Origin of the sequence: Robertmurraya dakarensis (assembly GCF_900156875.1) — a bacterium.
GTDB lineage: Bacteria > Bacillota > Bacilli > Bacillales > Cytobacillaceae > Robertmurraya > Robertmurraya dakarensis.
Map to the genome: position 1 here is coordinate 1 of NZ_LT707403.1, position 52,702 is coordinate 52,702.

A 52,702-nucleotide genomic window follows, 5' to 3' on the forward strand; every position below is an offset into this window, starting at 1 on the left:
CCAAATAGTCTGGTGACGATGGCGAGAAGGTCACACCCGTTCCCATACCGAACACGGAAGTTAAGCTTCTCAGCGCCGATGGTAGTTAGGGGCTGTCCCCTTGTGAGAGTAGGACGTCGCCAGGCAATAAAAAAGGCATCTATTTTGGATGCTTTTTTTTGTGCTTAAAAATGGGGTTGCGGATATATCGGGTAAGTTACGGTTATAATCAGATTCTTACGGATAAACCGGGCAAAGTTACGGATATATACAAATTCTTACGGATAAAGCCCAAGAAGTTACGGATATCTCTTTAAAAGAGGTAATTCATATATGACTTAACTTATCTTAGAACTTGTTCTTACCGAAAAAGGTACCTTTCCTCGATAAATTGTCTGCTTCACAAAAATATATCGGTCAGAAAAAGGATATATCGGTCAAAATTTAATTATATCGGCTACTTTTTCGATATATCGGTCAGATTTTAATTATATCGGCCACTTTTTTGAGGATATCGGTAAGTACCCTTGAAATCCCCATCTATCGTCCAGAAAAACACCGTAACTTCCTTAGAAAAAACAAAAAGACCTGTCAACAGGCCTTTTAAGAGTAAATTTCAGGTGTATTTATTTTTTTTAATTGTTTTATATAATATTTATATTGTGGATCACTTGTATCTGTAGAAATAATGCTTTTTTCGCATTCTGTGCAGATAAAAGAAGTGTACAGATGTATGCCCTTAAACTTCGATTGCCCGCAGACGACACACATTTCCCCAAGCTGATCCTTTGCTAATTGCGAACTCAAAATCCCCACCTCCACACTGCTATTCTGCCCGATATCCTTCTATTTTATACAATATTTAGAATATTCTCCTGTTCACTATTTTCCTATTAAAAAGGAAAGATCAATGTTATCTTATGTTTCAGTATCGCTTTCCTTGTATGTCTTACAGAAAAAAACCAATAAATCTCAGTGAAAGAGATGTTACAATAAAGCCTATTTGATAAAATAAATGGGTATCTTAGAAAATGGTGATAATATGGAACAATATCAAACTCCTTTATTTGATGTATTAAAGAAGCATAGTGAACAACAGCCGATTTCTTTTCATGTGCCAGGGCACAAAAATGGGTATATACATTGGGATAGAAAATCTGAACCCTTCTACAGGGATGTCCTTTCGATTGATGCAACAGAATTAACTCATTTAGATGATTTACATTCTCCGGAGGGGGCTATTTTAGAGGCAGAGAATCTTTTGGCAGCAGCTTATGGCGTGCAGAAAAGCTACTTCTTGGTTAATGGATCGACGGTTGGGAATTTAGCGATGATAATGGGAGTCATTCAGGAAGGTGACATTGTTTTTACTCAGCGAAATTGCCATAAATCCATTTTGAATGGGCTGCAATTAACAAAAGCTACGCCTGTGTTATTAGAACCAGAGTATCATCAGCAATGGGGAGTAGCAGGGGGAGTTACAGTTAAAACGGTAAAGGAAGCTTACGAAGCGTTTCCACACTGTAAAGCCATTGTATTAACTTATCCTACTTATTATGGCATGGTCTATGAACTAACTCCGATAATTGAGTTTGCTCATGAACGAAATATTCCTGTGCTAATTGATGAGGCGCATGGAGCTCATTTTATAGGTGGAGATTATTATCCTGATTCTGCGATAAAAGCAGGAGCTGACGTGGTTGTTCAATCTGCACATAAAACTTTGCCTGCCATGACAATGGGTTCATTTTTACATATAAATAGCACTTTAGTTTCTACAAAACAAATTAACCATTATTTACGGATCCTTCAATCAAGCAGCCCATCCTATCCAATTATGGCCTCACTGGATCTTGCACGTCATTACATAGCAACTTACAAACTTGAGGATCAAAGATATCTAGAAAGTATGATAAGTTCATTCAAAGGGAAATTAAACGAGATTAATGGAATTACCGTGCTAACTTATCCTGGTAGTTTTGGTGATCCACTAAAGATAACAATCCAGTCAACAACAGGGCTTTCTGGATTTGAGCTGCAGGAACTATTTGAAACGGCAGGTGTTTATACGGAGTTAGCTGATCCCTACAATCTACTACTCATCCTTCCATTATTAAAAAAGGATGCTTTCTACCCTTTTGATGAAGCAGTACAACGGATTAGAAAAGCGCTGGGCACAAAAAACTCGGCGGTGGAAATGGGAAACCGTCATATTCCTAACTATTTTAAAAAAAATACATTCTCGACCCTTTACCTGGATCAGATTCAGCAAAAGTCTATTGGCACCGTTCCAATTGAACAAAGCGAAGGCTATATTTGTGCAGAAAGTATTATTCCTTATCCACCAGGGATTCCAATATTAATACCAGGGGAAGAAATTACGAAGGAAATTGTCGAAAGTATCCTTTTATTATTGGAAACAGGAGGGCGGTTTCAGGGCAGTTCGGAGCTAATAAATAGAAAAATCAATGTTTTTAAGTGATATGGAGGAAGTACATGAACAGCGGGTATTTTATAACAGTAGAAGGTCCAGAAGGGGCCGGTAAAACAACGATCTTGAATATGCTGACAGAGCAGCTCCAAGCAGATGGCAGGAAGGTCATACAAACAAGGGAGCCTGGAGGCATTGAAATAGCGGAACAAATAAGAAAAGTAATTCTGGATAAAGAAAATACTGCAATGGACTCACGTACAGAAGCATTGTTGTACGCTGCTGCAAGAAGGCAGCATCTTGTTGAGAAGGTAAAACCGGCATTAGAACAAGGTTATATTATTTTATGTGACCGCTTTATTGACAGCTCATTGGCGTATCAAGGATATGCAAGGGGTCTCGGCATTGAGGAAGTATACAGTATTAATTCGTTTGCCATTGAGGGAATGATGCCAAAGCTTACCTTATTTTTTGATATTGATCCAGTCTTGGGGCTGGAAAGGATTAATTCCAATAAGGGCAGGGAAGTAAACCGTCTTGATTTAGAGGGCATTCAGTTTCATCATAAGGTGAGAGAAGGTTATCATCTATTATTAGAAAAGTTCCCTGAAAGAATCGTTAAAATTGATGCAGCTTATTCTATCGAGGATGTTTTTAATGAAGCTTATCTAAAAGTAAATGAGCTGCTAAGTAGCAATTAGAAAGAATGCCTTAAAGTTCTCTTTAAGGTATTTTTTATTCCTGCTTCTATAAAAAGCAATCATGACGTATTCTAAATTATAATTGATTCTGAAGTGATAACAAATACCTGTTATAATGAACATAATAGTAATAATGTAAAGAAGGGGATGATGGAATGAAACTTATTATTGCTGTTGTGCAGGACCAAGATAGTAATCGCCTGTCTAAGGCACTTGTTGATCATAATTTTCGTGCAACAAAGCTGGCAACTACTGGTGGCTTCTTGAAATCAGGAAATACCACTTTTATGATAGGGACAGAGGATATTCGTGTCAATAAAGCATTGCAAGTGATTAAGGAAAATTGTCAATCAAGAGATCAATTGATTGCACCTGTTTCGCCTATGGGAGGGAACGCAGATTCCTATATTCCATATCCAGTAGAGGTAGAAGTGGGTGGAGCAACTGTATTTGTACTGCCTATTGAAGAGTTCCATAATTTCTAAACCGTTGATAGAAACGGTTTTAAGCAAAGATCTTTGGACAAGATTATTAATTTCTAAGTTAGTGAGTGATTATATATGAAAACGTGGGGGCAGCTTGAAGAGATCCAGCCAACGGTTTTAAAAATGCTAAAGAATAGTATTCAAAAAGATCGGTTAGCCCACGCTTATTTATTTGAAGGCATGCGCGGCACTGGAAAAAAGGAAATTAGCGTACTATTAGCTAAAAGTATCTTTTGCAGCGATCCAACTGAAGGTTATATTCCATGTGAGCAATGCCATAACTGTAGAAGAATTAACAGCGGTAATCACCCTGATATACACTTGATTGAACCTGATGGGTTATCGATAAAAAAAGATCAGATTCGCATGCTGCAGGAGGAATTCTCCAAAACGGCTGTTGAATCAAAGCAAAAGGTGTATATGATAGTACACGCTGATCGGATGACCGTTAATGCTGCCAATAGCTTATTGAAATTTTTAGAAGAGCCAAGCTCCCAAACTGTTGCAATCTTACTGACAGAACAAGCTCAAAAAATTCTTCCAACCATCCTTTCTCGATGTCAGGCAATACAATTTAGACCATTATCATCAGATAATCTTATAGAAAAGTTGATAGAACATGGTGTTGATCAAAGAAAAGCCCCATTAATTGCCCAATTAACCAATAATTTGGATGAAGGGTTAAACCTAAATAATGATGAATGGTTTGCACAAGGTCAAAAAATAGTGGTAAAATTATATGAAATGCTGCAGAAGGATTCTCTTCAAGCGCTTGTTGCTTTACAAGAGAATTGGTTTTCGCATTTTAAAGAAAAAGATCAGGTGGATCGTGGTTTAGACTTACTACTTCTTATTTTTAAGGATTTATTATATATACAGCTTGGAAAGAATAATCAGGTTGTCTTTCTAAGTGAAATAGATCGGTTAGAGCAGTTTGCTCTCCAATCGTCTGGAAGGCGTCTTGCTGATCAAATGACAGCCATATTAGATGCTAAAAGAAAGCTGCATGCAAATATGAATCCACAGCTGCTGATGGAGCAGCTTGTGTTAAAGTTGCAGGAGGGATCTTCATTTGTATGATGTAGTAGGTGTACGCTTTAAAAAGGCGGGTAAAATATATTATTTTGATCCAGGCGAGCTTTTGATTCAAAAGGACGACTTCGTCATCGTAGAAACCGTAAGAGGTGTTGAATACGGCAAGGTAGTTATTGGACCTAAAAAGGTTGGAGAAAATGATGTTGTCTTGCCTTTAAAGAAAGTCCTGCGAATTGCAGATCAAAAGGATCGTCTTATTGTTGAAGAAAATAAGCAATCTGCTAAAGAAGCTTATGATATTTGTATAGAAAAGGTTGGGACACATCAGCTGGAAATGAAGCTTGTTGATGTCGAATACACCTTTGATCGTAATAAAGTTATTTTTTATTTTACAGCCGATGGAAGAGTTGATTTTAGAGAGCTCGTCAAGGACTTGGCTGCCATTTTTAGAACGAGAATTGAATTGCGTCAGATTGGTGTTCGTGATGAAGCGAAGATGCTTGGGGGAATTGGACCTTGCGGGCGCATGTTATGCTGTTCGAGTTTCCTAGGAGACTTTGAACCAGTTTCTATAAAAATGGCAAAAGATCAAAACCTTTCTCTGAATCCAACAAAAATCTCTGGATTATGTGGTCGTCTAATGTGCTGTTTAAAATATGAAAATGATGAATATGAAAGTGCAAAAGAACAGCTTCCTGATCTAGGTGAAATGATTGGCACTCCAGATGGAGTCGGAAAAGTTGTTGGATTGAACATTTTAGAACGAATCCTTCAAGTAGAGATTGCTGATCAAGAGAGAATCCTCGAATATACGCTAGATGAGTTACTAAAGGAAGGCGCTATGTAGAATAATCCACATTTAATGAGGTGGAAGCGTGAATAAGAAAGAAATTTTTGATTCAGTAAGTAATATGGAAGTTCAAATAGGACATTTGTATCAACAGCTGGGTGAGTTAAAGCAGCATTTAGCAGAAATACTCGAGGAAAATAATTCTTTGAAGCTGGAAAATGATCATTTAAGACGTCGTCTAGAACGAACCACGGAAGTTGATCCGATTAAAAAGAAGAAAGATCATAAGGATAAAGCAAAGAAAACATCAGAAACATCGGTGGATATTGGCGAAGGGTATGATAATTTAGCCCGGCTCTATCAGGAAGGTTTCCATATTTGTAACCTGCATTTTGGAAGCCCTCGCAAAGAAGGAGATTGTCTTTTTTGCTTATCGTTTCTTAATAAAAAATAAAACTCGGCCTTCCTTTAAGATGGAAGGCTGTTTTTCTACTTATAAATAGAATGGAAGGATCGGGTAGGATGGTTAATTTAAACGGCGATGAGCGATTGGACTACTTATTGGCGGAAAATATGAGAATTATTCAGAGTCCGTCGGTTTTTGCTTTTTCACTAGATGCAGTACTGCTTGCGAAATTTGTCTACGTTCCTATTCAAAAAGGGAATCTTATTGATCTTTGTAGTGGGAATGGAGTGATTCCTTTGTTTTTGAGTACTAGAACGAAGGGGAGAATCACGGGAGTAGAAATCCAAGAACGTCTCTACGATATGGCTACCCGAAGCATTGAATATAATGGGTTGCAGGATAGGCTGAAGATGATTCATGGTGATATTAAGGAGATGCCAAAATTTCTAGGGAAAGAAAAATTTGATGTGGTGACCTGTAATCCACCATATTTCCCAACACCATCTAAGGATGAAATAAATGGGAACGAACATCTAGCAATTGCACGTCATGAAATTTTATGTACACTTGAGGATGCCATTCGTGCTGCCAGCGAATTAGTGAAGCAGGGAGGTAAAGCAGCTTTTGTTCACCGGCCTGGCCGTTTGCTTGATATCGTTTCCTTGATGCGAAGCTACCGCCTTGAGCCAAAGAGAATACAATTGGTCTATCCAAAGCAAGGAAAAGAAGCCAATACTTTGTTAGTGGAAGCTATTAAAGATGGAAGTCCAGACTTAAAGATTCTCCCGCCCTTATTTGTATATGATCATGATAATGAGTACACTCCTGAAGTAAAGGAAATTTTGTATGGAAAAGCATGATGAACATTATTTTTATGTTTTGTCATGCAGGGATGGGAGTTTTTATGCTGGATATACCAATAATATAGAAAGAAGAATAAAACAGCATAATGAAGGAAAAGGAGCCAAGTATACGAAAGGCAGGGGTCCAGTTTCTCTTTTGTACTCAAAGATTTTTAATAATAAGAGTGATGCACTAAAAGCAGAATATGAATTTAAGCAGTGGCCTCGCAGGAAAAAAGAAGCGTTTTTAATAAAAGAAACAGGTGGTATTTATGTGGCAGCAAAAAAGCTTTGAAAATGAAGAAAGTAAAGGGATTCTCTATCTTGTACCTACCCCAATTGGCAATTTGGAAGATATGAGCTTTAGAAGCATCCGGCTTTTAAAGGAAGCGGATTATATAGCCGCTGAAGATACGCGAAACACTAAGAAGCTCTGTAATTATTTTGAGATCGATACTCCTGTTGTTAGTTATCACGAGCATAACAAAGAGAGCAGCGGGGAAAAGCTGGTACAAAAGCTAAAGGATGGCGCAAAGATCGCTCTTGTAAGTGATGCGGGAATGCCGACAATTTCAGATCCAGGCTATGAGCTGGTAGTTGCAGCAATTGCAGATAAGTTAACGGTCGTCCCTTTACCTGGGGCGAATGCTGCCTTAACAGCTTTAATAGCTTCAGGGCTTCCAACACAGCCCTTTTATTTTTATGGGTTTCTTCAAAGACAGAAGAAAGAGAAGAAAAGGGAACTGGAGGAACTGTCGAAACAGACGGCTACTATTATTCTTTATGAATCACCGCACCGATTGAAAGAAACGCTGCAGCTTGTTGAAGAAATCTTAGGAAATAGACAAGCAACTCTATGCAGGGAGTTAACGAAGAAATATGAAGAGTTTATTAGAGGAAGTGTCAGTGAACTTTTAAAATGGGCTTCAACAGAAGAAGTAAGAGGAGAGTTCTGTATTATCATTGAAGGAAGCAGTGATAATGTTAGTGATAATGAGATTTCATGGTGGGAGTCTTTGTCGATTAAGGAACATGTAAACCACTATATGGAAAGTAAAGGGTTATCCTCTAAGGATGCTATTAAACAGACAGCAGTGGACAGGAAGATGCAGAAGAGAGATGTGTATCAAGCCTTTCATGTAGACTAATCAAGAGCTGCTTCTTTTGGAACAAAGTTAATAAGTGTACAAAAAAAAGGCTTCTCATGTTTGAGAAGCTTTTTGTGTGCTTTATTATGCGTTAACTGTTAGAAATGCATCTTGAATTTCTTTTAGAAGTTTCTCTGCACCTTCACGGCTTAAGATTAACTTTCCATCTGCTAAAGCAATATTTTCATCAGAAACCTCGCCTGTTACTTGGCAAGTCATATTAGGCTTGTACTTCTTTAAAATAATACGTTCATCATCCACATAAATTTCTAGTGCATCCTTCTCTGCGATTCCTAATGTACGTCGTAATTCAATCGGAATTACCACTCGGCCAAGCTCATCAACTTTACGAACAATACCTGTAGATTTCATTTTTAAAATCTCCTCTCAATCTCCTAAAATATTTTTCTCTCTCTATTTAATATCGTCATTATTCGACAAAATCTTTGTTATCACAATAATAACAGTTATTCCCATAAACGTCAATAATTTTTAAATTGTCAACTTTAGCAAATTTTGGTATACGGTTATTTAGCTATTTGACAACCTTTTTGATGAAATTTGTTCCAAAATAAGCAGTAATTCAATCTAAGTAATATTATTGAAATTTCAGTATATCAACCTCTTTTCTCGTCTTTTTTGCTCATTATTCGACAAAATTCTACAATGTCTCGATCAGCACCTTAAATAAATAAGAGGGAATAGACAAGCCTTTATTATGGTACATACCCACATTCTAGAAAATGGAAACCTGAACCGTAGATTCATTGATTTTGTTGCACAAATCCTTAATTTTAGGTATATTTTGATGATAGAATAGGTAATGATGACGAGTGTATCCAGTGAATTTTTTATTGTAAAATCATTCGTTCCATTCGTGCGGCCAATTTTACCGTACATAAACAAATTATCCCTAAAAGGAGGGAGTATTGATGGAGGAAAAGTTAAAGACATTTTATCTAACTACCCCTATCTATTATCCAAGTGGAAATCTACATATAGGTCATGCTTATACGACTGTTGCAGGAGATGCAATGGCTCGTTATAAACGACTGCGTGGCTACGATGTTATGTATTTAACAGGAACAGATGAACATGGGCAGAAAATACAACAAAAGGCAGAGGAAAAAGGGGTTACACCACAGGAATATGTGGATGAGATTGTAGCGGGAATTCAAGATCTTTGGAAAAAACTTGATATCTCTTATGACGATTTTATCCGTACAACTCAAGATCGTCACAAACGAGTGGTAGAAAAAATCTTTGCACAGTTACTAGAACAAGGTGATATTTATCTTGATCAATATGAAGGGATGTATTGTACTCCTTGTGAGTCATTCTTTACGGAAAGACAATTAAACGAAGGAAATTGTCCTGACTGCGGCCGTCCGGTGGAGAAGGTAAAGGAAGAGTCCTACTTCTTTAAAGTAAGTAAATATGCGGACAGGCTGCTTCAATATTACGAAGAAAACCCAGGCTTTATCCAGCCGGAATCACGTAAAAATGAAATGATTAATAACTTCATTAAACCAGGTCTTGAGGATTTAGCCGTGTCTCGGACAACCTTTGATTGGGGGATTGGAGTCCCTGGCAATCCAAAACATGTTATATATGTATGGATTGATGCTTTATCCAACTATATTACGGCACTAGGATATGGGACGGATGACGATTCGAAGTATTTAAATTACTGGCCTGCAGATGTACATTTAGTAGGGAAAGAAATCGTTCGTTTTCATACCATCTATTGGCCAATTATGTTAATGGCATTAGATCTTCCTCTTCCGAAGAAGGTATTTGCTCACGGCTGGTTATTAATGAAAGATGGAAAAATGTCTAAATCAAAAGGAAATGTAGTCGATCCTGTTACATTGATTGACCGTTACGGCCTAGATGCTCTTCGTTATTATTTATTGAGAGAAGTTCCATTTGGATCTGATGGAGTATTTACTCCAGAAGGGTTTGTCGAAAGAATTAATTTTGATTTAGCAAATGATTTAGGAAACCTTTTAAATCGTACAATTGCGATGGTTAACCGATATTTTGAAGGAATCATTCCTGCTTATAATGGTTCACCTAGTGAATTTGATCAGCAGCTTCTGCAAATGAATGAAGAAACGGTCAAAAAATACGAAGAAGCAATGGAAAATATGGAATTCTCTGTTGCGCTGACCTCGCTATGGCAGCTAATCAGCAGAACAAATAAATATATAGATGAAACACAGCCTTGGGTATTAGCAAAGGACGAAGAAAAACAGGATATATTAGCAAATGTTATGGTTCATCTTGCAGAGACATTAAGAAGAGTGGCAATTTTGTTAAAACCGTTCCTTACTCGTACTCCTAATGAAATATTCAACCAATTAAATGTGAATGACGAATTCCTTACTTCTTGGGATAGTTTAGAGCGTTTTGGAGTTATTGGCGAAGGCAAAAAGGTTCAAAAGGGCGATCCTATTTTTCCACGCCTAGATCTCGAAGAAGAAGTTGCTTTTATTAAAGAGAAAATGCAGGGTCCAGCTGCACCACCAGCCGAGGAAAAGAAGGAAGAAAAGCCTGACAGCGAGGAAATTACGATTGACGATTTCATGAAAGTAGATCTTCGTGTTGCACAAGTAATAGCAGCTGAACCTGTTAAAAAGGCAGACAAGCTATTAAAGCTTCAGTTAGATCTTGGTTATGAGAAACGTCAAGTTGTTTCTGGTATTGCTCAATTCTACAAACCTGAAGAGTTGGTTGGACGTAAAGTCATTTGTGTAACTAACTTAAAGCCTGTCAAGTTAAGAGGAGAGCTTTCTGAAGGAATGATTCTTGCTGGATCAAAGGATGGAAGCTTGTCACTGGCAACAATTGCTGAGAGTCTTCCAGTTGGAGCAAGAGTAAAGTAAGTGAATTGTGTTTTTACGGCGGTATTAGCGCTAGCTAACATGCAGTAAAGAATTCAATTGTTACAGTTGGTTTATCTAAAATTAAACATAGAAATGTTTCACGTGTAACAATTTACCGGTAACATTTCTATGTTTTTATTTTGAAAAAATATGCAAAATATAATAAATTCCACTAATGGATAAAGGTTAATCGTAAGAATTGTTTATACTGAAATAATGTTAAAAGTTTATGGTGGTTAAAGTGATTATTTTATTAGAAAAGCAAAGGGTTTAACGAGTCATTTGAGTGATTTAAATATTGTTATATAACTGATACATATGAAATAAAAATATAATTTTCTGAAAAAGGAGACTTTCTGATGTTATTCGACACTCACGTCCATTTAAATGCAGATCAGTTTCAAGATGATTTGCAAGAGGTTATCGATCGAGCAAGAGAAACAGGGGTAAGCAATATGGTTGTTGTCGGATTTGACCGTCCCACTATCACAAAAGCAATGGAGTTAGTTGAAAAATATGACTTTCTTTATGCTAGTGTTGGCTGGCATCCTGTTGATGCTATTGATATGACTGATGAAGATTTAGCTTGGATTGAAGAACTCTCTCAACACCCGAAAGTTGTAGCGATAGGGGAAATGGGTTTGGATTATTATTGGGATAAATCCCCTAAAGAAGTCCAAAAGGAAGTATTCAGGAAACAAATTCAACTAGCGAAAAAGGTAAACCTGCCTATCATTATCCATAATAGAGAAGCAACCTCTGATATCGTTGCGATATTAAGAGAGGAGGAAGCGCATACTGTGGGTGGAATTATGCACTGTTTTAGCGGCAGTGTGGAAGTGGCAATGGAATGTGTTGAGATGAATTTTTATATTTCCTTGGGGGGACCTGTTACTTTTAAAAATGCCAGGAAGCCAAAAGAAGTGGCAGAAGCGGTTCCATTGGAAAAGCTTTTAATTGAAACAGACTGTCCGTACTTAGCTCCGCACCCATACAGAGGGAAGCGCAATGAACCAAGTTACGTAAAACTTGTGGCCCAGCAGATTGCTGATTTAAAAGGTCTATCATATGAAGAAGTTGCAAAAGCAACTACTGAAAATGCAAAAAAAATTTTCGGCATAAAATGACAAGGAATAGTGTCGAATAAGGACTAAGCTTGTCCAAATGATTTCCTATTCTTAAAAGTTCTACATGTCTCCTTCTACTCATAGGATAACGTTGTCGATAACTCTCTCTTTCTTTTTTTGAGAACTTTTTGCATAATAGTGAATATGTTCGGGAGAAAGGAAAAAGGGTTGACAGCCTAAAGGTAAGTCTATATAATCACTCCAAGGGAGAAGGAGGCGTTTTTCATCGTAATCGAAAACATGAAAAGCCTGTTTTCCAAGTCTTTGAGTAAAAAGAGATTGACCATCATTCTCGCTAGTTTCATAGTTTTTGCAGCAGCTTTTGGCTTTGTGATCTATGAAACAACGAAAGTGACAGTAGCAGTCACGCTGGATGGTCAGGAAAAAATGGTTAAAACACATGCAGCAACCATTGAAGATCTGCTAGAGGATCTAGAGATATCTCTTCACTCAGAAGACTACGTGTTTCCAGCAGCAAACACAGAGGTAAAAGACAACTTAGAAGTTGTATGGGAGCCCGCAAAACAGGTTCAAATGGTAGAAGGAAGCGAAAAGAAACAAGTCTGGACTACAGCTGAAACGGTTGAAGAGTTTTTAAAAGAACAAAAGATTTCTTTAAATGAATATGATAAAGTTCAACCCGAAATCAATACTGCAGTAAAAGATGATTTAACTATACAAATAGATAAGGCCTTTTCTTTGAAGCTGGTTGATGGCGGACAGGAGAAAGAGGCATGGTCAACTTCGACTACGGTCGCTGACTTTTTATTACAACAAGGAATCGCATTAAGAGATTTGGACCGTGTTGAACCAAAACTGGATGAAACAGTCAAGGAAGATACCGTGGTAAACGTTATTAGAGTTGAAAAAGTCACCGATGTAGTGGAAGAACCAATTAATTTTGCCGTTGTTACTAAAAAAGATAGCTCGCTTGCAAAAGGAACTGAGAAAGTCGTAAGCAGCGGTCAGGAAGGCCGTGTAAAAAAAGAATACGAAGTTGTACTGGAAAATGGCAAAGAAGTTTCTAGAAAGCTTCTAAATGAAACGACTTTACAGGAGAAAAAGGATAAGGTTGTTGCCGTTGGAACAAAGGCGATTACGCAAACAGTTTCTCGCGGGACTGCAAGCGGGAATGTAAGCAAAGAGTTCAATGTTACTTCTACGGCTTATACGGCTAATTGTAATGGATGTTCCGGCCGAACAGCTACGGGCCTTAATTTACATGCAAATCCTAATGCAAAAGTAATTGCTGTCGACCCTCGTGTAATTCCTTTAGGAACAAAAGTATATGTTGAAGGTTACGGCTATGCTGTAGCTGCAGATACGGGTTCCGCTATTAAAGGAAATAAAATCGATGTCTTCTTTGCTACGAAATCAGAAGCCTATCGATGGGGAAGAAGAACGGTTAAAATTAAGATTTTAGAATAAGCAGGGGTTTTCCTCTGCTTTTTTTGTGTTTTAAGTGATTTTTCTATAAAATGCTTATTAGATGTATATCACTTAACTCAATAATATAGACGGATATATTACAAAAAGGTTTCAAGTTTTTTTCAATTTTTTTGTTTTTTAAAACTTTTTTTGTACATGTACATATGGAGGATATATGAAGATCAAAGAAATTATTGTCGTTGAAGGCAAGGATGACACGACGGCGATTAAGCGGGCAGTGGATGCTGATACGATTGAGACGAATGGTTCAGCAATAAATGAGGAAACGATTGAAAAAATAAAACTTGCCCAAGAAATAAGGGGTGTGATTATTTTTACCGACCCAGATTTCCCTGGTCAAAAGATTCGTCAAACAATTGCTGACAGAGTGCCGCGCTGCAAGCATGCATTTATTCCAAAGGAAGATGCCTTACATAAGTATGGAAAAGGAGTGGGGGTTGAGCATGCCTCCCCAGAAATTATACGACAGGCTTTGAGAGATGCTCATACTATGCAGGAAGAGGTCGTTGAAGAGATAACTCAGGAAGACTTAGTGCTTGCAGGTTTAGTCGGTGGACCCGGATCGAGGGAGAGAAGGGAAAAGCTGGGGAAGTTATTGAGAATTGGCTATACGAATGGCAAACAGCTACATAAGCGCTTAATGATGTTCCATATTAGTAAAGAGGCTTTTGCAGATGCTGTCAGAGTTATTTTACAGGAGGATAAAGATGCATAAGGATATTGCGACACCCGTAAGAACAAAGGCGATATTAGAAAAGTATGGTTTTTCTTTTAAAAAGAGTTTAGGGCAAAATTTTTTAATTGATACAAATATCCTTAAAAATATTGTAGATCAAGCGGAACTTACCGATCGTTCTGGAGCAATTGAAATTGGTCCCGGTATTGGAGCGCTCACTGAACAGTTGGCACGAAGAAGCGGAAAGGTCGTTGCTTATGAAATTGATCAGCGGCTTTTACCAATCTTAGAGGAAACCCTCGCGCCTTATGACAACAAGAAGATCATTCATGAAGATGTCTTAAAGGCAGATGTATCTACTATGATACAAGATGAATTTAGCGGGTTCGAGGATATTATGGTTGTTGCTAATTTACCTTATTATGTGACAACTCCTATTATTATGAAGCTGTTAGAAGAAAAGCTGCCGATAAGAGGGATTGTCTGTATGCTGCAAAAAGAGGTAGCTGATCGAATCTCTGCCAGCCCCGGAACGAAGGACTATGGATCTCTTTCTATAGCTGTACAATACTATACCACTGCTGAAACGGTCATGATTGTTCCGAAAACCGTATTTGTCCCGCAGCCTAATGTAGACTCTGCTGTGATCCGTTTGACGCTTAGAGACGAACCTGCAGTAAAAGTCATAAGTGAAGACTTTTTCTTTACAGTAACCAAGTCCAGCTTTGCTCAGAGACGGAAAACCATCTTGAACAACTTAACGAGCCAGCTGCCGGAGGGGAAAGAGAAGAAGGAGCAAATAATCACCGCATTAAACGATTCGGGAATTGACCCTACCAGACGCGGAGAAACGCTGTCTATTGAAGAATTTGGCATGCTGAGTGACAAACTATATCCAAGCTTTCATTAAAGGCTCCTAAGGGGGCCTTTTTTATTGTTTCCCGTTTTCATCTAAACTGTCCATACCGGGTGGAATATGTCTTTTCGCGGTACCTGGTACCATTGCTGTATAGTGAGCACCTTTTTTTGGTCTTTTGCATATTTTAAAGCAAAGGCTGGGCTCGGAGTTGAGCCAATTGGAGTGACTTGCAGTGACGATTAACCTCATGAATATTGTTGGAAGAATCTCATATAATTGTGATATTTTATTTCGTGTGATAGATATAAAAGAACAAAATGGGCGAAAAATGGCCGTTCTTTATGGTGAGGATTATCGGTTAATCGCAGATGCTCCTTATGAAGATTTAATGATAATTGATCAGTATGAAAGAACGAGGAAATCGAAGGTTTTTCGCTCTCTTGAAGAACAGTCATACCGTTTATTTCAGCAGGAAGTTGACCTGCTCACCCAAAGACGGGAATATGAGTCCACCAATGGATATAAAAAGGAAATTAATTATTTTCAAATGCCCGGACGTGTGCTGCACATGGATGGCGATCCATTGTATTTAAAAAAATGCCTCACCCTTTACGAAAGAATTGGTGTTCCCGTTACAGGGGTACATTGCAGTGAAAAAGAAATGCAAAATAAAATTGGTCCTCTTCTAGAAGAATACCGCCCGGATATATTAGTCATAACAGGCCATGATGCCTATTCAAAGTCAAAAGGAGCTATGAGTGATCTCAATGCATATAGACATTCAAAACATTTTGTTCAAACTGTGAAGGAAGCGAGGAAGAGAATACCTCACTTAGACCAGCTGGTCATCTTTGCTGGTGCCTGCCAGTCCCATTTTGAATCGCTTATCCACGCCGGTGCAAATTTCGCCAGTTCACCATCCAGGGTGAATATCCATGCGTTAGATCCAGTCTATATTGTTGCAAAAATATGTTTTACCCCTTTTATGGAGAGAATTAATGTTTGGGATGTTTTACGTAATACATTAACAGGTGAAAAAGGGCTGGGCGGTATCGAAACAAGAGGGATATTAAGAACCGGTATGCCTTTTAATACCAATATCGAGGACTAAAAATATCAGCATCACACGATAAATATGCCTAAAACAAGAAAAAACTTTTCGACAAAAACTGATCTTACTTTTGCGATTTAAAAATAGGATCATCTATTATCAAACTCGCCCAGAGGCGAGTTTATTTATTTATGAGAAAAGATACATAATCTCCTTTAAATAGGAAAGTATATAATTGTAGAAAATTAGAAAAAAATGTGGGACAAAAAATATTGACAATCATTTTTAAACACTGTTATAATTTATATTTTTGCTTGACTTTATTTTTTAGATGTGATATTCTTAACTGAGTGAGGTGGACCGAATGGCAAAAACTTTAATTGATATTAAAAAAGCTCTTGATTCAAATTTAGGAAAAAGGCTTTTACTGAAGGCCAACGGTGGGCGCAGAAAAACAATTGAGCGGTCTGGAGTTTTAGCAGAAACTTACCCATCAGTATTTGTTATTGAATTAGACCAAGATGAGAATGCATTTGAACGCGTATCGTACAGCTATGCAGATGTTTTAACAGAGACTGTTCAAATTACTTTCTATGAAGATACAACAGGACAAATGGCGTTAAGCTGATTGCTTAACAAGTGAACCGGCAGTAAACAAATTGTTTGCTGCTTTTATTTTTGTCTTTTTATTGTGTTTACTTGTTCATTTATTGTGGGAAAGACATGTGTGGTTTATGCAATAAAAATAAAAAAATAATTGCTTTTCTAAGATTCGCATTTACAGGGTAAATAAGGCTCTCATGATTCACTTGATTAGTCTAATAATAAGTATATGTGGTGATGAAAGGAGCTGTTCTTTTTGGGCAGACGTAGAGGGGTTATGTCTGAAGGTTTTAAGGAAGAGCTTGCGAAAGAATTAGGGTTTTATGATGTTGTTCAAAAGGAAGGCTGGGGCGGAATCAAAGCAAAAGATGCTGGGAACATGGTGAAACGTGCGGTTGAGTTAGCGCAGCAGCAGCTCATGAACAAGAAGTAGATTTTGTTTTTCGCCGCTATAACTTTCTTTATCAATGGAAATCCAAAAAACTCACCACAAAAGGGCCGGGCTAATGCTTCGGCCCTTTATTATTTCTAAAAAAAAGTTGATAATGAAATAATGATATTATCGGTACGTCTTACAAATGTTCTTTTGTGGTAAAATAGGACAAAAAGTGGAGATGAATATCCGTAATTAAAGTAGGTGGAATTTTGAAGGTCTTAGTGAAGGCGCCGGCAAAAATAAATTTATCATTAGATGTTTTACATAAACGGCAAGATGGTTATCATGAGGTTGAAATGATTATGACAACAATTGATCTTGCAGACCGAGTTGAATTATCATTACTGCCGAATGATGATATCAGAATTAGCTCTCAAAACCGGTTTGTACCCGATGACCAAAGGAACTTAGCATATCAAGCAGCAAAACTCCTCAAGGATCGGTATCAAATAAAGCAGGGCGTAAGAATTGAAATTGAAAAAAATATTCCAGTTGCTGCAGGTCTAGCAGGTGGAAGCAGTGATGCAGCGGCTGTTTTAAGAGGCTTAAACCGCCTTTGGGGGTTAGGGCTTACTTTAGATGAACTAGCCGAGCTCGGGGCAGAGATAGGCTCTGATGTATCCTTCTGTGTATATGGAGGTACAGCACTGGCTACAGGAAGAGGCGAAAAAATAAAGAAACTGCCACCCCCGCCAAGCTGCTGGGTTGTTTTAGCAAAACCTTTAATCGGTGTTTCAACAGCGGATGTATACAGACGGCTAAATCTTGAAAACATCCAGCATCCGAATACAAGAGGAATGATTCAAGCAATAGAAAATGCAGATTTCCCTGGGGTTTGCAGGAATGTCGGAAATGTTCTTGAGGATGTTACATTGAAATTATATCCAGAGGTTGCACAGATTAAGGATCAGCTGCAGCGCTTTGGTGCAGATGCTGTTTTAATGAGTGGAAGCGGTCCAACTGTATTTGCCCTTGTTCACCATGATTCCAGGATGCACAGAATATACAATGGTTTAAGAGGGTTCTGTGACCAAGTATTTGCAGTCCGTGTGTTAGGTGAACAGCATTCCCTTGATTAAATCCGTATATTAATGATATATTATCGTTAAAATATTCGGATTAGTGGGAGGGTTTAGTTTTATGAAGTTTCGTCGCAGTGAACGATTAATAGATATGACGAATTATTTGCTTGATCACCCGCGCCAGCTTGTATCGTTGACATTTTTCTCTGAAAGGTACGGTTCTGCTAAATCATCCATAAGTGAAGATTTAGGGATTATTAAAGAAACGTTCGAACAGAGAGGAATCGGAACGCTGCAAACAGTACCTGGCGCTGCAGGTGGCGTGAAGTTTTTTGTAAAGGTACCCAAAGAAGAGGCAAGGCCATTTGTCGAAGAACTGTGCGAGTTAATTGCAACACCAGACCGTCTTTTACCAGGCGGATACTTATATTTAACTGACATTCTTGGCGATCCGGCAATTGTGCAAAAGGCTGGGAGATTATTGGCATCAGCATATGCTGATACAAAAATTGATGTGGTGATGACGGTGGCGACAAAAGGGATTCCTTTGGCGTACGCTGTTGCAAGTCAGCTTAATGTGCCTGTTGTCATTGTTCGCAGGGACAGTAAAGTAACAGAAGGCTCTACGGTTAGTATAAATTACGTTTCTGGCTCTACGAAAAGAATTCAGACGATGCTGCTATCTAAAAGAAGTATAGAAGAAGGATCAAAGGTGCTCATTGTAGATGACTTCATGAAGGCAGGCGGAACAGTGAATGGAATGGTTAGTCTATTAGAGGAGTTTAATGCGTCTGTTGCTGGAATTGCTGTCTTAGTGGAGGCTGAAAAAACAGAAGAACGTTTAGTAGATGAATATCTATCTCTTATTAAACTATCGGACGTGGATGTGAAAGAAAAAAGAATCAGTGTAAGTGAAGGAAACTATTTTTCTAAATACTAGCTCATTATCTTTTTAAAAATAAGAGGAATTCCCTCTAGATATAAAGAAATAAAGCAAGAGTAAATGAGGAGGCATAAATTATGAAAACTGTACAAACAAATGAAGCACCGGCGGCAATCGGCCCATATTCACAAGGAATCATTGTAAATAATATGTTTTTTAGTTCAGGACAAATTCCGTTAACTGCTGCTGGTGAAATGGTTACAGGAGATGTTCAGGCTCAGACACATCAGGTTTTTAAAAATTTACAAGCGGTGTTGAAGGAAGCTGGAGCCTCTTTGGAAACTGTCGTAAAGGCAACAGTGTTTATTAAAAATATGGATGATTTCGGAGCGATTAATGAAGTGTATGGTGAATACTTTTCTAGTCACAAACCAGCTCGTTCATGTGTAGAAGTTGCCCGTCTGCCGAAGGATGCATTAGTAGAAATAGAAGTAATTGCACTAGTAAAATAACCAAATTTGAGGTAATTTTCCAACTTTAAACATATTTTTAAAAAAATATTTTTTAAAAAGAAGGATTATTGAGAATTCTGTTGAATTATTATTATTATAACTAGATTTTCTATATCTATCATACATGCGAAAAGGTGGTGAACAGAATGGAAGTAACTGACGTTAGACTACGCCGTGTGAATACTGATGGGCGAATGAGAGCAATCGCTTCAATCACACTAGATAATGAGTTTGTTGTACACGATATTCGAGTAATTGATGGAAACAATGGATTATTCGTTGCTATGCCAAGTAAGCGAACTCCAGATGGTGAATTTCGTGATATCGCGCATCCGATTAATTCAGGAACACGCGGTAAAATCCAAGAAGCTGTTTTGGCTGAATACCACCGTTTAGGTGAATTAGAAGTTGAATTTGAAGAAGCTGGAGCTTCATAGGAAATAAAGCAACAAGGGCCTACTTCTTAAGTAAGGCTCTTTTTTTATGGAATTTTTTTGCTTTCCTTGTTCATTACCCCGATATAACCCTGTCTAAACCTCATTTTATAAAAATTTTTGTATTTAATAGATTTCCCTTTCAAAAAAATTATGTACTTTACTATCATACCTTGAAATAGTTATATATTTAGGATATATTCTTAATGGATAAAAAGGTATAAATGGAGGACTGTCGATGTCTAAACGTTATGCGGTCATTTTAGCCGCAGGTCAAGGGACTAGAATGAAGTCTAAGCTATATAAAGTGTTACATCCAGTATGTGGGAAGCCGATGGTACAACATGTCGCAGACCAAGTTTCAAACCTTCATATAAACGAAATTGTCACCATTATTGGACATGGAGCAGATCAAGTAAAATCTCAATTAGGAGAACAGAGCAGCTACTGTCTTCAGGAAGAGCAGCTGGGGACTGCGCATGCCGTTATGCAAGCGAAGGACCTGCTTGAAGGGAAAGAGGGCGTCACGCTAGTTGTATGCGGTGATACTCCGCTCATAAAGTCTGAAACGATGGAGAGACTTTTTAGCCACCATGAAGAAACAAAGGCGAAGGCAACGGTGTTGACGGCCTATACGGAAGATCCAACTGGATATGGACGTATCATTAGAAATGACCATGGGTTTGTAGAGAAAATTGTCGAACACAAGGATGCCTCTGATGAAGAACGAAAGGTAAAAGAAATAAATACCGGTACATATTGCTTTGATAATCAAGCGCTATTTGAGGCATTGAACAATGTATCAAATGAAAATGTACAGGGAGAATACTATTTGCCGGATGTAATCGAAATATTAAAAAATGCTGGTGAAATAGTAACAGCTTATCAAACAGATGACTTCGAAGAAACATTGGGAGTCAATGACCGGGTAGCATTATCGCAAGCTGAAAAGATTCTAAGGAAGAGAATCAACACCTTGCATATGCGAAACGGAGTAGGCATTATTGATCCGGAAAATACCTATATTGGTACCGATGTTAAAATTGGGAGTGATACAATCATCCATCCAGGAACGATTCTTAACGGTCAAACGACCATTGCTTCTGATTGTATCATCGGTCCTAACACGGAAATTAAGGACTGTCAGATAGGAGAAGGAACTGTTATTCGCCAATCAGTTGCACATGACAGTGTAATTGGTGCTGGGGTGAATATAGGTCCGTTTGCACATATTCGACCTCAATCACAAATTGATGATGAAGTTAAAATCGGCAACTTTGTCGAGATTAAGAAAGCTTCCTTTGGAAAAGGCAGTAAGGCATCACACTTAAGCTATATTGGCGATGCAGAAGTAGGCAGTGATGTAAATATTGGCTGTGGTTCAATAACTGTCAACTATGATGGGAAAAATAAATTCCTAACAAAGATTGAAGATCATGTCTTTATCGGATGCAACTCGAATTTAGTAGCTCCTGTGACCATTGGTAAAGGTGCCTATGTTGCAGCAGGCTCAACTGTAACAGAAGATGTACCGGGAAATGCTTTAACAATAGCACGTGCCCGTCAAGTAAATAAGGAAAATTATGCTGATAAACTAAATCAAAAGAATTAAGCCATTGGAGGTCCATCATGTCAAACCAGTATTTAGATCCTAATTTAAAGGTGTTTACATTAAACTCAAACCCTGAATTAGCTAGCGAAATTGCAAAAGTAATTGGAATTGAATTAGGAAAATGTTCTGTACAGCGCTTTAGTGACGGAGAAGTACAGATTAACATTGAGGAAAGCATCCGCGGCTGTGATGTATTTGTTATTCAGTCTACAAGCTCACCAGTTAATGAACACTTAATGGAACTATTAATCATGATCGATGCTTTAAAACGCGCATCTGCAAAAACCATTAATATTGTCATGCCTTATTATGGTTATGCTCGTCAGGATCGTAAAGCACGCGCTCGTGAACCAATTACAGCTAAACTTGCAGCAAACCTGCTGGAAACTGCAGGAGCAACTCGTGTTATTACACTTGATTTACACGCTCCGCAAATTCAAGGATTCTTTGACATCCCAACAGATCATTTAATGGGTGTACCGATCCTATCAGATTATTTTGCTAAAAAGGATCTTATTGGCGATATTGTCATTGTTTCACCTGACCACGGCGGCGTGACACGTGCTCGAAAAATGTCTGAACGGTTAAAAGCACCGATTGCGATTATTGATAAGCGAAGACCTAGACCGAATGTAGCAGAAGTCATGAATATCGTAGGGAATATTGAAGGTAAAGTTGCTATTTTAATTGATGATATCATCGATACTGCTGGAACGATTACACTTGCAGCGAATGCATTAGTAGAAAATGGTGCTGCCGAAGTGTATGCTTGCTGTACACATCCAGTCCTATCTGGACCAGCTATCGACAGAATTGAAAACTCTAAAATTAAAGAGTTAGTTGTAACAAACTCCATTAGACTTCCGGAAGAGAAATTAACAGGCAAGATTAAACAGCTGTCTGTTGCAGCCCTTATTGGTGAGGCGATCATCCGTGTTCATGAGGATCAATCTGTTAGTACATTATTTGATTGATAATAGAGAGAATAGGCTTGCTGACAAAGCAAGCCTTTCGAGCATGCATGATATTTACTATTTTACAAAATTGAAGCATGTTTAATCTTATCCTATTTTGGGCATTTTTTAATAAAGAAGACTTTAAAAAATAGCCAAAGCAAAATAGGAAGGGGATTATCAATTTGAGCAGTGTTTTAGAAGCAAAAGAAAGAACGGAATTTAGAAATTCAGAATTAACAAGGATTAGGAATGAAGGGAATATCCCTGCCGTTGTCTATGGATCAAAAATGGAAAACAAATCAGTTTATTTGAATGGACCTGACTTTATTAAGACGATGCGCGAGGTTGGAAGAAATGGTGTATTTTCATTAAATTTAAATGGGTCTAAAGTGAATGTTATGTTGAACGACTATCAATCGGATCCGATTAAGAATGAAATTCTCCATGCAGATCTTTTAGCTGTGGATATGTCGAAAGAGATTGAAGCGAATGTACGCATTACCTTAGTTGGGGATGCAGCAGGAGTAAAAGACGGCGGTGTGATGCAGCAGCCGCTTTACGAGGTCTCTATTTCTGCGACACCAGCAAACATTCCGCAAAGTATTGATGTGGATGTAAGCAGTCTCCAAGTTGGGGAAACGATTACGATTGCTGATATTAGAATGAACCGTAACTTCTCTATTAACCATGAAGATGACGAAACCATCTGCTCCATTCTTCCTCCTAAACAGGAAGAGGAAATTGATACAGGTGAAGAGCAAGCAGAGGGTATTCCTGAGAATGAAGAAGGCAGAGAGACAGAAGCAGCAGATGAGTCGTGATATAATATATGTATTGAAGGGACTGACTTTACATGAAAGTCAGCCCCCTTTTCAGTAAGAGGTGGAAACTATGAAGTTGATTGTGGGGTTAGGAAACCCTGGTAAACAGTATGAAAAGACAAGACATAATATTGGTTTTGAAGTCATTGATGATTTATCCGAGAAATTGGGCATTCCATTAGATCAAGCAAAACATAAAGGTTTATATGGAATGGGTCATGTTCACGGTAAAAAAATTATTTTATTGAAGCCTCTTACCTATATGAATTTATCGGGCGAAAGTGTCCGTGCTGTTATGGATTATTATGATATCGATCTAGAGGATTTGATTGTTATCTATGATGACCTCGACCTTCCTGTGGGAAGAATTAGATTGAGACAAAAAGGGAGTGCCGGAGGTCATAATGGGATAAAGTCAATTATTGCCCATGCAGGCAGCCAAGAATTTAATAGAATCAGAGTTGGCATTAATAGACCGACCAATGGGGAGAGCATAACGAACTATGTGTTAGGAAGGTTCACATCAGAAGAACAGGAAACCTTAAAGGATGTAATTACGCGATGTTCAGAAGCTTGTGAACAGTCGTTGGAACATCCGTTCTTACAGGTGATGAATCAGTATAATCAATGATTTACATGAAATAGAAATTCGAAACATAAGCTAATGAAAATGAATAAAGTACCTTTTTAACGGTTAATCTAAAGATATAGCGAACTGTTTAAAAAGGGGAGGAACTCTCATGGCAATACAGTATCATTGCCGCCATTGTGGCGTTCAAATGGGTAAACTTGATAATATGTCACTGCATTCCGAAAAGCTAGGCTTACATAAGCTCACAGATCAAGAAAGATTAGACATGGTCTCTTATGACACATCGGGAGATATTCACATAAAAGCAATTTGTGAAGATTGTCATGAATCCCTTGAACGTAATCCAGACTATTATCAAAATGACTATTTAATTCATTAGCAACACGCTTTGGATGTTTTCCAAAGCATTTTTCTGTTTAAGTTTTGGAAATTCTATTTGTCTAGCTATCGCAGTTTAGATTGTCTAGCTACAGTGCCTAGCCCCTCTAGGGTCTACAGCCGATCCGTCAAGAAGGTTAAAGAGCAACCTTCATGCCGGCTCGTCTTATGCTTGTCGGGGCTAAACGAGGCACTTCCGCATTTCGTTTGAAGGGGGGATTTTATGTTTGGGTTGAAGCAACTTCTTATCGACCAGGATGATACGCGTTCTGTCATTTCTGGGTTTGATGAGGGGATTAAAGAACAATTAGTTGCAGGCTTGTCGGGATCGGCTAGGACTGTATTTTTATCTTCTGTCTATGATGAAGTGAAAAGACCTATTCTAGTTGTAACTCATAATCTTTTACAGGCGCAAAAGCTTTATGATGATCTCAGTCAATTAATCGATGCAAGCGATGTTTTCTTATATCCTGCAAATGAGTTAATTGCAGCTGAAATGAGTATAGCCAGTCCTGAGCTTAGAGCCCAAAGAATTGATACTTTAAATCATTGGAGTAGAAAAAAGACGGGTATAGTGATCACACCGATCTCAGGGTTAAGAAAGATTGTTCCGCCAAAAGAGTTATGGAAGGAACAACAATTCACCTTAAAAGTTGGGGAAGAGATCGATGTTGAAAAGAACCTTCTGAAATTCGTTGAAATGGGATATGTCCGATCCGAAATGGTGTCCTCTCCAGGAGAGTTTAGTGTAAGAGGCGGTATTATTGATATCTATCCATTAACTGAAGACGACCCAATTAGAATAGAATTATTTGATACAGAAATAGAATCGATTCGGTCTTTCTCGTTAGAAGATCAACGTTCACGTCAAAAATTACAAAGCATATTAATTGGTCCAGCTACGGAAACACCTTTTCATGATGAACATTTTGAAAAAGTATATCAAAAGCTCGAAGCCGGATTAGCAAGCAGTTTAAAGAAAATCAAGGATAATAATGCAAAGTCACTGCTGACACAAAATATAAGCTATGAATTGGAACAATTAAAAAACAAACAAAAGCCGGAGCAATTATTTAAATATTTATCCTTTGCCTATGATGAAACTAATAGTCTAGTAGACTATTTACCAAGTAACGGCTTAATCTTCATTGATGAAATTAGCAGGGTTCAGGAGATGAACGATTCCTTAGAGAAGGAAGAAGCAGAATGGTATACAAGTCTATTAGGTGAAGGGAAAATCATTCATGATGTAACAATTTCGAATCAGCTTCAGCAGGCTACACAGAAGTCGGCACATCCTGTTGTCTATATGTCATTATTTTTAAGACATGTTCCTAATACAAATCCGCAAAATATTATTAATATGTCTTGTAAGCAAATGCAGAATTTCCATGGGCAAATGCATGTCCTAAAATCGGAGATCGAACGCTGGTTAAAGGGAAACTTTGCAGTGCTTTTTCTAGGGGCTGATAAAGAAAGAGTAGGTAAACTGGAAAGAGTACTTGAAGACTATGATATTAAGTCAACAACGATAGCAGCGGACAGGCATTTGCTGCCAGGAAAAGTGCAGATTATGCAAGGAGGTCTGCAAACAGGATTCGAATTGCCAATCCAGAAAGTAGCCGTCGTAACGGAAGAAGAAATTTTCAATAAAAAACCAAAAAGAACACCTCGACGTCAGAAGCTTTCGAATGCAGAACGCATCAAAAGTTATTCAGAACTTAAGGTGGGCGATTATGTTGTTCACGTCAATCATGGGATTGGTAAATATCTAGGAATTGAGACGCTGGAAATAAACGGAGTACATAAAGATTATCTCCATATCCGCTATCAGGGAAGTGATAAACTTTATGTTCCAGTGGAGCAAATTGACCTTGTCCAGAAGTATGTTGCTTCCGAAGGGAAAGAACCTAAGGTATATAAGCTGGGCGGCAGTGATTGGAAAAAGGTTAAGAAGAAAGTTCAATCTTCTGTTGAGGATATTGCAGATGATTTAATAAAGCTCTATGCAGAACGGGAAGCTTCAAAAGGGTATGCTTTCTCTCCTGATGGAGATATGCAGCGCGAATTTGAAACGGCCTTCCCTTATGAAGAAACGGAAGACCAGCTTCGATCTATCCAGGAAATAAAGAAAGATATGGAAAGAGAACGTCCGATGGATCGCTTGCTTTGTGGAGACGTTGGTTATGGAAAGACAGAAGTGGCTATTCGTGCAGCTTTCAAATCGATCGCCGATGGAAAACAGGTAGCATTTCTCGTTCCGACGACAATCCTCGCTCAGCAGCATTATGAAACATTAAGGGATAGATTTCAGGACTATCCTATTAATATAGGTCTATTAAGCAGGTTCCGAACGAAGAAGCAGCAGACGGAAACCATTAATGGGTTAAAAAATGGAACAGTTGACATTGTCGTAGGTACCCATCGATTATTATCGAAAGATATTACTTATCGCGATTTAGGATTACTCATCATTGATGAAGAACAACGCTTTGGTGTAACACATAAAGAGAAAATTAAACGTCTAAAGACAAATGTTGATGTGCTTACGTTAACTGCAACACCAATTCCAAGAACGCTGCATATGTCGATGCTTGGAGTTCGGGATTTATCGGTAATTGAAACGCCACCTGAGAATCGTTTTCCTGTACAGACCTATGTCATGGAGTATAATGGCGGGCTTGTACGTGAAGCAATTGAGAGAGAACTGGCAAGAGATGGTCAAGTGTACTTTCTCTATAATCGTGTTGAAGATATCGAACGTAAGGCAGAGGAAATCTCAATGCTCGTTCCGGACGCGAGAGTAACATATGCTCATGGGAAGATGACTGAAAATGAGCTGGAATCTGTCATGATTGGATTTTTAGCAGGTGAATACGATGTTCTTGTCAGTACGACCATTATTGAAACAGGCGTAGATATTCCAAATGTAAATACATTAATCGTCTATGATGCTGACAAGATGGGATTATCACAGCTCTATCAGCTCCGCGGCAGGGTTGGCCGCTCCAACCGGGTAGCGTATGCTTACTTTACGTATAGAAAAGACAAGGTTCTGACAGAAGTTGCCGAGAAGAGGCTGCAGGCCATTAAAGAGTTTACGGAGTTAGGTTCCGGATTTAAGATTGCAATGCGGGATTTATCCATTCGAGGCGCTGGTAATATTCTTGGGGCCCAGCAGCATGGGTTCATTGATTCAGTCGGTTTTGATCTCTATTCACAAATGTTAAAAGAAGCGATTGAAGAACGAAAAGGTGAATTTGAGAAAGAAGCGAAAAAACCAGCTGTTGAAATTGATCTAGAAGTGGATGCTTATATCCCTGACACATATATTTCAGATGGTAATCAAAAAATTGAAATGTATAAACGATTCAGAGGGGTTACCTCTTTGGAAGAAGTTGAAGAACTACAAGAAGAAATGCTCGACCGTTTTGGGGAATACCCTGAGGAAGTTTCTTACCTATTCCAAATTGCTGAAATGAAGGCGCAGGCAATTGCAGCAGGAGTGGAGTCTATTAAGCAAGTGAAAAATGAAGTGACGATTCTTTTATCCGAAAAAGAAAGTGAAAATATAAACGGACAGAAGATTTTTGAAATCAGCAGCCAATTCAAGAGAATGGTTGGATTAGGGATGGAAGGAAAGAGTCTAAAAGTCGTGCTGCACATTAAAGGAGTAGAGACTCCTAAATGGCTGCAGGCTGCTTACACCATGATTCAAGGTCTCCAAGAAGCAAAAAAGGATGAACAGAAGACAGTGTCGTGAAGGGGGAAAATTCCCTTGACGGTTATCTGAGAGCTGTCACTTTATTCGCCAAAAACTTTCTAATGATGATTTTTTTCAAATAGTACTGTTAAGGAATTCCAAAGTGGTTTATTTCTGCTTAGACAAGGGAATGTAAAAGGTATAAAAAGTGTAAAGAATTTACCCATTTGGAACATTTTTCGTGTATGAGAAAAAATATCTGAATATGAATAGAACTTTCCATATGAAAGATACTAAGTTCAAACATGGCAAAGATTTTACAACCTTTGAAATCAGTGCCAATGGAAAAAATCATCTGATGAAAGTGAGGCAACGTTGAATGAAAGCAACTGGTATTGTTCGTCGAATCGATGATTTAGGTCGTGTCGTTATTCCAAAAGAAATTAGGAGAACTCTTCGCATTCGTGAGGGTGACCCGTTAGAAATTTTTGTGGATCGCGACGGAGAAGTAATTTTAAAAAAATATTCACCAATTAGTGAATTAAGTGACTTTGCCAAAGAGTATGCAGAAGCGTTATACGATAGTTTAGGAAATCCTGTTTTAATATGTGATAGAGATGCGTTTATTGCAGTAGCAGGAGGTTCGAAAAAAGATTATTTAAATAAAAATATTAGTGAACTTGTTGAAAAAACGATGGAAGAACGCAGCTCTGTCTTAATGAACCAAAAAGGCGAGATGGCGATAGTAGAAGGCATTGAAGAATCAATATCAGCTTACACAGTTGGGCCTATCATTGCAAATGGTGATCCAATTGGAGCTGTCATTATCTTTTCAAAAGAAGGAACACTTGGAGAAGTTGAACAAAAGGCTGTTGAAACAGCAGCAGGTTTCTTAGCTCGACAAATGGAATCGTAAATTTTAATAAATATAGTTTCATCAAAAGGCAGCGGAAAAGCTGCTTTTTTTAATGACTTTACAATCCAGGAATACGCTGGGGGTTCTTCCTTTATTTCCTACTGTGGAAAGACTGAGTGAGTTTTTCTTGTTATAATACATTCATTGTCATTCTTTTATGGAAGGAGAGGGGCTAGTGAAGCCCGCAGAAAAATCTAATAAGTTTATTCAAGGAGCTTTAACCTTAACGGTGGCAGCCCTTTTCATTAAAATTCTAAGTGCTGTTTACCGAGTACCTTTTCAAAATATTGTGGGCGATATAGGGTTTTATATATATCAGCAGGTATACCCTATTTATGGGTTGGCGTTAGTATTTTCTACATATGGGTTTCCAGTGGTTATTTCAAAGCTATATTCTGAAAGGCTAAATAAACATGATTTGGCTGGAGTGAAGCGGTTAATATTTGTTTCGTTCCTTTTTCTTTATTTATTTGGATTAGTTGGATTTATGGTCCTTTACTTTGGTGCAGAGTGGATTGCAAATGTGATGAAGGATCCTCATCTAGCCATCCTTATTAAAGTGATTTCGATTGTCTTTTTAATTGTACCGGTTATAGCAGTCATTAGGGGATGTTTTCAAGGAGAAGGAAATATGCTTCCGACTGCTTATTCTCAGGTGGGAGAACAATTCTTTCGAGTAACAACGATATTGGCAGCAGCAGTCATCCTCATGAATGAACAGTTTAATCTATACATAGTCGGGGCAGGAGCAGCCTTTGGTTCTGTAACAGGCGGGTTTGTTGCAGCAGTCATTTTAATCACATTTATTTGGGTAAGGCGTAAGAGATTACAAAAACCATATTTTGAACTTAGCGAACTAATTCATTATAGAGATATAAAAGTTATTATAAAAACCTTGTTTATTGAAGGATTTGCTATTTGTATTAGCAGCATGCTTTTATTATTTATGCAGCTTGCAGACGCCTTTAATTTATACTCGCTGCTCATAACATCGGGAATAAATGGAGAAGATGCTAAAGAACTGAAAGGGGTCTATGACCGGGGGCAGCCCTTGATTCAGTTAGGGTCAGTAGTCGCAACCTCAATGGCCTTATCTTTAGTTCCATTGATTGCAAGTGAAAAGGTCAAAAACAATTTCGACTCTTTATATGAAAAGATCCAACTTTCGTTAAAAGTCAGTATTACCATTGGTTTAGGAGCAACAGTAGGTTTAATGGCTATTATGAAACCGACTAATATCATGCTTTTTAAAAATAGCGAGGGCTCAGAAGTGCTTTCAGTTTTAAGTGCGATGGTGCTATTGAGTTCTGTAATCATTACGATCGTATCTATCCTTCAAGGTTTGGGACTAACGATATTTCCGGCAATTATCATGCTAATAGGATTTATATGCAAATACTTTCTCAATATACTTTTTGTCCCTGAACTCGGTACTTGGGGAGCAGCGGCTTCATCTAATATAGCGCTTCTCATTGTTGCCGTAATCCTTTTATTTAAGTTATATATAACAATAAAAAGGCCCTTAATTTCAATAGGGTTTTTACTTAAAGCTGCATCAGCAGCAATAACGATGTACATCGTTCTATATGGATTATTAATGATGACAGACGTCACCTATAGCTTTGGTCCAGACCGATTAATTGCAGCGATCCAGGCATTGGCTTCAGTCTTTATCGGAGGGCTCATTTATTTGCTTATTGTCATTAGGTGGAAACTGTTCAGTGTTGAGGAATTAACCTTATTGCCATTTGGCAGCAAAATCATGAAATTATTTCCGAAAAAGAATAGGAGTTGAGGAAACTTGAATCACACCATTCACATTATTGGCCTCGGGGCGGGAGATCTAGACCAGCTGCCCTATGGTATTTTTCGTTTACTGCAAAATTCAAACGAAGTTTATTTAAGAACAAAAGAGCATCCTGTTGTGACGGAGCTAGAAAATTTAGGTTTGACCTTTACTTCATTTGATTCAATTTATGAAAAATATGATACCTTTGAAGAAGTATACGACGAAATATCATCCACTTTATTGAAACTTGCCGAAGAAAAATCAATTGTTTATGCCGTACCCGGCCATCCTCTAGTCGCAGAGAGAACGGTACAGCTGCTATTGGAAAGAGGACCTGAAAAACTCATACATATTGAGATTGGCGGGGGCCAAAGTTTTATTGACCCGCTTTTTCAAGCCCTAAAAATAGATCCGATTGAAGGTTTTCAGTTGTTAGATGCTACAAGTTTGAATAAAGATGATATCCAAATAAAGCAGCACCTAATCATTGGGCAGGTATATGATACATTTATTGCCTCTGAGGTGAAGCTTACATTATTGGAGAAACTTCCACATAATTATCCCATTCATATTGTAACGGCAGCAGGAAGTAAGGAAGAGAGTATTAAGAAGATTCCATTGGTGGATTTAGATCGAGAAGTGAGTGTTAATAATTTAACATCTGTCTATGTTCCTCCTGTATCAGATGAGAAGCTTCTTTATGGCGAGTTTTCTAAGCTAAAAGAAATTATTGCAACATTAAGAGGACCAAATGGCTGTCCATGGGATAAAAAACAGACGCATGAATCACTCAAAAAGTATTTAATAGAAGAGGCTTATGAAGTCATTGAAGCAATTGATGAAGAAGACTATGATCATATTATTGAAGAATTAGGAGATGTTCTTCTGCAGGTGATGCTTCACGCACAAATAGGTGAAGATGATGGTTATTTTTCAATTGAAGAAGTCATTCAGTCTATTAGTGAAAAAATGGTAAGAAGACATCCGCATGTTTTTGGTAATATTCATGCTGAGACTGCAGAGGATGTTGTGATGAACTGGGAAGAAATTAAGAAACAGGAAAAAGGAGAAATCGAGCAAGTATCAATCCTAAAAGGGGTAGGCGGTGTGCATTTACCTAACTTAATGAGAGCTTATGAAATCCAAAAAGCTGCAGCGAAAGTTGGTTTTGATTGGGAAAAAGTTGAGGAAGCCTGGGACAAAGTGAAAGAAGAGCTGCAAGAATTCGAAGAAGAAATGAACAAAGGCGATAAAGAAAATGACAATTTAGTCAAAGAATTCGGGGACGTACTTTTTGCATTAGTGAATGTAGCAAGATTTTATAAGTTTAACCCAGAGGAAGCATTGTTTGGTACCAATCAAAAATTCTTCCGACGTTTTTCGTATGTCGAAGATCAGGTAAGAGACAGCGGAAAAGGTTTTGAGAACTTTACACTCACGGAACTAGATCAATTTTGGGATGAAGCAAAGGAAAAGGGGCTGTAACATTTCAACATTACAGCTCTTCATTTATAGAAGGAGAGAATAATATGCGATTAGATAAATTTTTAAAAGTATCGAGATTGATAAAAAGACGGACTCTTGCAAAAGAGGTAAGTGATCAAGGCAGGATTACCATCAACGGACAAGTTGCTAAGGCTAGTTCAACTGTAAAGGCTGGCGATGAGTTATCGATTCGCTTCGGACAAAAGGTAGTGACAGTGAAAATAGAACAACTGCAGGAAACAACACGAAAAGAAGAAGCGGCAGAAATGTATTCAGTTATAAAAGAAGAGAAGGTTGGAGAGTCAGGTTTGTAATCGAACTGGCATGTTTACTATTCTAAAGCAAGAGCTTCTGCCTTTTTAAAAGGCTTGTTCTAATATATTTCACATCCTCATACACTTGTACAAAGATATTGTGATTGTGAGGGATGAAGTAATGAGTCAATTTTATGATAGTAATGCAACAAAAGGGCCCGTCCAGGAACATGATGTTATAATGCGAGGGAGAAAGCTTTTAGATATTACTGGGGTAAAACAGGTGGAAAGTTTTGATAACGAGGAATTTTTGCTTGAAACTGTTATGGGGTTTCTAGCGATTAGGGGTCAAAACCTTCAAATGAAAAATTTAGATGTCGATAAAGGAATCGTCTCTATAAAAGGGAAGGTGTTTGACCTTGTTTATCTAGATGAACAACACGGGGAGAAGGCTAAAGGCTTCTTTAGCAAGTTGTTCCGATGACACTTTCGACACAATTTCTGACCATGCTGGCAATGATCGGCATGGGAAGCTGTTTTGGTGCAGCTTTAGACACCTACAATCGTTTTTTGCAGCGCTCAAAAAGAAAATCCTGGATTGTCTTTTTCAATGATGTCTTATTTTGGCTATTGCAGGGCCTAATTATTTTTTATGTTCTTTTTCTAGTAAATAAAGGTGAGTTGCGATTTTATATCTTTATTGCGCTTCTATGCGGTTTTGCAGCATATCAAAGCTTGTTAAAAAGGAGCTATTTAAGGTTATTAGAGATTGTCGTCAATATGATAATCTCTATTTATCAGTTTATGCTTAAGACTTTTAATCTTTTGATCTACCGTCCTATTTATTCTCTTATCATAACGTTAATATCCTTGGTAGTTCTACTAGGAAAAGGGATCTTTGGGCTTTCCAAATTTCTTTGTAAATTCCTCTTATTTATTTTAAAAGTCCTGTGGACACCATTTAAGTGGATTGGACAATTAATATGGTACTTATTGCCGAAAAAGATTAAAAAAATCGTCGAGAAGTTATATAATAAAATGGCAGGATATTTACGTAAAATCAAGAAATTGATTAATAACACAATTTCTAAATGGAAAAATAGAGAGTAGTAGGAGGGAAAGCGATTTGGGTGCCATCAAGAAACGCAACGTTACAAAAATACAATCTACTTATACCCAGCAACAAGAAATGCATGAAATAAGTGCCTCGCGAAAGAAAAAGCTGTTATTTCGCAGATTAACAGTTTTCTTAATTTTTGCTGTGGTTATTTCGTATTTTATGATTACAACACTCATCTCGCAGTCCGCAACTCTTGATACAATTAACGCAGAAAAGGCAGAGTTGGACCGGGAGTTGAAAGATCTTAAACGAACGGAGATGCTCTTAAAAGAAGAGATTGTAAAACTTAATGACGATGAGTATATAGCAAAGCTGGCTAGGAAGGACTATTTCTTATCCGATGAGGATGAAATTATTTTCACCATACCACAGGAAGATAGTGGAAATACTTCCCAATAGCTTGCCATATTGACACTCATTTTCGCTTTTCTGTATAATATGTATAAGTATGATCTTTTAAATTCTTAAGGAGGAAAATTTTTTTTATGTCAATCGAAGTAGGCAGCAAGTTACAAGGTAAAGTAACAGGCATTACTAATTTTGGGGCTTTTGTAGAATTATCAGATGGCTCGACAGGTCTGGTTCATATTAGTGAAGTAGCGGACAATTATGTCAAGGATATTAACGACCATCTAAAAGTAGGTGACCAAGTTGAAGTAAAGGTCATCAATGTTGAAAAAGATGGGAAGATTGGTCTTTCAATTAAAAAGGCTGTAGATAGACCGGAACGACCAAGCAGACCTGAAAGAAACTTTAGAAGTGGCGATTCAAAGGGTCCAGGAGGACGCAATCGTCATGGAAGAGCAAACGATAATCGTGGAGCAACTAAAGAAACATTTGAATCAAAAATGGCACGTTTCCTAAAGGATAGTGAAGATCGCCTATCTTCTTTAAAACGTAACACAGAGTCAAAACGTGGCGGAAGAGGCGCTAGAAGAGGCTAACTTGCTGCTGAAATTAAATATAGATCGTAAGCACTTTTTCCAAATAGTAAGCAAGTCATGCAAGAGACTTGCTTTTTTATTTCTTTTAATATACCTCACTTTTCTGACATTTTGGTTGAATATTGAAAAAGTTGTCGTCTTTGCGATAACGCTATATTAACAGTGTAAACCCTCTTTTCAAGGGAAAAGGAAACAAAAAACACGGATATGCTTAAAGCTTATATCCATGTTTTTTGTTTCCTTTTTGTGTATTAAGAGGAAATGAGTCGAACGAAAATAAAGGGCTTGTCTGCAATTTTGACAAACTTTTGAACAATTGCTCCTTATAATAGTTAACAACTATAACAAAACGGGGAGTGTAGGTTTATATGGGTAAGTTAGAACGGACGCTAGCCGAACCAATTAGTGGAGTGAACTTAAACAAACCAAAATTTGATCTTTCAAGAAGCTTATTTAAGTTTCAATCAAAACTTGAAACTATTTTTCTTAAAAAGGGATATATTTTGTTTATTATCGGCTTTTTATTAGGACGAGCACTTATTTTGTCAACGCTTACTCCTTTTAGCCTTCCATTCTTTGCAGCGGTGTATCTCATTAAGAGGGACAGAGCACCTATTGCGCTAGTTGGATTAGTGGCAGGAGCTGCAACACTGTCGATTATCGATGCAGCATATGCCTTTGCGATCACATGTATTTTCCTCATCGCCTTTCGAATATTTAAAAGCCTGCTTAAAAATGAAGTAAAAGCATTGCCTTTCTTTGTTTTTACTACAGTGTTAATGAGTAACTTAGGAAAAGGATTTATCTTGAATGGGCAAATTACACTTTATGATGGCATGATGGCTGGGGTCGAAGCGAGTTTAGGATTTATTTTGACGCTTATTTTCCTACAAAGTATCCCTTTGGTGATGGTGAATAAACGAAAACAAATTCTTAAAACAGAAGAGATTGTTTGTTTAATTATCTTACTATCTTCCATAATGACAGGAACAATTGGATGGACATTCTATGATTTATCAATTGAGTACATTATGTCACGGTATTTGGTTATCGTGTTTGCTTTTATTGCGGGTGCTGCAGTCGGGTCCACTGTCGGTGTTGTAACAGGGCTTATTTTCAGCTTAGCGAATGTTTCTAGTCTATATCATATGAGTCTTTTAGCCTTTTCTGGCCTTCTGGGCGGTTTGTTAAAAGAAGGAAGAAAAGCGGGTGTCGCCATTGGCTTATTTATTGCCACTCTTTTAATGGGGATGTATGGAGAAGGAGCCGGTAACTTAGAAAAGACTCTTTTAGAATCAGCCGCAGCGGTCTTGTTATTCATGCTGACACCTCAATCACTTATCTCTAAACTGGCTAAATATATACCAGGAACCTCGGAATATACAGCGGAACAGCAGCAATATATGCGAAAGATGCGTGATGTTACGGCCCAGAGAGTAGAACAGTTCTCATCTGTCTTTCAAGCCCTGTCCAAAAGCTTTTCCTCGTTTGGTGAAACAGTTGAAGAGGATGATCATTCACGGGAACTAGATTATTTCCTCAGCAATGTAACGGAAAAGACATGTCAAATGTGTTTTAAGAAGGAACATTGTTGGACAAGGAACTTTAATACAACTTATGAATATATGAAAGATATTATGACGGAAATGGATCAAAATGATGGTTCGGTTCCGCCAAAAATTGTGAGAGAGTGGGACCGGCATTGTACAAAGTCTAAAAAAGTGATGAATACGATTCATCAGGAGCTTTCCTATTACCAAGCTAATCAGAAACTGAAGAAGCAAGTTCAGGAAAGCCGAAAATTAGTGGCGGATCAATTATTGGGCGTTTCTACGGTAATGGGGGACTTTGCCAAGGAAATTCAAAGAGAACGAGACAATCATCAGCGGCAGGAGGAGTTGATTCTGGAAGCACTTCAGGACTTTGGAGTGCAAATTGAACATGTTGAAATCTATAGTCTTGAGCAAGGGAATGTAGATATTGATATTACGCTTCCATATATTGATGGTCATGGGGAGTGTGAAAAAATTATTGCCCCGATGCTTTCGGACATTTTAGATGAGACGATCATTGTAAATACCGAGGAAGGGTTAGACTATCCGAATGGTATGTGTCACGTGACGTTCAGGTCGGCTAAAGCCTTTACCATTGAGACTGGTGTTGCACATGCGGCGAAGGACGGAGGATTAGTTTCGGGGGATAGCTATTCAGCAATCAATTTAGTGGGAGGTAAGCATGCAGTTGCGATCAGTGATGGAATGGGCAACGGAGAGAGAGCTCATATCGAAAGTACGGAAACGCTAAAGCTGCTTCAAAAGATCTTACAGACGGGCATCGAAGAAAAAATTGCCATTAAATCCGTTAACTCTATTTTATCTTTGCGTACAAATGATGAAGTCTTCTCTACTCTTGATTTAGCGATGATAGACTTACAGAATGCTCAGGTAAAATTCCTGAAGATAGGTTCTACTCCAAGTTTTATAAAAAGAGGAGGGAAGGTTATTAAAATACAGGCGAGTAACCTTCCGATTGGCATTCTAGAAGACTTTGAAGTAGATGTGGTTAGTGACCAATTAAAACCAGGGGACCTGCTCATTATGATGAGTGATGGTGTGTTTGAGGGTCCAAAGCATGTTGAAAACTATGATCTGTGGATGAAGCGGAAAATCAGCGAGCTTGTAACAGATGATCCGCAAGAGGTCGCGGATTTAATAATGGAAGAGGTAATACGATCACGTTCGGGAACAATAGCAGACGATATGACAGTCGTTGTTTCAAAAATAAAACATAATACTCCTAAATGGGCCTCTATTCCAGTTTATAAAAAGCTTTCGTAATGAAAAAATAAATCAGTATGAAAGTGATTAATTTTAAACTAATTGCATACGATAAGAAGTTTATCAATGTATATTTGCTCTTGTTCCTGTCGAAAATGGTAACAACTAAAGACAGGAGGAGAGCTTATGAATCCGGGAACACTAAAGCAAATATTACTTATTACTGATGGGTGCTCAAATCAGGGGGATGACCCTGTAGCAATGGCGGCTTTGGCTAAAGAACAAGGGATTTCAGTAAATGTTATCGGCGTAATGGAACAGGATGTAATTGATGAAAACGGAATGAGGGAAATTGAGGAAATTTCCATGGCTGGCGGGGGTATAAGCCAGGTTGTATATGCTCAAGCACTTTCACAAACTGTTCAGATGGTTACGAAAAAAGCTATGACTCAAACTCTTCAAGGTGTTGTTAATAAAGAATTGCAGCAAATCCTAGGAGGAACAAAGACGGTAGAGGATCTTCCTCCGGAAAAAAGAGGAGAGGTCATGGAAGTAGTAGACGAACTAGGCGAAACGGTACAGCTAGAGGTACTGATTCTTGTTGATACAAGTGCAAGCATGAAACATAAGCTTCCAACTGTAAAGGAAGCCCTGCTGGATCTATCTTTAAGTTTGAACGCACGTTCTGGTGATAATCGCTTTTCAGTGTTTGTATTTCCCGGGAAAAAGAAGGATGTCGAAAAATTATTAGATTGGACACCGCAGCTTGAATCATTAACCAGCATTTTCCCGAAGCTTACTACAGGAGGTATTACACCAACAGGTCCTGCCATACGCGAAGCTCTTTCTCATTTTAAGAAAAAACGATCGCTAAGGAGTCTGCTTTCCCGTGATGATGAAGAATACTATGAAGAGTCTATGTAAAGTAAATCCTGGGACGGTTATTGAAGGAAAATGGCATCAAAATCGCTATCGTATTATAAAAGAAATCGGATTCGGTGCGAATGGAGTTGTGTATCTAGCACAAACCGGAACTAAAGATGTAGCACTCAAAATGAGTGATAATAGTATGTCTGTTACATCTGAGGTCAATGTTCTCAAAGCTTTTGCAAAGGTCCAAGGGTCAACCCTCGGGCCTTCTTTGGTTGATGTAGATGATTGGGAACATCGAGGCGGCAAGGTTTCCTTTTATGTAATGGAATATATTAAAGGGCCTGATTTTTTGACATTTATCCAGCAAAAGGGGAAAACGTGGGTTACAGTGCTCGTTTTACAATTATTAAATGATTTGGCTGTTCTTCACGACAAAGGCTGGGTATTCGGTGATTTAAAGCCGGAGAACTTAATCGTCATGGGGCCGCCGCCTAGAATCCGCTGCATAGATGTTGGCGGGACAACGTTACAAGGCCGGGCTATTAAGGAATTTACAGAGTTTTATGATCGGGGCTATTGGGGGTTAGGATCTCGTAAGGCTGAGCCGAGTTATGACTTGTTTGCAGTGGCAATGATCATCATTAATACTGAGTATCCAAAAAGGTTTAATAAGAATTCGGGCGGGATAAGTGAGCTCAAAGGTTATATTAAACAAAGCAAGCTGCTTCTAGAATTCGAAGATATTATCATGAGTGCTTTGCAGGGAAAGTATCAAAGTGCAAGGGAAATGAGATTAGCAATAATAGATAAAATGAGTACCCCGTCCAAACCTAGCGTAGGCAGCAGACAGAAAAGTACGTCTGGTACAGTTAGATCTAATCATACGAGTAAGAAACGGAAAGTGCATAGTAGCCATTACAGGATAAGCGGATGGATTGAAACGATCCTTATCGTCTCCATTATTTCATTCTTATATATGATATATATATTTGGACAGGTTTACTAATATCCGAAAGATTTATGAAACTTTAAGACTTTTCGGTCGTATTTATACTATTAACTTGCTGATTCTATTTCCTTGTTTCAATCGCTTTTGTTATAGTATGTAGTGGGAAAATATTAATTAGCAATTTTAAAGGAAGAGTTTTTGATGTTAGAAACAAAGGTAGAAGCCTTTCTGCGCAGGAAAAATTTCAATCTTAGAGATAAAGGGATCGTGGTCGGGGTATCTGGAGGTCCTGATTCACTAGCTTTACTTCATTTTCTTTGGAGCAGGCAGAAGAATTGGAACTTAAAGATTGTTGCATGTCACGTCGACCATATGTTCAGAGGTGCAGAATCCGAACAGGAAGCGCAGTTTGTGAAGGATTTTTGCAAAAATAGAAATATCCCGATTGAATGGACTCAGATAGATGTCCCTAAGTTTATTGAACAAACCGGCTTAAGTCCAGAATCTGCTGCAAGGGAATGCCGGTATTCCTTCTTTCATAAAATTCTTAAGAAATATCGGTTTCCTTTATTGGCATTAGGTCATCATGGCGATGATCAAATTGAAACGATATTAATGAGATTAACAAGAGGGGGAACAGGGAAAGCTAGAGCTGGGATCCCTTTTTCAAGAACAATTCAAGAAGGAGAATTGTTTAGACCGTTTCTTTGTCTTAACAGAGAAGAGATTGAAACATACTGCTTCCATCATCATTTAGACCCAAGACGGGATCCGAGTAATGAAGAGGAAATTTACAGTAGAAATCGTTTTAGAAAGAGAGTACTGCCTTTTTTAAAAAAAGAAAATCCAAAGGTTCATGAACATTTTCAGCGTTTCAGTGAGGATTTAGAGAGTGATGAAATTTTTCTGCAGGAATTAACGGCAGATAAAATGAATATGGTAATGAAGAAGAGGACAAAGGATAAGATTACTATTGACGTAGAGGCATTTCTACTGATGCCAATTTCTTTACAAAGAAGAGGGATTCAACTAATATTAAACTATCTTTATAAAGTACGTCCTGCATCACTATCCGCATTACATATTGACCAGGTTTTCTCTTTATTAAACAGTCCTCATCCATCAGGTACATTGGATTTTCCAGAAGATTTACAAGTTGTACGTACTTATCAAGAGTGTCATTTCCAATTTTATTCTGTATCTGAAGTCAGCTCTTATTTCTTGGAAATAAACGAACCTGGTGAAGTAGTATTGCCGGGCGGTGACAGAATTAAAATGGAATATACACATCATGATATAGAGGACAACGATCGTTTTTCCTTTGCTTTTTCAATTGATGAAAGTCAATTACCTATAAAGGTTAGAACAAGGGAAAATGGTGACCGTCTTCAAATAAAGGGTATGAAAGGATCTAAAAAAGTAAAGGATCTTTTTATTGACCAGAAAGTACCAATACATAAGCGGAATAGCTGGCCTATTGTAACTGATAGCTTTGGTCAGATCATTTGGATACCAGGACTTCGAAAAGCTAGTGTTAAAACTGCGGAAAAAACGGGTAAACTAAGAAAAATTCTTTTAACATATTCTTGCAAAGATCTTCTAGGGGGAACAACAAAACATGAAAAATGATATTGAAAAGGTTCTAATAACAGAAGAAGAATTACAAACGAAAATCAAGGAATTAGGAGCACATTTAACAGAAGAGTATGATGACAAGTTTCCATTAGTCATTGGGGTTCTAAAAGGGGCTATGCCATTTATGGGGGATCTTCTTAAGAGGATCGATACATATCTCGAAATGGATTTTATGGACGTCTCTAGTTATGGGAATTCTACAGTTTCTTCTGGTGAAGTGAAGATTATTAAGGATTTAGATACTTCAGTTGAAGGAAGGAACATATTAATTATTGAGGATATTATTGATAGCGGCTTAACTTTAAGTTATTTAGTTGAACTTTTCCGTTATCGTAAAGCAAAGTCAATTAAGATTGTCACGCTTCTTGATAAACCAACTGGAAGAAAGGCTGATATTAAGGCGGATTATGTAGGCTTCATTGTTCCAGATGAATTTGTAGTAGGATATGGTTTGGATTATGCAGAAAAGTACCGTAACCTTCCTTATATCGGAGTGTTAAAGCCTGAAGTATACACTAATAAAGAAGAGTAAAGAATAAATTAAAACACTGGAAAACATTATGTCCTAAATAATCGGATAATAGCGGTATTTAGAGGGTAAATTCTTGTACTGACATAATTTACTATGATACTATTTACTATAGTTTGTTTTACCGTGGGAGGAGGTAAGGGATGAATCGGATTTTTCGTAATACCATATTTTATTTATTAATCTTCTTAGTCATTATTGGTGTTGTAAGCTTTTTCAACGGCAGTAATGAGCCAACAGAAGAAATGTCGTATGATCAATTTGTTACACACCTAGAAGCTGGTGAGGTCGAGGAGCTATCCATACAGCCTGAAAGAGGTGTTTATGAAGTACGAGGCAGACTCGCGAACTATGAGGAAGGCAAGGTCTTCATAACATATGTTTGGAATAGCGAGCAATTGCTGCAAAAGGTAGACGAGGCAGCAGCGGCATCAAAGGTAAGAGTCATGCCTGCTAAAGAAACAAGCGGTTGGGTAACATTCTTTACTTCCATTATTCCGTTTGTCATAATCTTTATTTTATTCTTCTTCCTTTTAAACCAAGCTCAAGGCGGCGGAAGCCGTGTAATGAATTTCGGTAAAAGTAAAGCGAAGCTTTACAATGATGAAAAGAAGAAAGTCCGCTTCAAGGATGTTGCGGGGGCAGATGAAGAGAAACAAGAGCTTGTTGAAGTGGTAGAATTCCTAAAGGATCCGCGTAAGTTTTCCGAACTTGGGGCTAGAATTCCAAAAGGTGTCTTGCTTGTAGGACCTCCAGGGACTGGTAAAACATTGCTTGCGAGAGCTGTTGCTGGTGAAGCTGGCGTACCGTTCTTCTCTATTAGTGGTTCAGACTTTGTTGAGATGTTTGTCGGTGTAGGGGCTTCCCGTGTACGTGATCTTTTTGAAAATGCAAAGAAAAATGCACCTTGTATTATCTTTATTGATGAAATTGATGCGGTTGGACGCCAGCGTGGAGCTGGACTTGGCGGAGGTCACGATGAACGTGAACAAACCCTAAACCAATTGCTTGTAGAAATGGATGGTTTCGGAGCTAATGAAGGAATCATTATCATTGCAGCGACAAACCGCCCAGACATTCTTGATCCAGCGCTTTTACGTCCAGGCCGTTTTGATCGTCAAATCACGGTTGACCGTCCAGATGTAAATGGTCGTGAAGCAGTTCTAAAGGTTCATGCGCGAAATAAGCCTTTGGCTGATAGTGTAGATTTAAAAGCGATTGCGGCACGTACTCCTGGATTCTCAGGTGCAGATTTAGAAAACTTATTAAACGAAGCTGCTCTGGTGGCGGCTCGTTCAAATAAGAAAAAAGTCGATATGGAAGATATTGATGAAGCAACGGACCGAGTCATTGCCGGACCAGCTAAGAAAAGCAGAGTTATTTCTCAAAAAGAAAGAAGAATTGTTGCTTTCCATGAAGCTGGTCATACCGTTATTGGTGTCGTCCTTGAAGATGCGGAAATGGTGCATAAAGTAACAATCGTGCCACGTGGTCAAGCCGGCGGATATGCCGTTATGCTTCCAAAGGAAGATCGTTATTTCATGACAAAACCAGAGCTTCTTGATAAAATTGTTGGATTACTCGGCGGACGTGTGGCGGAAGAAATTGTCTTCGGTGAAGTAAGTACAGGAGCACATAATGACTTCCAACGTGCAACAGGAATTGCTCGCCGTATGGTTACTGAATTTGGTATGAGTGATAAGCTCGGACCGCTTCAATTTGGTCAATCACAAGGTGGTCAAGTATTCTTAGGCCGTGACATTAACAATGAACAAAATTACTCAGATGCGATTGCGTATGAAATTGACCTTGAAATTCAACGTATCATTAAAGAGTGCTACGAGAAAGCGAAAAAGACTTTGACTGAAAATCGCGATAAACTCGATATTATTGCAAATACATTGCTTGAAGTGGAAACATTAGATGCGCAGCAAATTAAACATTTAGTTGAGCATGGTAAACTCCCTGATCGAACTTCCACTCCAGTCAGCATCGAGAAGTCGGACAATAATGAGGATGTTAAAGTAAACATCAGCATTAAAAAGGATGATGCAGAGGACTCTAAGGAAGAGAGTGATTCTAAAGCAGATTCCGCTGATAATGCTTCATCAGATAACGAGGATAAGAAAAAATCTTAATTTTAATTAGAGTGCCTGTTACAGGCACTCTTTTGCTTTTAAAAATGGCTGATAGATTTATACACAAGCGGGATCTATATATGGTATGATGTTTGCATATTATGAAAATACTTTAAAAATTAATATAAAGTGGTGAGACTGTTGATTTTTGTTTTTGATGTGGGAAATACTAATATGGTTTTAGGTGTATATGATCAGGATGAGTTAAAGCACTATTGGAGAATTGAAACAAGCCGTAATAAAACGGAGGATGAATACGGCATGATGATTAAGAGTTTATTTAGTCATGTAGGCCTTGAGTTTACTTCCATTGATGGAATCATTATTTCATCTGTTGTGCCTCCAATTATGTTTGCGCTTGAGAGAATGTGTAATCGCTATTTTGACATTAAGCCTTTGGTCGTTGGACCTGGCATGAAAACGGGCTTAGACATTAAGTATGAAAATCCAAGAGAAGTTGGTGCCGACAGAATCGTTAATGCAGTTGCAGCACTACATGAGTATGGAAGCCCGCTTATCATTGTGGATTTTGGTACGGCAACAACCTATTGCTACATCAATGAGCACAAACAATATATGGGTGGGGCGATTGCACCAGGTATTAATATTTCGACAGAAGCTCTGTATACGCGTGCTTCAAAGCTTCCGCGCATTGAAATTGCACGTCCTGAAGGGGTAGTTGGTAAAAATACAGTTTCTGCGATGCAGGCAGGTATTTTATACGGTTATGTCGGTCAAGTAGAAGGAATTGTGCAAAGAATGAAGACTCAAAGCAAGGAAAAACCAATGGTTATTGCCACGGGAGGACTCGCTCCGTTAATAGCTGAAGAATCACATGTAATTGATATTGTTGATCCTTTTTTAACTTTAAAGGGACTTCAGCTTATTTATAAACGAAATATGGAAAACCTAAAAAAATAAAACAATCATGATTTGCAGCTTGAAAGGAGTTAAAGAATGAAGGATTATCTAGTAAAAGCTCTAGCTTACGACGGTCAAGTGCGTGCTTATGCTGTTAGAAGCACGGAAACAGTGGCTGAAGCACAGAAACGTCATTATACTTGGCCAACAGCTTCAGCAGCATTGGGCAGAACGATGTCAGCGGGAATTATGATGGGGTCTATGCTCAAAGGAGACGATAAACTCACTATTAAGGTTGAAGGCGGCGGACCTCTTGGTGTCATATTAGTTGATACAAATGCTAAGGGTGAGGTAAGGGGATATGTCACAAACCCACAAACCCATTTTGATCTTAATGAACACGGAAAGCTGGACGTTCGCCGTGCAGTTGGAACAGAAGGCTTTATATCAGTAGTGAAAGATACAGGTTTAAGAGACTTTTTTACTGGACAAGTTCCAATTGTTTCTGGTGAGCTTGGTGAAGACTTCACCTATTATTTTGTTACGTCTGAACAGGTTCCGTCGTCAGTTGGGGTTGGTGTCTTAGTTAATCCAGACAACACAATACTTGCAGCTGGTGGTTTCATTATTCAATTAATGCCAGGTGCTGAGGAAGAAACCATTACGGATATTGAAAATCATCTTAAAAGAATACCTCCAATCTCAAAGTTGATTGAGAAGGGATTAACACCTGAAGAGATTTTAGAGGAAGTACTAGGAGAAGGAAATGTTAAAATCCTTGAGACTGTGCCAGTTTCTTTTCGTTGTACATGTTCAAAAGATCGATTTTCAAATGCTATTGTAAGTTTAGGTAAAGAAGAGATACAAGATATGATTGAAACAGATGGTAAAGCTGAGGCACAATGTCATTTTTGTAATGAAAAATATCAGTTTAGCGGAGAAGAGCTAAGAACCCTTATCGAGGAAGCAAAATAATTATTTTATCTTATTTGCAAGATGTTTAAATAGATAAAGAATAATTTAGGGGGAGAAAGGGTTGGAGAAAAAGCAGCTTTGGGTCATCATATCCGGATTAATCTTGGTAAATTGCCTGACAGTTGCTTTTTTCTTAACAAAGCAAGGAATAGGGCTTGGAAGTAATGAGGTTGTTGCAACAGTTGGCAATGAGGAAATTACTAGAGCTAACTGGTTGAGTGAAATAGAAAAGCGGTTCGGGAAAGATGTTTTAGAGGACTTAATTAACCAGAAGGTTATAAATGCAATGGCGGAAAAATATAGCATAAAGGTACCCGAAACAGCTATAGAACGAGAACTCCATTTAGTAAAAACCATGTATGGAACAGCAGATGATCAAACATCAAACGAAGAGGAATGGAAAAAGCAGATTGAGTATAGTTTAATGCTTGAAGAAATCATGACAAAGGATGTCGTTATTTCTGATGGAGAACTGGAGCGTTATTACGAACAAAATCGCAGTCTCTTTTCCATCCCTACCTCATATCATATTTCTCATATCGTCGTAAAAACAAAAGATGATGCAGAACAGACTTTTAAGGAACTTAAGTCTGGCTCCTCTTTTTCTACATTGGCAATGGAAAGATCAATCGATGAATTTAGTGCAGCACAAGGTGGAGATTTGGGTTATATACGTGAAGGTGATAGTTTTATACCATCTAACTATTTCCAAGTTATTCAGAAGATGAAACAAGGGGAATGGAGTAAGCCATTTCAAACAGGAGAAGGCTTTGTCATTGTTTTGCTTCATGAAACAATAAAAGGAAAGGATTACTCCTTTAAAGAAGTAAAAGGAGATATCCGCAGACAAATGGCTTTAGAACAAATGGAAGGCACTACTGCTGCAGAAGTTTTTTGGAATGAAATAAATGTTGAATGGTATTATGGGGAAGAATAAGCAAGACACGAGCTATCATGGCTCGTGTTTTTTTAAAAGATAATTATTACGAATTTGTGAATTTAACAGTAATTTGTGAATTTATTAAACAAAAAGATTGACATCATTACATAGTACTGGTAAATTTTAATTAAACCAATAAAAATACTCGGATTAAGAGGTGGAAGGTATGGCACGTATAGCAAATTCAATTACTGAGCTAATAGGACAGACTCCAATTGTAAAATTAAATCGCCTTGCAGACGAAAATAGTGCAGATGTGTATGTTAAGTTAGAATACTTTAACCCAGGAAGCAGTGTGAAAGATCGTATTGCGCTAGCGATGATCGAAGCGGCTGAGGAAAAAGGGCTATTAAAAGCAGGCTCTACTATTGTTGAACCAACTAGTGGGAATACTGGAATTGGACTAGCGATGGTTGCAGCTGCAAAAGGATATAAGGCTGTTTTAGTTATGCCGGATACAATGAGTTTAGAACGTCGTAACCTACTTCGCGCTTATGGTGCTGAGCTTGTCTTAACTCCAGGAGCAGATGGAATGAAAGGTGCAATTGCAAAGGCAGAAGAACTTGTGAAAGAAAATGGATACTTCATGCCTCAGCAATTTGAAAACCCAGCTAATCCAGAAGTTCATAGCAGAACAACTGGTAAAGAAATTGTCGAACAAATGGGTGACAGCCTAGATGCATTTGTATCTGGAATTGGTACAGGTGGAACCATTACTGGTGCTGGTCAAGTGTTAAAGGAAAAATACCAAAATATTAAGATCTATGCGGTAGAGCCAACTGATTCCCCAGTATTATCTGGAGGTAACCCAGGTCCTCATAAAATTCAAGGAATTGGAGCAGGTTTTGTTCCTTCTGTTCTTGATACAGAGGTTTATGATGGAGTAATTAAAATTTCAAATGATGAAGCGTTTGAAACGGCTCGTAAATCTGGAAATGAAGAAGGAGTTCTTTGCGGAATATCATCAGGTGCGGCGATTGCAGCAGCTCTTAAGGTTGCAAAAGAACTTGGAAAAGGTAAGAAAGTTCTCGCTATCCTTCCTGACAACGGAGAACGTTACTTAAGTACAGCGTTATATCAATTTGACTGAAATTAATGTTTTCAAACTATAAAAAGTTTATAATTAGAAGCAATGGTCAAAGGGCTATTGCTTCTTTTTATTGATTTCATGCAAGTCTTTTGAGGATTTTTCTATAACAAGGAGACAGACTAGTTAATAACTAGTATAAAACTGGCAAATTGGAGGAAGTACAATGGTGATTAAAACGCAAAACGATGTTATTGAAGCAGGACCATATAAATTAGAATTTAATAAAAAAACACTTATAATGGGAATTTTGAATGTTACTCCTGATTCATTTTCAGATGGAGGAAAACATAACTCAATTGAAAAAGCGGTACAACATGCAAAAAGGATGGTCGAGGATGGAGCTGATATCATTGATATTGGCGGTGAGTCTACACGTCCAGGTTATGAAAAGGTATCTGTTGAGGAAGAGATAGAACGAGTTATCCCTGTAATTGAAGCACTCTCAAAAGAAGTGAAGGTTCCATTATCGGTAGATACGTATAGTGCCGAAGTAATGAGAAAGTCATTAGAAGCTGGTGCTCATATTATCAATGATATTTGGGGAGCTAAAGCAGATCCAGATATGGCGAAGGTAGCAGCAGAATTTGATGCACCAATAATCCTGATGCATAATCGCGACAATCAGGATTATCAGGTTTTTTACCGGGATGTTTTGAATGACCTTTATGAGTCTATCCAAATCGTAAAAAATGCAGGGGTGAAGGATGAGAAAATTATTCTAGATCCCGGTATTGGTTTTGCGAAGGATCTCTCCGAAAATCTTGAAATGATGAGAAACCTGGATAAGCTGGTTTCAATAGGCTATCCTGTGCTCCTCGGTACATCAAAAAAGTCGCTGATTGGGGGAGTCTTGAAATTGCCTGTTAACGAACGGATGGAAGGGACAGGCGCTACGGTTTGTTTTGGGATTCAAAAAGGCTGTCAGATTGTTCGTGTCCACGATGTTAAGGAAATCAGCAGAATGGCGAAAATGATGGATGCTTTAATCGGAAAGGATCAAATAAATGGATAAGATTTATCTAAATAAAATGGAGTTTTACGGATATCATGGAGTTTTTCCAGAGGAAACTCGTTTAGGTCAGCGCTTTATTGTTGATTTATCAGTCGAAATCGATTTAAAAAAGGCCGGAAAAAGTGATCAGCTTGAGTTTTCTGTTAACTATGGAGAGCTTTACACGACATGCAAAGATATTGTTGAAGGTAAACCATTCAAGCTGGTTGAAGCACTGGCAGAGAAGATTACAGAAGTGGTTCTCTCTACTTACCAATTGGTCCAGTCATGCACGGTAAAGGTCATAAAACCTGATCCGCCTATTCCGGGACATTACGAATCTGTTGCTGTTGAAATAACAAGGAGTAGACCGATTTGAAGAATAGAGCATATATATCACTAGGCACAAATATAGGAGACAGGTATCAGAACTTAACGAATGCGATTACTTTACTAAAGGAAGATCCGGGTATAAAACTAGAAGATATTTCATCTGTGTACGAAACAGATCCTGTAGGTTATACTGATCAAGATCCATTTTTAAACATGGTAATTGGGATAAAAACTACATTAACACCTTTAAAACTATTAGATGTGTGCAATAATATTGAGAATTCACTTGGGAGAAAAAGGGAAATTAAATGGGGTCCACGAATTATAGACCTTGACATTTTACTATATAATCAAGAAAATATTGAATCAGAGAAACTTTTTGTTCCACATCCACGGATGCGCGAACGTTTGTTTGTACTTATTCCGCTGTTAGAGATAAATCCTGGAATTAAGATGCCAGGGACAGGCTGGTTGTTACAGTCCTACCTAGATGCTATACCAGATCGAAAAGGGGTTCGAATATGGAAGCAGAAAAATGGGGAAGACGTATTCGCGCTTTTCGCAAATTAAAAGGTTATACACAGGAAAGCTTAGCCCAAAGGCTAGGAGTTTCTGTGTCTATTTTAGGAGAGGTTGAACGTGGAAATCGTTTGCCTTCTAATGAATTGATTGAACAGGTTGCTAAAGAGCTTAGTATAAGTATTAATGATTTAGAACCTTCTTCAGAACAAGATTAACATAGAACACTTTTTATATGGAGGCTTAAAGATGTTAAAGATCGGCGATATTGAAATGAAGAATCCCGTTGTATTGGCTCCGATGGCGGGAGTATGTAACTCAGCATTTCGATTAACGGTAAAAGAGTTTGGTGCGGGCTTAGTTTGCGCTGAAATGGTGAGTGACAAGGGAATCGTCTTTAAAAATGAAAAGACGATGAACATGCTGTATATTGATGAACAAGAAAAGCCGCTTAGCCTTCAAATTTTTGGTGGGGAAAAAGAAACTCTTGTGGAAGCAGCTAAATTTGTAGATCAAAATACGAACGCTGATATCATTGATATAAATATGGGATGCCCAGTCCCTAAAATCACAAAATGTGATGCTGGTGCAAAATGGTTGTTGGATCCAAACAGGATCTATGAGATGGTGGCCGCAGTAGTGGATGCTGTTGAAAAGCCAGTTACCGTTAAGATGCGAATGGGTTGGGATGATGAACATATTTTTGCTGTTAAGAATGCGCAAGCGGTTGAACGAGCAGGCGGGAAGGCTGTTTCTCTTCACGGTAGAACACGTGTCCAAATGTACGAAGGGACTGCGAACTGGGAAATTATTCGCGAAGTAAAGCAATCTATTAATATTCCTCTAATCGGAAATGGTGATGTCCAAACGCCTGAAGATGCAAAACGCATGTTAGATGAAACGGGCTGCGATGGTGTCATGATTGGGCGTGCGGCTTTAGGTAATCCATGGATGATTTACCGTACTGTTAAGTTTTTAGAAACGGGCGAATTAATGGAGGAGCCATCTGTACGGGAAAAGATTGATGTGTGTATCCTTCACTTAGATCGTTTAATTGCGCTTAAGGATGAATTTATTGCGGTTCGAGAAATGAGAAAACATGCTGCTTGGTATCTAAAAGGGATTAAAGGAAATGCTAAAGTACGAAATGCAATCAATGAATGTGATACAAGAGAAGACCTTGTAACATTATTAAATGGTCTAGTTCTTGATATAGAGGAGAAGGAAAGAAATCAAGTTCAGGTTGGGTGAATTTGACTTCTTATGCATCTTTCTTTAATATTATAAAAGAAACTGCCAGTCTATATTGGCAGTTTTATTGTATTTAAAACAATTTTATGATGTCTGTTTACGCTGATTTGTGTAAAATAATATAGTATGTGCTTTAATAGGTAAGGAAATCACTTTACATATAGAAGATTGAAATTAATGGAGTTGATGAAAGTGAGTCATGAAGAATTAAATGATCAGTTGAGAGTTAGACGGGATAAAATGCAGCAAATGCGCGAAAAAGGATTAGATCCTTTTGGAAAACGTTTTGAGCGTACGGACTTTGCTGAGAATCTAGTAGAACAATATGGCGATATGGAAAAGGAAGAGGTTGACGGAAAAGAAGTTTCTGTTACTCTTGCTGGACGTATTATGACTAAGCGCGGCAAAGGAAAAGCGGGGTTCGCGCATATTCAAGATCTTACTGGGCAAATACAAATCTATATCCGTAAAGACGCTGTAGGCGATGAGCAATATGACATATTTGATAGCGCTGATTTAGGTGATATCATCGGTGTCACTGGAACTTTATTTAAAACAAAAGTTGGCGAGTTATCTGTTAAGGTTCAAGAATTTGTATTTCTATCAAAAGCCCTTCGTCCCCTGCCTGAAAAGTTCCATGGCTTAAAGGATGTTGAACAACGTTATCGTCAACGTTATCTTGATTTAATTACCAGCCAAGATAGTAAGAAAACTTTTATCACTAGAAGCCGTATTATCCAAGCGATGAGACGTTATCTAGATGACAATGGTTACCTTGAAGTTGAAACTCCAATGATGCATGCAATTGCAGGGGGAGCTTCTGCTCGTCCATTCATTACACATCACAATGCATTAGATATGCAGCTTTATATGAGGATCGCTATCGAGCTGCATTTGAAGCGTTTGATTGTAGGCGGCCTTGAAAAGGTCTATGAAATTGGACGTGTCTTCCGTAACGAAGGAGTTTCTACTAGACATAACCCTGAGTTTACAATGATCGAATTATATGAAGCCTATGCTGATTATCGAGATATTATGAGTTTAACTGAAAACTTAATTGCTCATATTGCTCAAGAGGTTTTAGGTACAACGACTGTTCAGTACGGTGAATACGAAGTGAATTTAAAGCCTGAATGGAAGAGACTTCATATGGTTGATGCCATTAAGGAATATACAGGAGTAGACTTCTGGAAAGAAATGAGCAAGGAAGAAGCTCAACAATTGGCTAAGGAGCATGGTGTTGAAATTAAAGACAATATGCTATATGGCCATATTGTTAATGAATTCTTCGAACAAAAAGTTGAAGAGAAGTTAATCCAGCCTACGTTCATATACGGACACCCTGTTGAAATTTCACCGCTTGCTAAAAAGAATGAAGATGATCCACGCTTTACAGATCGTTTTGAATTATTCATTGTAGCGCGAGAACATGCTAATGCCTTCACTGAGTTAAATGATCCTATTGATCAGCGCGAACGTTTTGAAGCGCAGTTAAAAGAACGTGAAGAAGGAAACGATGAAGCACATATGATGGATGATGACTTTATCGAGGCGTTAGAATATGGAATGCCACCGACTGGCGGATTAGGGATTGGAATTGATCGTCTAGTTATGTTATTAACAAACTCTCCATCTATCCGAGATGTATTATTATTCCCATTAATGCGTCATCGTTAATTCTATATCAATTACTTAAGCAGGAGATCAACACGAAATGATCTCCTGCTTTTTTATTGTTTAAATATTGTTCAAAAATTAATTGAAAAAGATCTTGCATGTGGCAAATGATAGTGATATATTATTATCTGTTGTTGTAATAGAATAATTTGTATTTTAAAATATATTTGACTTCTTACAACGCATTTGCTAAAATGAAAAAGTCGTTTTTAGAGACTATGTTCTTATGAGGATTAGGATATTGACAGTCACTTACAATATGGAGGATTAGCTCAGCTGGGAGAGCACCTGCCTTACAAGCAGGGGGTCGGCGGTTCGATCCCGTCATCCTCCACCATGATTTTTTCACGAAGTGAAAATAATTCATGCCGGCCTAGCTCAATTGGTAGAGCACGACCGAATAAGCATCCTGCTTAAGCTTCAGCATACTGATCGAGCTGCTGCTTGAATAATCATTCTGAGATCAGGATGACGTTTTGCAACGTTTAATCCCGCATGTTAATTATAACTATATTAAGCCGGCCTAGCTCAATTGGTAGAGCAACTGACTTGTAATCAGTAGGTTGGGGGTTCAAGTCCTCTGGCCGGCACCATTATTCGTGAGCCATTAGCTCAGTCGGTAGAGCATCTGACTTTTAATCAGAGGGTCGAAGGTTCGAGTCCTTCATGGCTCACCAAAGTTTTTGTAAATGCAAAACTTTCTATCATTATGCGGGTGTGGCGGAATTGGCAGACGCACTAGACTTAGGATCTAGCGCCGCAAGGCGTGGGGGTTCGACTCCCTTCACCCGCATTAGTAAATATAAATACCCTGCGGAAGTAGTTCAGTGGTAGAAC

At 38.2% G+C, this 52,702-nt stretch carries 53 protein-coding genes, 4 tRNA genes and 1 rRNA gene; 56 read left to right on the forward strand and 2 right to left on the reverse strand.

The genetic code is table 11. From position 1 onward, the window contains the following. Positions 1 to 8: 8 nt before the first annotated feature. Positions 9 to 125, forward strand: a 5S ribosomal RNA gene (rrf, locus tag CZ487_RS00080). A 457-nt stretch (positions 126 to 582) separates the two neighbouring features. On the opposite strand, the gene CZ487_RS00085 is transcribed toward rrf, so the two are convergent. After that, on the reverse strand, positions 583 to 786 hold the full coding sequence (locus tag CZ487_RS00085) for a sigma factor G inhibitor Gin (protein WP_077210324.1): 204 nt from the start codon (positions 784 to 786) through the stop codon (positions 583 to 585). A gap of 235 nt (positions 787 to 1,021) precedes the next feature. Between CZ487_RS00085 and CZ487_RS00090 the strand changes: the two genes are divergently transcribed. From CZ487_RS00090 to rsmI, 9 genes are all read left to right on the forward strand, one after another. After that, positions 1,022 to 2,461, forward strand: a complete 1,440-nt coding sequence (locus CZ487_RS00090; RefSeq protein ID WP_077210373.1) for an aminotransferase class I/II-fold pyridoxal phosphate-dependent enzyme — start codon at positions 1,022 to 1,024, stop codon at positions 2,459 to 2,461. Between the two features lie 14 nt (positions 2,462 to 2,475). Continuing rightward, positions 2,476 to 3,111: a dTMP kinase gene (tmk, locus tag CZ487_RS00095; RefSeq protein ID WP_077210325.1), complete on the forward strand. Its 636-nt coding sequence runs from the start codon at positions 2,476 to 2,478 to the stop codon at positions 3,109 to 3,111. 155 nt (positions 3,112 to 3,266) lie between these two features. Beyond that, a complete protein-coding gene (locus CZ487_RS00100) occupies positions 3,267 to 3,596 on the forward strand; it encodes a cyclic-di-AMP receptor (RefSeq protein WP_077210326.1) in 330 nt (109 codons plus the stop codon). A 75-nt stretch (positions 3,597 to 3,671) separates the two neighbouring features. Continuing rightward, a complete protein-coding gene (gene holB / locus CZ487_RS00105) occupies positions 3,672 to 4,676 on the forward strand; it encodes a DNA polymerase III subunit delta' (RefSeq protein ID WP_077210327.1) in 1,005 nt (334 codons plus the stop codon). Further along, positions 4,669 to 5,478, forward strand: a complete 810-nt coding sequence (locus CZ487_RS00110) for a PSP1 domain-containing protein (protein ID WP_077210328.1) — start codon at positions 4,669 to 4,671, stop codon at positions 5,476 to 5,478. The genes holB and CZ487_RS00110 overlap by 8 nt, the downstream gene beginning before the upstream one ends. A gap of 28 nt (positions 5,479 to 5,506) precedes the next feature. Beyond that, positions 5,507 to 5,875, forward strand: a complete 369-nt coding sequence (gene yabA, locus CZ487_RS00115) for a DNA replication initiation control protein YabA (protein WP_077210329.1) — start codon at positions 5,507 to 5,509, stop codon at positions 5,873 to 5,875. A 68-nt stretch (positions 5,876 to 5,943) separates the two neighbouring features. Beyond that, positions 5,944 to 6,687: a tRNA1(Val) (adenine(37)-N6)-methyltransferase gene (locus tag CZ487_RS00120; RefSeq protein ID WP_077210330.1), complete on the forward strand. Its 744-nt coding sequence runs from the start codon at positions 5,944 to 5,946 to the stop codon at positions 6,685 to 6,687. After that, positions 6,674 to 6,964 carry a GIY-YIG nuclease family protein gene (locus tag CZ487_RS00125; RefSeq protein ID WP_077210331.1) on the forward strand — a complete coding sequence of 97 codons (291 nt, stop codon included), beginning with the start codon at positions 6,674 to 6,676 and terminating at the stop codon, positions 6,962 to 6,964. The genes CZ487_RS00120 and CZ487_RS00125 overlap by 14 nt, the downstream gene beginning before the upstream one ends. Next, positions 6,942 to 7,817, forward strand: coding sequence for a 16S rRNA (cytidine(1402)-2'-O)-methyltransferase (rsmI, locus tag CZ487_RS00130; protein ID WP_077210332.1), 876 nt, complete (start codon positions 6,942 to 6,944; stop codon positions 7,815 to 7,817). Before CZ487_RS00125 ends, rsmI begins: the two co-directional genes overlap by 23 nt. 84 nt (positions 7,818 to 7,901) lie before the next feature. Here the strand turns inward: rsmI and CZ487_RS00135 are convergent, their stop codons facing one another. After that, positions 7,902 to 8,189, reverse strand: a complete 288-nt coding sequence (locus CZ487_RS00135; RefSeq protein WP_077210333.1) for an AbrB/MazE/SpoVT family DNA-binding domain-containing protein — start codon at positions 8,187 to 8,189, stop codon at positions 7,902 to 7,904. Between the two features lie 560 nt (positions 8,190 to 8,749). Here CZ487_RS00135 and metG point away from each other — a divergent pair. From metG to CZ487_RS00365, 46 genes are all read left to right on the forward strand, one after another. Beyond that, the gene (metG, locus tag CZ487_RS00140; RefSeq protein ID WP_077210334.1) at positions 8,750 to 10,705 is read left to right on the forward strand and encodes a methionine--tRNA ligase; all 1,956 of its coding nucleotides are present in this window, start codon (positions 8,750 to 8,752) and stop codon (positions 10,703 to 10,705) included. Positions 10,706 to 11,064: 359 nt separating this feature from the next. Beyond that, positions 11,065 to 11,832, forward strand: coding sequence for a TatD family hydrolase (locus CZ487_RS00145; protein WP_077210335.1), 768 nt, complete (start codon positions 11,065 to 11,067; stop codon positions 11,830 to 11,832). A gap of 240 nt (positions 11,833 to 12,072) precedes the next feature. Next, positions 12,073 to 13,260, forward strand: coding sequence for a G5 and 3D domain-containing protein (locus tag CZ487_RS00150; RefSeq protein ID WP_077210336.1), 1,188 nt, complete (start codon positions 12,073 to 12,075; stop codon positions 13,258 to 13,260). A 175-nt stretch (positions 13,261 to 13,435) separates the two neighbouring features. After that, complete coding sequence (rnmV, locus tag CZ487_RS00155) at positions 13,436 to 13,996, forward strand: ribonuclease M5 (protein ID WP_077210337.1); 561 nt, start codon at positions 13,436 to 13,438, stop codon at positions 13,994 to 13,996. Beyond that, positions 13,989 to 14,867, forward strand: a complete 879-nt coding sequence (rsmA, locus tag CZ487_RS00160) for a 16S rRNA (adenine(1518)-N(6)/adenine(1519)-N(6))-dimethyltransferase RsmA (protein WP_077210338.1) — start codon at positions 13,989 to 13,991, stop codon at positions 14,865 to 14,867. The genes rnmV and rsmA overlap by 8 nt, the downstream gene beginning before the upstream one ends. A 196-nt stretch (positions 14,868 to 15,063) precedes the next feature. Further along, positions 15,064 to 15,927 (forward strand): sporulation peptidase YabG, encoded by an 864-nt coding sequence (yabG, locus tag CZ487_RS00165; RefSeq protein WP_419865696.1) that lies wholly within the window; start codon positions 15,064 to 15,066, stop codon positions 15,925 to 15,927. 304 nt (positions 15,928 to 16,231) lie between these two features. After that, complete coding sequence (gene veg / locus CZ487_RS00170) at positions 16,232 to 16,495, forward strand: biofilm formation stimulator Veg (RefSeq protein ID WP_077210340.1); 264 nt, start codon at positions 16,232 to 16,234, stop codon at positions 16,493 to 16,495. A 231-nt stretch (positions 16,496 to 16,726) separates the two neighbouring features. After that, entirely contained in the window at positions 16,727 to 16,903 is a 177-nt protein-coding gene (locus tag CZ487_RS00175; protein ID WP_077210341.1) for a small, acid-soluble spore protein, alpha/beta type, read from the forward strand. Positions 16,904 to 17,115: 212 nt separating this feature from the next. Continuing rightward, on the forward strand, positions 17,116 to 17,985 hold the full coding sequence (ispE, locus tag CZ487_RS00180) for a 4-(cytidine 5'-diphospho)-2-C-methyl-D-erythritol kinase (protein WP_077210342.1): 870 nt from the start codon (positions 17,116 to 17,118) through the stop codon (positions 17,983 to 17,985). 61 nt (positions 17,986 to 18,046) lie between these two features. Then, a complete protein-coding gene (gene purR / locus CZ487_RS00185; protein ID WP_077210343.1) occupies positions 18,047 to 18,868 on the forward strand; it encodes a pur operon repressor in 822 nt (273 codons plus the stop codon). A gap of 77 nt (positions 18,869 to 18,945) precedes the next feature. Then, complete coding sequence (locus CZ487_RS00190) at positions 18,946 to 19,323, forward strand: RidA family protein (protein WP_419865697.1); 378 nt, start codon at positions 18,946 to 18,948, stop codon at positions 19,321 to 19,323. Positions 19,324 to 19,469: 146 nt separating this feature from the next. Next, positions 19,470 to 19,760, forward strand: coding sequence for a septation regulator SpoVG (gene spoVG, locus CZ487_RS00195; protein ID WP_003347151.1), 291 nt, complete (start codon positions 19,470 to 19,472; stop codon positions 19,758 to 19,760). Positions 19,761 to 19,995: 235 nt separating this feature from the next. Beyond that, entirely contained in the window at positions 19,996 to 21,369 is a 1,374-nt protein-coding gene (gene glmU, locus CZ487_RS00200) for a bifunctional UDP-N-acetylglucosamine diphosphorylase/glucosamine-1-phosphate N-acetyltransferase GlmU (protein WP_077210345.1), read from the forward strand. A 17-nt stretch (positions 21,370 to 21,386) separates the two neighbouring features. Next, entirely contained in the window at positions 21,387 to 22,343 is a 957-nt protein-coding gene (locus CZ487_RS00205) for a ribose-phosphate diphosphokinase (protein WP_077210346.1), read from the forward strand. 164 nt (positions 22,344 to 22,507) lie between these two features. Next, positions 22,508 to 23,146, forward strand: coding sequence for a 50S ribosomal protein L25/general stress protein Ctc (locus tag CZ487_RS00210; RefSeq protein WP_077210347.1), 639 nt, complete (start codon positions 22,508 to 22,510; stop codon positions 23,144 to 23,146). Positions 23,147 to 23,216: 70 nt separating this feature from the next. Then, positions 23,217 to 23,777 carry an aminoacyl-tRNA hydrolase gene (gene pth, locus CZ487_RS00215; protein WP_077210348.1) on the forward strand — a complete coding sequence of 187 codons (561 nt, stop codon included), beginning with the start codon at positions 23,217 to 23,219 and terminating at the stop codon, positions 23,775 to 23,777. A 109-nt stretch (positions 23,778 to 23,886) separates the two neighbouring features. Next, positions 23,887 to 24,117 (forward strand): anti-sigma-F factor Fin, encoded by a 231-nt coding sequence (locus CZ487_RS00220; protein WP_077210349.1) that lies wholly within the window; start codon positions 23,887 to 23,889, stop codon positions 24,115 to 24,117. A gap of 222 nt (positions 24,118 to 24,339) precedes the next feature. Further along, complete coding sequence (mfd, locus tag CZ487_RS00225; RefSeq protein WP_077210350.1) at positions 24,340 to 27,879, forward strand: transcription-repair coupling factor; 3,540 nt, start codon at positions 24,340 to 24,342, stop codon at positions 27,877 to 27,879. Positions 27,880 to 28,198: 319 nt separating this feature from the next. Further along, on the forward strand, positions 28,199 to 28,735 hold the full coding sequence (spoVT, locus tag CZ487_RS00230; RefSeq protein WP_077210351.1) for a stage V sporulation protein T: 537 nt from the start codon (positions 28,199 to 28,201) through the stop codon (positions 28,733 to 28,735). A 175-nt stretch (positions 28,736 to 28,910) separates the two neighbouring features. Beyond that, the gene (locus tag CZ487_RS00235; protein WP_077210352.1) at positions 28,911 to 30,530 is read left to right on the forward strand and encodes a putative polysaccharide biosynthesis protein; all 1,620 of its coding nucleotides are present in this window, start codon (positions 28,911 to 28,913) and stop codon (positions 30,528 to 30,530) included. A gap of 6 nt (positions 30,531 to 30,536) precedes the next feature. Further along, positions 30,537 to 32,009 (forward strand): bifunctional methyltransferase/pyrophosphohydrolase YabN, encoded by a 1,473-nt coding sequence (gene yabN / locus CZ487_RS00240; protein WP_077210353.1) that lies wholly within the window; start codon positions 30,537 to 30,539, stop codon positions 32,007 to 32,009. Positions 32,010 to 32,053: 44 nt separating this feature from the next. After that, positions 32,054 to 32,323: an RNA-binding S4 domain-containing protein gene (locus CZ487_RS00245; protein WP_077210354.1), complete on the forward strand. Its 270-nt coding sequence runs from the start codon at positions 32,054 to 32,056 to the stop codon at positions 32,321 to 32,323. Positions 32,324 to 32,444: 121 nt separating this feature from the next. Continuing rightward, positions 32,445 to 32,747, forward strand: coding sequence for a sporulation protein YabP (gene yabP, locus CZ487_RS00250; RefSeq protein ID WP_077210355.1), 303 nt, complete (start codon positions 32,445 to 32,447; stop codon positions 32,745 to 32,747). Continuing rightward, entirely contained in the window at positions 32,744 to 33,373 is a 630-nt protein-coding gene (yabQ, locus tag CZ487_RS00255; protein ID WP_077210356.1) for a spore cortex biosynthesis protein YabQ, read from the forward strand. Before yabP ends, yabQ begins: the two co-directional genes overlap by 4 nt. A 16-nt stretch (positions 33,374 to 33,389) precedes the next feature. Continuing rightward, a complete protein-coding gene (locus CZ487_RS00260; RefSeq protein ID WP_077210357.1) occupies positions 33,390 to 33,782 on the forward strand; it encodes an FtsB family cell division protein in 393 nt (130 codons plus the stop codon). A gap of 86 nt (positions 33,783 to 33,868) precedes the next feature. Then, positions 33,869 to 34,327, forward strand: coding sequence for a S1 domain-containing RNA-binding protein (locus CZ487_RS00265; protein WP_077210358.1), 459 nt, complete (start codon positions 33,869 to 33,871; stop codon positions 34,325 to 34,327). A 368-nt stretch (positions 34,328 to 34,695) separates the two neighbouring features. Beyond that, positions 34,696 to 37,164 (forward strand): stage II sporulation protein E, encoded by a 2,469-nt coding sequence (spoIIE, locus tag CZ487_RS00270; protein WP_077210359.1) that lies wholly within the window; start codon positions 34,696 to 34,698, stop codon positions 37,162 to 37,164. Between the two features lie 126 nt (positions 37,165 to 37,290). Continuing rightward, complete coding sequence (locus tag CZ487_RS00275) at positions 37,291 to 38,028, forward strand: vWA domain-containing protein (protein WP_077210360.1); 738 nt, start codon at positions 37,291 to 37,293, stop codon at positions 38,026 to 38,028. Beyond that, complete coding sequence (locus tag CZ487_RS00280; protein WP_077210361.1) at positions 37,997 to 38,983, forward strand: protein kinase domain-containing protein; 987 nt, start codon at positions 37,997 to 37,999, stop codon at positions 38,981 to 38,983. Before CZ487_RS00275 ends, CZ487_RS00280 begins: the two co-directional genes overlap by 32 nt. A gap of 144 nt (positions 38,984 to 39,127) precedes the next feature. Beyond that, entirely contained in the window at positions 39,128 to 40,555 is a 1,428-nt protein-coding gene (gene tilS, locus CZ487_RS00285) for a tRNA lysidine(34) synthetase TilS (RefSeq protein WP_084783091.1), read from the forward strand. Then, positions 40,545 to 41,093 (forward strand): hypoxanthine phosphoribosyltransferase, encoded by a 549-nt coding sequence (gene hpt / locus CZ487_RS00290; protein WP_077210362.1) that lies wholly within the window; start codon positions 40,545 to 40,547, stop codon positions 41,091 to 41,093. Before tilS ends, hpt begins: the two co-directional genes overlap by 11 nt. Positions 41,094 to 41,233: 140 nt before the next feature. Beyond that, positions 41,234 to 43,228, forward strand: coding sequence for an ATP-dependent zinc metalloprotease FtsH (gene ftsH / locus CZ487_RS00295; protein WP_077210363.1), 1,995 nt, complete (start codon positions 41,234 to 41,236; stop codon positions 43,226 to 43,228). A gap of 141 nt (positions 43,229 to 43,369) precedes the next feature. Then, positions 43,370 to 44,149, forward strand: a complete 780-nt coding sequence (locus CZ487_RS00300; RefSeq protein ID WP_077210364.1) for a type III pantothenate kinase — start codon at positions 43,370 to 43,372, stop codon at positions 44,147 to 44,149. 36 nt (positions 44,150 to 44,185) lie between these two features. Then, positions 44,186 to 45,064, forward strand: coding sequence for an Hsp33 family molecular chaperone HslO (hslO, locus tag CZ487_RS00305; RefSeq protein ID WP_077210365.1), 879 nt, complete (start codon positions 44,186 to 44,188; stop codon positions 45,062 to 45,064). 61 nt (positions 45,065 to 45,125) lie between these two features. Continuing rightward, positions 45,126 to 46,001, forward strand: a complete 876-nt coding sequence (locus tag CZ487_RS00310) for a peptidylprolyl isomerase (protein ID WP_077210366.1) — start codon at positions 45,126 to 45,128, stop codon at positions 45,999 to 46,001. 169 nt (positions 46,002 to 46,170) lie between these two features. Continuing rightward, positions 46,171 to 47,094: a cysteine synthase A gene (cysK, locus tag CZ487_RS00315; RefSeq protein WP_077210367.1), complete on the forward strand. Its 924-nt coding sequence runs from the start codon at positions 46,171 to 46,173 to the stop codon at positions 47,092 to 47,094. Positions 47,095 to 47,257: 163 nt separating this feature from the next. Continuing rightward, entirely contained in the window at positions 47,258 to 48,106 is an 849-nt protein-coding gene (folP, locus tag CZ487_RS00320) for a dihydropteroate synthase (RefSeq protein WP_077210368.1), read from the forward strand. Continuing rightward, positions 48,099 to 48,464: a dihydroneopterin aldolase gene (folB, locus tag CZ487_RS00325; RefSeq protein WP_077210369.1), complete on the forward strand. Its 366-nt coding sequence runs from the start codon at positions 48,099 to 48,101 to the stop codon at positions 48,462 to 48,464. The genes folP and folB overlap by 8 nt, the downstream gene beginning before the upstream one ends. Continuing rightward, positions 48,461 to 48,988, forward strand: a complete 528-nt coding sequence (gene folK / locus CZ487_RS00330; protein WP_077210370.1) for a 2-amino-4-hydroxy-6-hydroxymethyldihydropteridine diphosphokinase — start codon at positions 48,461 to 48,463, stop codon at positions 48,986 to 48,988. Before folB ends, folK begins: the two co-directional genes overlap by 4 nt. Then, positions 48,940 to 49,155 carry a helix-turn-helix domain-containing protein gene (locus CZ487_RS00335; protein ID WP_077210371.1) on the forward strand — a complete coding sequence of 72 codons (216 nt, stop codon included), beginning with the start codon at positions 48,940 to 48,942 and terminating at the stop codon, positions 49,153 to 49,155. The genes folK and CZ487_RS00335 overlap by 49 nt, the downstream gene beginning before the upstream one ends. A 31-nt stretch (positions 49,156 to 49,186) precedes the next feature. After that, positions 49,187 to 50,188, forward strand: a complete 1,002-nt coding sequence (gene dusB / locus CZ487_RS00340) for a tRNA dihydrouridine synthase DusB (protein WP_077210372.1) — start codon at positions 49,187 to 49,189, stop codon at positions 50,186 to 50,188. Positions 50,189 to 50,374: 186 nt separating this feature from the next. Then, positions 50,375 to 51,865 carry a lysine--tRNA ligase gene (lysS, locus tag CZ487_RS00345; RefSeq protein WP_474090871.1) on the forward strand — a complete coding sequence of 497 codons (1,491 nt, stop codon included), beginning with the start codon at positions 50,375 to 50,377 and terminating at the stop codon, positions 51,863 to 51,865. 261 nt (positions 51,866 to 52,126) lie between these two features. Next, positions 52,127 to 52,202: transfer RNA gene (locus CZ487_RS00350), tRNA-Val, on the forward strand. Between the two features lie 180 nt (positions 52,203 to 52,382). Next, positions 52,383 to 52,458: transfer RNA gene (locus CZ487_RS00355), tRNA-Thr, on the forward strand. Positions 52,459 to 52,466: 8 nt separating this feature from the next. Next, positions 52,467 to 52,542, forward strand: a tRNA-Lys gene (locus CZ487_RS00360). Positions 52,543 to 52,576: 34 nt separating this feature from the next. After that, a tRNA-Leu gene (locus CZ487_RS00365) sits at positions 52,577 to 52,658 on the forward strand. Positions 52,659 to 52,702: the final 44 nt, after the last annotated feature.

What these genes read in the sequence shown, in the direction of transcription:
- CZ487_RS00335 (WP_077210371.1), top strand. Translation starts at nt 48,940, where the DNA reads ATGGAAGCAGAAAAATGGGGAAGACGTATTCGCGCTTTTCGCAAATTA.
- hslO (WP_077210365.1), top strand. Translation starts at nt 44,186, where the DNA reads ATGAAGGATTATCTAGTAAAAGCTCTAGCTTACGACGGTCAAGTGCGT.
- rnmV (WP_077210337.1), top strand. Translation starts at nt 13,436, where the DNA reads ATGAAGATCAAAGAAATTATTGTCGTTGAAGGCAAGGATGACACGACG.
- cysK (WP_077210367.1), top strand. Translation starts at nt 46,171, where the DNA reads ATGGCACGTATAGCAAATTCAATTACTGAGCTAATAGGACAGACTCCA.
- spoIIE (WP_077210359.1), top strand. Translation starts at nt 34,696, where the DNA reads ATGGGTAAGTTAGAACGGACGCTAGCCGAACCAATTAGTGGAGTGAAC.
- purR (WP_077210343.1), top strand. Translation starts at nt 18,047, where the DNA reads ATGAAGTTTCGTCGCAGTGAACGATTAATAGATATGACGAATTATTTG.
- rsmI (WP_077210332.1), top strand. Translation starts at nt 6,942, where the DNA reads ATGTGGCAGCAAAAAAGCTTTGAAAATGAAGAAAGTAAAGGGATTCTC.
- tilS (WP_084783091.1), top strand. Translation starts at nt 39,128, where the DNA reads ATGTTAGAAACAAAGGTAGAAGCCTTTCTGCGCAGGAAAAATTTCAAT.
- lysS (WP_474090871.1), top strand. Translation starts at nt 50,375, where the DNA reads ATGAAAGTGAGTCATGAAGAATTAAATGATCAGTTGAGAGTTAGACGG.
- hpt (WP_077210362.1), top strand. Translation starts at nt 40,545, where the DNA reads ATGAAAAATGATATTGAAAAGGTTCTAATAACAGAAGAAGAATTACAA.
- dusB (WP_077210372.1), top strand. Translation starts at nt 49,187, where the DNA reads ATGTTAAAGATCGGCGATATTGAAATGAAGAATCCCGTTGTATTGGCT.
- yabP (WP_077210355.1), top strand. Translation starts at nt 32,445, where the DNA reads ATGAGTCAATTTTATGATAGTAATGCAACAAAAGGGCCCGTCCAGGAA.
- folB (WP_077210369.1), top strand. Translation starts at nt 48,099, where the DNA reads ATGGATAAGATTTATCTAAATAAAATGGAGTTTTACGGATATCATGGA.
- CZ487_RS00120 (WP_077210330.1), top strand. Translation starts at nt 5,944, where the DNA reads ATGGTTAATTTAAACGGCGATGAGCGATTGGACTACTTATTGGCGGAA.
- metG (WP_077210334.1), top strand. Translation starts at nt 8,750, where the DNA reads ATGGAGGAAAAGTTAAAGACATTTTATCTAACTACCCCTATCTATTAT.
- CZ487_RS00265 (WP_077210358.1), top strand. Translation starts at nt 33,869, where the DNA reads ATGTCAATCGAAGTAGGCAGCAAGTTACAAGGTAAAGTAACAGGCATT.
- pth (WP_077210348.1), top strand. Translation starts at nt 23,217, where the DNA reads ATGAAGTTGATTGTGGGGTTAGGAAACCCTGGTAAACAGTATGAAAAG.
- CZ487_RS00100 (WP_077210326.1), top strand. Translation starts at nt 3,267, where the DNA reads ATGAAACTTATTATTGCTGTTGTGCAGGACCAAGATAGTAATCGCCTG.
- rsmA (WP_077210338.1), top strand. Translation starts at nt 13,989, where the DNA reads ATGCATAAGGATATTGCGACACCCGTAAGAACAAAGGCGATATTAGAA.
- veg (WP_077210340.1), top strand. Translation starts at nt 16,232, where the DNA reads ATGGCAAAAACTTTAATTGATATTAAAAAAGCTCTTGATTCAAATTTA.
- ftsH (WP_077210363.1), top strand. Translation starts at nt 41,234, where the DNA reads ATGAATCGGATTTTTCGTAATACCATATTTTATTTATTAATCTTCTTA.
- CZ487_RS00220 (WP_077210349.1), top strand. Translation starts at nt 23,887, where the DNA reads ATGGCAATACAGTATCATTGCCGCCATTGTGGCGTTCAAATGGGTAAA.
- CZ487_RS00205 (WP_077210346.1), top strand. Translation starts at nt 21,387, where the DNA reads ATGTCAAACCAGTATTTAGATCCTAATTTAAAGGTGTTTACATTAAAC.
- glmU (WP_077210345.1), top strand. Translation starts at nt 19,996, where the DNA reads ATGTCTAAACGTTATGCGGTCATTTTAGCCGCAGGTCAAGGGACTAGA.
- holB (WP_077210327.1), top strand. Translation starts at nt 3,672, where the DNA reads ATGAAAACGTGGGGGCAGCTTGAAGAGATCCAGCCAACGGTTTTAAAA.
- yabG (WP_419865696.1), top strand. Translation starts at nt 15,064, where the DNA reads ATGAATATTGTTGGAAGAATCTCATATAATTGTGATATTTTATTTCGT.
- CZ487_RS00150 (WP_077210336.1), top strand. Translation starts at nt 12,073, where the DNA reads ATGAAAAGCCTGTTTTCCAAGTCTTTGAGTAAAAAGAGATTGACCATC.
- CZ487_RS00090 (WP_077210373.1), top strand. Translation starts at nt 1,022, where the DNA reads ATGGAACAATATCAAACTCCTTTATTTGATGTATTAAAGAAGCATAGT.
- yabQ (WP_077210356.1), top strand. Translation starts at nt 32,744, where the DNA reads ATGACACTTTCGACACAATTTCTGACCATGCTGGCAATGATCGGCATG.
- folP (WP_077210368.1), top strand. Translation starts at nt 47,258, where the DNA reads ATGGTGATTAAAACGCAAAACGATGTTATTGAAGCAGGACCATATAAA.
- spoVT (WP_077210351.1), top strand. Translation starts at nt 28,199, where the DNA reads ATGAAAGCAACTGGTATTGTTCGTCGAATCGATGATTTAGGTCGTGTC.
- CZ487_RS00145 (WP_077210335.1), top strand. Translation starts at nt 11,065, where the DNA reads ATGTTATTCGACACTCACGTCCATTTAAATGCAGATCAGTTTCAAGAT.
- CZ487_RS00280 (WP_077210361.1), top strand. Translation starts at nt 37,997, where the DNA reads ATGATGAAGAATACTATGAAGAGTCTATGTAAAGTAAATCCTGGGACG.
- CZ487_RS00125 (WP_077210331.1), top strand. Translation starts at nt 6,674, where the DNA reads ATGGAAAAGCATGATGAACATTATTTTTATGTTTTGTCATGCAGGGAT.
- spoVG (WP_003347151.1), top strand. Translation starts at nt 19,470, where the DNA reads ATGGAAGTAACTGACGTTAGACTACGCCGTGTGAATACTGATGGGCGA.
- tmk (WP_077210325.1), top strand. Translation starts at nt 2,476, where the DNA reads ATGAACAGCGGGTATTTTATAACAGTAGAAGGTCCAGAAGGGGCCGGT.
- CZ487_RS00135 (WP_077210333.1), bottom strand. Translation starts at nt 8,189, where the DNA reads ATGAAATCTACAGGTATTGTTCGTAAAGTTGATGAGCTTGGCCGAGTG.
- mfd (WP_077210350.1), top strand. Translation starts at nt 24,340, where the DNA reads ATGTTTGGGTTGAAGCAACTTCTTATCGACCAGGATGATACGCGTTCT.
- CZ487_RS00245 (WP_077210354.1), top strand. Translation starts at nt 32,054, where the DNA reads ATGCGATTAGATAAATTTTTAAAAGTATCGAGATTGATAAAAAGACGG.
- CZ487_RS00275 (WP_077210360.1), top strand. Translation starts at nt 37,291, where the DNA reads ATGAATCCGGGAACACTAAAGCAAATATTACTTATTACTGATGGGTGC.